Origin of the sequence: Paenibacillus sp. PL91 (genome assembly GCF_012935325.2) — a bacterium.
Classification (GTDB): Bacteria; Bacillota; Bacilli; order Paenibacillales; family Paenibacillaceae; genus Pristimantibacillus.
This window is the reverse complement of sequence record NZ_JABBYG020000001.1, coordinates 57,672-115,342: the sequence shown is the minus strand read 5'-3', so window position 1 is coordinate 115,342 and position 57,671 is coordinate 57,672. Positions and strand designations below refer to the sequence as shown.

The window sequence follows — 57,671 nt, the reverse complement described above, 5'->3', positions numbered from 1 at the left end:
ATAACCTGCTCCATCTATTCGGGAGGATTCCTCAAGTTCTTTAGGCAAATTACGGTAGAAATTAAGCAGCAGAATGACATTGAACACCGGAATCGCTGTCGGCAATACCAAAGCCCATAGCGTATCGATCAAACCTAGCGATTTTACGGTCAGATAGGAAGGAATTAGGCCGCCGCTGAATAAAATCGTAAATACGAATAGCCAAGCATAAAAAGTTCTGAGCCGAAATTGACGGGGATCTTTGGATAACGGATAGGCCGTTATAATCATCAGCAGCATGCTAAGCGATGTTCCTAAAATAACGCGCTGGACCGATACCGAGAATGCCCGTAAATATTCCGGTTTTCCGAACACGTTCTCGTAAGCGGCAGTTGTGAAGTCAACCGGCCACAGGGCAACCTTGCCGGCTGCCGCCGCAGCTCCGGAGCTGAATGAGATCGCCAAAATATGAATAATAGGCATTAGACATAAAAAGGATATAAGCAGCAGAAAAATAAAATTGCACGCTTCGAACATTCTTCTGCCCAATGATCTGGTTGTAGTCACGGTATGTCTCCCTTCTGAATGACGAACGATCATTAGAAAATGCGGTAATTAGCTACACGATAAGCTATGAGATAAGATAGAGAAATGAAAATAAAAGAGACGATCGATTTTAAAAGGCCCACAGCCGTTGCGAAACCGAATTGGGCCTGCTGCACTCCCATTCGATAGACAAAGGTGTCGATAATATCCGCGCTTTCATAGACGGGGGGACTGTACAGGTTAAAGATTTGTTCAAATCCGGCGTTGAGCACATTCCCGATATTAAGCGTTAACATAAGCACGATGATCGGCATCATGCCGGGCAGCGTCACGTGAAAAGTCTGTTTAACCCGTCCAGCGCCGTCAATTTCCGCTGCTTCGTAAAGCGACGGGTTGATGCCGGTTAACGCAGCCAGGTAGACAATCGTCCCAAATCCAAACTCCTTCCATACGTCGGAAGCGACCATCACATAAGGAAACCAATCATTGCTCCCCAAGAAAAAAATTGGCGCGATTCCGAATACGCCAAGCAATTGATTGAAAATGCCGGAGGAAGGAGACAATACATCAACTAAAATCCCGCTTAGCAGCACCCAGGACAGAAAGTGCGGTAAATATACGAGCGTCTGGAACGTCCGTTTTATCCATTCTCTCCGCAGCTCGTTAAGCAGTATCGCAATCGTGATGGGTACAAGCAGACCCGCTACAATTTTCATCACGGCAATATAGACGGTATTCAAGAAAATGCGCCCGATATCGGGGTAATCCATTAATAACTGAAAGTTTTTCAGACCGATAAAGGGCGAGCCGAACAAACCTTTGTTCGGTATAAATTTCTGAAAAGCCATGATGATGCCAGCCATCGGGACATAGCTGAAAATCAAAACCAAAAGGATTCCCGGAAGCAGCATCAAATGAAGCGGCCATTCCCTTCTCCACATCCTTGTTAATACGTTCATCCCATTCACCTCGCTGCTTAACTAAAGAGTAATCAAAATTGGTTAATAAAAAGAGGGATTGTTTCGCGCAATCCCTCTGTATCCGCTTTACGATTATTTATGCGCGGCGTACCACTCGTTCACTTCTTTTGTTATTTCATCGCCGCCAAGCTTTTTCCATTCTTCTACGAATTTATCGAATTCATCAACGGGAACTTGATTCATTATAATTTTGAAATAGACTTCATCCCGCTTCTTGAGCAGAATTTCCTGTCTCTCCGCCATCGCCGGCGTTGGTGCGCCATAAAATTTGTTCTGCAGGTATTGTTCGTTCTTCTGGATCGGCGGAACAAGTGAAAACACGCCCTTAGGTCCTGAAATCAGATACTCCCACCACAGGCTTGTATCGCCGTCAACGTATTTCATCGCACGCTCATACCGCGTTCTTTGATCCTTCGTCTCCAGAATGCTTGTATCCTTGCTTTCAATCGCTTTTGGCAGCACTTCGCCGTTGTTGTCCATTTGTTTGCCTACCCGAAGCGGACTAAGCAGCCAGTAATTGTTGCTTTTATCAACAAGATCTTTACCGAATTCATATACTTTTTGCTCAGCTGTGGGATGATTGTCAACCGCAATCCATTGGTTCAGCAATTTAATGACGCCTTCCGGATGCTTCGCTTTCTTGGAGATGACATAATACTCGTCAACGCCCAGACCGATTTGCGATAATGCCGGCTCGTTATCCACAGTAGGAATCGGGAACGCTCCCCACTCCTGTACGACTTTTCCGTCCTTCACAGCTCCTTTTACGAGCTGAGCCGGCGTCCAGGATGCGCCATATACCATGCCAATGCTATTGTCATAGATGAGTTCGGCAGCTTTCTCCACATCTTTTACTGCGAATTCAGGATCAAGCAGTCCTTTTTTGAACATATCCTGCAATGCGGCGAGCGCATCCTTCACTTGCGGCTGAATATCGCTATTGACCAAACCGCCCTTGCCATCCTCTAGCCAAATATTCTCGTACGCATGATAACCGTTGAGGAATGCACGTAATCCCGTCACACCCGTTTCCATGCTAAACGGATTTTTGCTTATTGCGAGTCCGTATGATGTACCCGTGCCGCCAGGATCTTTAGCTTTAAAGGCTTCGGCAATCGCGATGAAATCAGCCATAGTTCGGGGCTCAGGCAAATTCAGCTCCTTCAGCCAGTCCGTACGCACGTAGAGGAACTGATAGCTATACGGATTGTAAGAGCTGGGAATACCCATAAGCTTATTGTCGAACATAGCTGTTTTCATTTGCTTTCCGCCATCCATCGTCAAAAACTTCTTCGTCTCATCTGTGGCATACTCATCATAAACTTCCGTCAGATCCATGATCATATCCGCTTCGGTCAGCTCTTTCAATTGTGTCGCATTAACTAAGAGGAAGTCCGGCAAATCGTCCGACGCGATCGTGATTTTTACCTTTTCCTTGAATTGACTGATATCCGCTACCCATTTATTCGTAATCTTAACGCCGATGTCTTTCTCGTAGGCATCATAAACGGCATTCTTCTCAAAGCTCTCGCCTTCATCGAACTTCAAATATGGATCACTTGGCGAAACCGTCGAAACCTCAATCACTTCATTTCCTTGTTCGGTTGTCGTGTCCGACTGCTTTTCCGGCGGTTCATTTGTGTTTTTGCTGCATGCGGTAATAGCCAAGCAAACAATCAATGCGACAATCAATAGAACCTTCCTTTTCTTCATACTACCCCTCCACATGGACTCAATATAGTTTGCGCTGCTCTCTTTTGATGTGCAGCTTCCCTTCATAGTTCTAGTATAGGAAGGAGAGCGATCTTCTTCCATATACTAGTTTTTACTTTCGTATACACCTCTTGACAGTGCGCTTGTACAAGAAACAAATGGGTTAAGCCGCCCATCTCATCAAAGAAAAACCTCCCACCAGTCACCGTCACTGTTGAGAGGTTGCAAGCTTAATAGCATCTTTTCAAGATAGGGGTACGCAGCCGGCAATATTATTCTGTCGTTGACTTAAGCATTTCAATAAATTCAAGCAGCGAATGCGACATCCACTTCTTGGGATGAATAATCAATTGCAGATCCAAGCGAATTTCAGGATGACGGAATGGAAGGCCAATCAGCTCACCCCGCCTGATTTCCTCTTCAACTGCCATTTTAGGCAAAAGCGATATGCCAGAGCCTGCCATCACGCATCTTTTAATCGCCTCAGGATTGCCGAGCTCCAAGCCAATTCGATACGAAATGCCGCTTGTCCGCAGCAATTTCTCCAGCATTATGCGGTAATTACAGCTAACTTCCGCCATAATCCACTCCGCCCCATTCAAATGAGAAAGCTCTACTTCCTTGAGCAGCGATAAGGGGTGATGGGGCTTAGCTATCAACACAAGAGGCTCTTCTTTAATCGTAATCCAGGTAAGCGCCGGATCTGAAGGCTTATGTTCTAAAATGAGCCCTACGTCCATTTCGCCTTCTTTCACTTTTTGGACGATGGCAGACTCGCTATCGGGATGAAGCCGAATGGCAAGATCTTCGTATTTCTGCCTAATTTGTTGGATCAAAGGCGGCAAATAATAAGAGGCCAAGGAATCTATCGTTCCTATTGAGATGGCTCCTCCGCCTTGCTGCGTCAACTTTTCTTTGGATTGCTGATAGAGATCGAGCATTTGAACAGCTATTTTCAGCAGCTCCTCGCCCGCCGAGGTAAGCCGAAGTCCCCTGCCAAACCGCTCAAAAAGCTGTACGCCATAAGCCCGTTCCAATTTCTGAATCTGTGTAGTTACGCTTGATTGTGCATAGCCAAGCTCCTCTGCCGCCCTAGTAAAGCTTTGTCGCAAAGCGACCTCACGAAAGGTTTGAAAATAGGTTAGCTCCATCATAATCACCACATCAATATTATTGATACCGCTCATCAATTATTATAGATAACTCTGATGCTTAATTCCATGATAAAGTAAAGTCACTAAGAACACGGGAGGCAAGACGATGCTGAATGAATCGGATTTAAAAGGCATTTATGTGCCGGTTGTTACACCTTTTTTAACGAATGAGGAGCTGGATTTGGAATCGTACCGCAACTATTTGCGAAAGCTGTCTCCATATGATATCCAAGGCTTGGTCATTAACGGTACTACGGGCGAATCGCCTGCCGTCTCCTGGGAAGAGGTGGAATCGCTTGTACAAGCGACAAAAGCAAGCATGATCGACTGCCACGTTAAGATGCCGCTTATCGTCGGAACGGGAACGAATCATACTCGCTCTACCGTGAAACGTACAGAACTGGCGGGACAGCTAGGTGCTGATGCCGTTCTTGTCGTGACCCCTTATTACAGCCGGCCTTCGCAAGAGGGAATTGTTGAGCATTTTCGGAGGGTCGCGCAAGTCGGGGTACCCGTGATTGCCTATGAGGTCCCTTCGCGCACTGGAATCCGGTTGACTGCTGATACAGTGAGAAAAATTTTGGATTTAGATGGGGTAATTGGTCTAAAAGATAGCTCCGGCGGGACTCAGCTCATATCAGAGCTGAAACGCCACGATACGAAGCCCATTCTTTGCGGGGAAGATATTTATTTACTTGATATGCTGGCACTGGGTGCCTCTGGCGGAATACTCGCTTCAGCCAATATCAACACGGATGCTTTTATCGAAGTCTTTCGTCTTGCCGACAGCGGCGACTTCGCAAGTGCCAAATTACTATTCGACTCCCTGACTCCCTTGATCAAAACGTTGTTCCAAGAATCCAATCCGTCACCTTTAAAATGGATGCTTGCCCGGCAAGGCATTCTTTCTTCTGATACCCTTCGTCTGCCGATGGGGCCTATTTCTGCAGGCCTGCAGGAACAATTGGAACAATTGCTGTAACAAAAAAAAAGACTGCTCGGGATGAGCAGTCTTTTTTTGGGCTGTTCGCCACGGTCATAGAAGCAACTGACCGATGACCCATGCTAGCGCGCCTGCAAAAAGCGACGACAGCAGGTTCACCCTGTCGTTGTTCAGCCAGGCGAAGCCGCGCACTTTCTCCGCCGCGCTGCCGCAATGCGCGGCGTGCTCGGTTTCGCTGCCGCATACCCGGCAGCGGAACATGGCCTGGCCGGTTGCGCCGAGCAAGGAGTCGGCGAAGGCCCCGGCCAGGCCGGCGGCGGCCGCGGCGGCGATGTATGCCGCCGCAAGCCCGCCGCCAGGCGTACCCGCAGCAGCCGCAGCAGGCTGCGGGGCCGCCAGCAGCGCGGCAACGGCGCCGATGAACACGGCGCCTGCGAGCGCTGCTGCGCTTCCGAGCGGCGTGACACCGCCGCTCGTTCCCGCGACAACCGGCTTGCCGCTCGTCACCGATCGCGGCGCCGTCTTGCTCAGGGCCCCGATCTCGGTGGCCCAAGTATCCGCGTTCACGGCCGCCATCACGCCGATGTACGCGAATAGCCAGCCTTGATCCGGCCACAGCGCATTGGCTGCGCATAAGAGCAAGCCCACGCCGCCGTTAGCCCACACCTGGCCGGCATCGCGGCGCCCGGTCTTCTCATATTTGGCCTCGGCCGATGCCTTGGCGCGATGCTTTCTTTTCCACTTCGACCAGAGGGTCGACGAGACAAAAAAACCGATCAATAACCCGAACCAAACCGGCTCTCCAAGCGTAACGAAGCCGGTTCCCATTATTATCGCCGACCAAGCGCCCGATGCCGACAATGAGCGCACGCGATAAGCAGCTGCGGCAATAAGACCGCTTCCGATTAAACCGGCAAGCAGTCTTAACCACCATTCATCCATCCATCCAACCATGTAACGAGCGACCTCCTGCTTTTGCATCAACCGAAGTAAAAGCTGTTCCTATCTATTCACACTCTTCAAGCGTGCCTCATGCCAGCGCTCCGGATAGTTGGTGCAAATCATAATATCAGGATCTAATTCGGCAACCTTCCGAATGGCGCGTTTTTCGTTGATCGTCCAAGCCATCACTTGAATACCTGCCTCCCTTAGCATCGCGACTCGTTCCTTGTTCAGGCGAGTGTAGCCGATGGAAAGAAAGTCGGAGCCCAGCTCCTTGAGCTCTTTTGGAAGTGTATTGCGCCAGTTATCAATAATTAGGCCGGTACGAATTTGACTGGAAAGCTTGCGTATGCGATATAATGCCCCTTCATGAAAGGAGGTTATGACGACTTCCTTCTCCGCGTGATAGGTTTGAATGCATGCCAGCACCTTTTCCTCTATCATCGGATAACGGATGCCGTCCGTCTTAAGCTCAATATTAAGCTTGCAATAACCGACTGATTCCTTAAGCACTTGTGCAAGCGTTGGCACTCGCTCCCCTTGATACTTTTGCGAAAACCAATTGCCTGCATCGAGAGACATTAGCTCAGCAGCCGTTTTGCTCTTCACATCGCCTTTGCCGTTCGTCGTTCTGCGAAGCGTGTAATCATGAATGACAACAGGAATATGGTCCTTCGACAGATGAACGTCAATCTCAATCCATTCCACGTCTGGATCAGCGATCGCAAGACGTATGGCAGCCATCGTATTTTCCGGCGCGCGGCTAGACCAGCCTCGGTGCGCTACGCACGGATTTCTCATTAAGCGATCATCCTTTCATTGCATATCCATTAATTAGGGACAATCGAACCATCCTCTTTAAGCTTAACGCCAAAAGAAATAGCAGATAATCGATCTAGCAGCGCCTTTCCGGCATCCGCTTCAAGCGGAGTCGGCTGCGCATTTACTGTAAACATCGGATGAAAGGTCATCTCGCAATCGCCGTTTTTCGTGCACAGCGCATCCAGGACACCTGTCTCACCCGCCGTCTCCTTTGGATACGAGCTAAAAATAAAGTTTCCTAAACTGTATGCAATCCATTTCCCTTTATACATTTCGAAACCTTGCAGCACATGCGGATGACTGCCAATGACGAGATCCGCGCCCGCATCAATATATTGCCGCCCAAAATCCTTTTGGTAAGGCTCAGGCTGATCGACACGCTCCTTGCCCCAGTGCACCATCACGATAACGATATCCGCCTGCTCCTTTGCTTTTGCAATAGCGGCTGTTGCGCGCTTAACGTCATAGCTTTCAGCTAAGCCGGGTCTATTTTTGTCCGCTTTCCATGAACCGAACGGCACGACTTTGCTAATGCCGACATAGGCAACCTTAATGCCTCGCACCTCTTTAATGACGGGAGCATATGCCTCGGTGTCGTTATTGCCTGCGCCCATATGCGATATTCCCGCTTCATCCAAATGCTTCATCGTATCCTGCATGCCCTCAACGCCTTGGTCAAGCGCATGATTGTTGGCCAGGCTCATCACATCAAAGCCTGCATCGCGTATCGACGGCAGCACATCCGGCGACCCTTTGAACACATAGGGCGTTCCTTCAACCGGAATTCCTCTTGTCGTAACTGGAAACTCCAAATTTCCAGCCGTAAGATCGGGCTCGCTCAAATACAATAAAGACGGTTTATATAGAAAATCATAGCCTTTTTGGTCCGTAATGGCTTTCACATAATCTGCAACCAGCAAGTCCCCGACGAAGGAAAGACTGACCTTCTCTTCTACATTGCCTGGTGCCTCAACCGTTACATCGGTATCATCAGTTTCAGGCGATACATTCGTACTGCTATCATTCGTACTGCTATCATTCGTACTATCATTACTACTACTATTGCTGCTACCATTGCTACTACCATTGCTACTACCATTGCTGCTATCCTTGCTTCCATTGTTGCTGCCTTCATTGCCGACAACTGCGGCATCATCCTCAGCAGAATTAGCCTCATCTGCAGGGTTTGCTGCATTTTCCGAGCCTTCTGAATCAGGCTTCGCAACCTCTGCCTGCTCCTTCTTGTCTTTGCTGAACAAATCTGCCAGCTTATCTGAATTCGCTGCGACAAGCCATGCGCCTAAAATAACGATGATGGCACCAAGAAGCGTGAAATTTACGATTAAAAGTCTTCTAAGCCTTTTTTTACGTTTAAGCTTGTCCTGCTGATGCATTTCGGACCGTGATACGTGCATGGAAGATGGCTCCTCTACGATAAAGTTAGTAGTCCGTTAATCGTCAGACTCTTCCATTATAGCAAGGTTCCATCTTCCACGGGGAAACTAAATCGCTTAATTTATTTTAATATTGCCTGCGCAGCTTCCTTGCCCTGTCTGATGCAATCCGGAAGTCCAACGCCATCGAACGCCGCACCAGTGATCCATACGCCAGGCAATTCCTGTTCAAAACGTTCCCGAAGCTGCTTCATATTCGATAGATGTCCCACCGGATATTGCGGCATTGAGCGCGGAAGTCTCGTAATTTCCACAAACTCCGGCTCCGCTTTAATGCCCATCGTTTCTTCAATATCACGCCGTACTGCTTTTATTAGCTCTGCATCTGGCAATTTAACGCTTTCCTCTTGGCCGGACCTGCCGACATAGCAGCGGAGCAGCACCTTATCGCTTGGACTCGTATGCAGCCACTTGTTCGATGTCCATGTGCAAGCCGTTATATGCAGCCCCTCCGAGCGAGGCACTACAAATCCTGATCCGTCAAAATCAAGCCCAAACGTCGACTTATCAAACGCCAACACGACGTTTGCTACCGATACATAATTAATCGCGCGCAGCTCGCGGCAATCCGTCAATGGCTCAAGAAGCTCCGCCGCATCATAAGCGGGCGCCGTCATTACAATGCGATCAGCCTGAAGCCTCTCTCCGCTATCCAGCACAACCTCATATCGGCCTTCATCACTAGGCTCCGACATGTTATAGGCTTCATTGCGGCGAACTTCTGTCACTTTCGTGCCAAGCCGCCTTTCGGCACGACTAAGCGCTTTGTCAAGCGCATTAACGAGAGTAGACAAGCCGCCCTTAAACGTCAGGAAGGTGCCTCCCTTCGCCGCGGCTGGCAGTGCGCCGGCAGCAGCACTCGCCTTGCGGTTAAACATCATGCCGCGAATAAGGCTGCCGTGCTTGCGCTCCGCAGCCGCAAACTGCGGGAAGGTTGCCTGTAAGCTTAGCTTCTTCAAATCACCCGCATAAATGCCAGCTAGCAGCGGCTCAGCGATGCGGCGCATCACTTGATTGCCAACCCGTCTCTCCAGAAAACCGCCAAGCGACTCATCGCTCTGCTCCTTGCGAACCGGCAGCACCAAATCCTGCAAAGCGCGGAGCTTGCCGCCCCATGACAATAAGCCCGTCTTCACGAACGGGCCAATCTCTGTCGGAATGCCGAGCACGAGGCCTTGCGGCATGGGGAACAGCTTGCGTTCATGCAAAATGTACGTTTTTTTCGCCCCCGGATTTGTAGTCGTCAGCTCGTCCTCAAGGCCAAGCTCCGTCGCCAGGTCAATGATGGCCAGCTTGCGCGCCAAAAAAGAATCCGGCCCTTTTTCGATGACGAATCCGTCACGCTGCAGCGTATTAATTTTTCCGCCAAAGGCAGGAGCACCGTCTACGATGGTTATTTCAATCTCCTTGCCTTGCCGCTCCGCTTCCCGCTGCAAATAAAAAGCGGAGCTCAGTCCGCTGATCCCTCCGCCAATAATGACAATTCGATCAGGTTTTCCGATTCTCCGCATCTCATTCATTCCTTCCCTTGGCTGGCCAAAGCCTCAATGACCGATTCCGCCAATGTTTCCATATATAATGGATCGCGATTCAGCATCGCAATTCTGTCTAATGTCATGTCAAGCTCTTTCGCAGCAGCCTGCGCTTCAATATCAAGGTCATACAATACTTCCAAGTGATCCGACACGAAGCCCACGGGAGCAACGAGTACCGCTTTGACGCCTTCCTCTGCAAGCACAGGCAATGTTTCCAAAATATCCGGACCGAGCCATGGGTCCCTCGTCCGGCCCGCGCTTTGCCAAGTAAACTGCCAATCCTTCACATTCGCCGCTTTCGCAACAGCTGCGGACGTTTCAAGCAATTGCTGCTCGTAAGGATCTCCAAGCTCGCGAATCTTAACAGGCAAGCTGTGCGCGCTGAACAGCACCTTCACATTTTCTTCGCCATCCGTAGCGGCAGCAAGCCTGCCTAATCCATCTGTAACTCTGTCCGTCAGCGCTTGAAGCAGTTTCGGGTGCATATGGTACTGCTTCACAAACGCCATCGCAATACCAAGCTCCTTTCCCTTCTCGTCCGCACGCTTCATGTAGCTGCCTACGCTCATCGTCGAGAAATGCGGCGCCAGCACGATGCCTACCGCTTGCGTAATGCCGTCTTTGGCCATTTGCTCAACGCCGTCTTCAATATATGGCTTTGCATGCTTTAAGCCCTGATAACAAGCGAATTTGCCAGGTGCCAGCTGCTCAAGCTTGTCCTGCAGTCCGGCTACTTGACCGTTCGTATTTTCTCTCAGCGGGAAAACCCCTCCCACAATCGCTTCATAGCGGCCTTTCAGCTCGGCTAGCAGCTCAGGAGTTGGAGCGTTTCCTCGTCTGATATGAGTGTAATACGTCTCAACATCATCCATAGACTCCGGCGTTCCATAGGACATAACGAGAACGCCGATTTGCTTCGCTTTATGCTCAGACATGACTTGCCTCCTTCCGGCTGCGAGCTGCGATTGCTTTCCTTGAGTAAGCTTGAACGAATGTGGTCAGCTCAGCCAGCTTCTCAATCGATGCTTCCGGGAATAGGCCATGACCAAGGTTGAAAATAAAGCCTGGCTTCTCAATGCCGCTATCGATAATTTCCTTCGCATATTGTTCAATAACGCTGATCGGCGCAGTTAGGATAGTTGGGTCAAGATTGCCTTGTACACCAAATCCGTTATCCAGTCTGCGCCTGCCCTCCGCTATCGACACCCGCCAATCAAGACCAATCACGTTCGCTTTCACTTGATGCAGCTCAGGCAGCAGCTCGCCTGAGCTTACGCCTGGAAAATAAATTTTCGGCTGCGGCAAATCCGAAAGCTCCGCAAAAATTCGCTCGATCGTCGGCAGCACAAATTTCCGGAAATCAGCGGGAGTCAAAGCTCCTACCCAGCTGTCGAACAATTGAAACGCTTTGCCGCCAGCCGCCATATGGGCGCGCAAATAGGTAATGACCATATCGCCAAGCTTGCGCATCAGCTCATGCCAAAGCTCAGGCTCGCTGTACATCATTTCTTTCGTTCGCAAATAATTTTTTGAAGGCCTTCCTTCAATTAAATAGCTCGCAATCGTGAAAGGCGCACCCGCAAACGTAATTAACGGAACCTCTAGCTCACGATCTAGTATACGAATCGTTTCGATAACATGTCCAAGATCGCCCTCTACATCAATCGGCTTCAAACGCTCAACGTCAGCAGCAGAGCGGATCGGATTCGCGATAACCGGCCCGATATTCGCAACGATATCAAAGTCAATCCCAATCGAAGCGACGGGGTTCATTATATCCGAATATAAAATAGCGGCATCTACGCCCAGCTTGCGAATTGGCATCATCGTTACTTCCGCCGCCAATTCCGGCTGCTTGCATATTTCAAGCAACGAATATTTTTCTTTTATTTTGCGGTAGTCAGGATCGTATCTTCCTGCCTGCCGCATGTACCATACAGGGATTTGATCTACTTGTTCCTTCAGGCAAGCCCGTATGAAACGGTCGTTATAAGACATTCCCGTTCCCCATTTCTATGTATTTTCCTATGCTTCCATTATGCCCTTTTTCAGCAAACCTAACAACCGCCGCTAATCCGCTTCCTATGACAATAGTATGACAATCGGCTGCACGCTGCATGAAAAATATATGAATCCTTTATCTTATTCCGTACCGTTCACGATAACAGAGCCTAGCGTATATCGACCATCTGCCCGCTTGCCTTCAATAGCAAACTCAACTCCCGGATTTCCGGTCTCTAAGTCGAGTATGGCCGCATTAACCGTGTATTCTCCTGTAGGCAAAAATGCAGGGACGTTCAGCTTTATTGAAGCGCTATATGTTCCTGGCAGCCATTTTCGGATATCAATATCAGGCTTAGTAACCGCTACTATTTGCCCACTCTGGTCGCTAAGTGTCAGTTCAAACGGCCACCGGAAATAAAACGGCGCTACGCCCCGGTTTTTTACATCGATCGTCACATTAAGGACTCCTCCAGCATCGACTGAAGCCTCATGCGTCTCCTTTGTCATCACAAAGCGGTAACCGATCGTCTTCAAAAACCGGTCGATGTTCGCCTGCAGCTTGCTGCCCGGCTCTTCTTGTGACGGCGCATTCGGCCCCATCCATGAGACATGCGTCAACCTAGCTTGCCGCAGCGTTTCTTCAATTGCCGCATCGCGAAAAAACTTTTTCTCCTCCGCGAACTCTCCTCCGCTCGGCGCTTTCGTCCAGAAGTTCGGCATAGCCGGCTGCTTCTCCTGCGTAAGCCACGAAGTATAGCCTTTTGTATACCAGCTCAAAAATCCATCCACAGTAGCGTCGCGCTTGCCAAACGCATCATTATACAACCCTAGTCCGTTCTTTGCCGCGATCGCATGCGGCCTGCGCATTAACAACGGTTTCTTCGTAAAATATTTCAAATAATGCCCCGCATATTGATCCGACACGGCCTGCCGCGGAAACGGGATGCGTGCGTCTTTGTCGTTTTGTGTATGCCACTCCCCCCAATGTCCCAAGCTTCCTAGCTGAACAAAGGCTATGAGCGGATCATTATTATATCGCTCGGCCAATGCAGCAATAAGTTTTTCATGGTTTCGGATCAATGACGTTTGATTATAATCCGGACTAAACCCTTTACCATAGTCGGTGTCGTACAAGACGCCTTTCTTACCCGTTTCTAGATAGAGCCAATTCGGAATATCCAGGTGAGCGTCTTCTCTTGGATAGTCGAGAACTACGCGTATGACGAGCTTCACGCCTTTCTGCTTCCAATAGGAAAAATTATATTTGCTCTCAATCTCATTAAACGCAAACTTGCCTTTAATCGGTTCAAGCTCGCTCCATGTCAAATTGGCATGCGCAAGCCGAAATGGCTGTTTCGCATCGACATATCTCGCATCGACCGAAAAACCCATATAAGGGTTTGCTAATACTTCGTCCGTTTCAACGGGAGAGAACGAAATACGAGGTATCGGCGCTCCTGCATAAAGCCCTCTGCCTACAAAAAGACCAAATGCGCCTATCAAAAAAACGACAATAAACGTCAATAACCTGCGTCGTTTAAACACCATACAACCTCCTTTATTATCTCATTAAATCAAATCGTGGAATTCGACACAATCATTATGGATAATTGTGCCTATAAATTTGTATCAGGTTATTTTAAATATAGGCCTTTGGTTTCATGAAATAATATTTTATGAGATTATAGCTATAATAGTCAGGTCGATATTTTCAACAAATTGTTAATAGAAAGTGCTATAATAGCGAAAGATGTCGAATGGATTTCTCGCTTTGGAGTGATGATTGATGAAAGTACTTGTTACGGGCGGATATGGCTTTATTGGTTCCTTTGTAGCAGAACGGTTCAATAAAGAAGGGTACGAGGTTTCCATTTTAGATAATCTATCATCTGGAAGCAAACGAAATGTCGATTTCAAGCATAAATCATACATACTATCAATAGAAGAACGCAATTGCGAAGAAATTTTCCGCAATAACCGTTTTGATGTCGTTATCCATTTAGCCGCGCAAGTCAGCGTAGCAACCTCGATGGAAAATCCGAGACAGGATACAAAATCCAATGTACTCGGCCTATCTAATATGCTCGTATTATCTCATAAATACGGAGTCAAAAAATTTATTTTCGCTTCTTCCGCTGCCGTGTATGGAATGAACGATCAACTTCCTCTGCCGGAAACGGCGCCATGCAACCCGATTTCACCTTATGGCATCAACAAAATGATTGGCGAAACCTACTGTTTGAAATGGCAGGAAATTTACGATTTAGAGACGCTTTGCTTCCGTTTCTCGAATGTGTACGGTCCCCGTCAGAGTAGCCACGGCGAAGGCGGAGTCGTCTCCATATTCATGGAACGAACGACTGGGGGCAAGGAATTGCTTGTCTACGGCGACGGGGAGCAAACAAGAGATTTTATTTATGTTGAGGATGTCGCCGACGCGATTTATCGGTCTTCCTATTCCGACTTGTCCGGCGTCTATAACCTGTCCACCAATACTGAGAATAGTGTGAACGATCTGACCGAAGCGCTTCGCAGCCTTCACAACTCAGTGTCAATCTCCTATCGCGATAGCCGGCAAGGCGATATTTCACACTCTGCACTTGATAACACCCATATTGGAAACGACCTTGATTGGGCGCCGAAATACAGCTTCCAAGAAGGGCTCGAACGTACTTATGAATGGTTCATGAACGATCGTCAACCGGATAAAGTAATCGCAAAGCCGAAAAATGAACGCCCCTCCCTCGTTGCTCGTGCCGTGAAAGCAGCAATTCCATATGTTGAAAATTTGCTGGCATTTGCTCTTGCGGCTTGGCTGACTTTCTCTATTGAAGATACTCAGTTCAATTTCATAGATATCAAGCTTTTCTATATCATTATCATTGGCATTGTATATGGAAATCGTCAATCGATCACTGCTGTCATCTTGTCCGTTGTACTTTATACATACCAGCTGCTAGAAAACGGATACGACCTTATTTCTCTGTTTTATGGTACCGACCTTTTCTTCCAGATCGCCATTTATCTGTTTGTCGGTTTGGTCGTCGGGTACTCGATTGACCGAAGAACGCTAGCTATAAAAAACAAAGAGAGACAGTTCAACGCGCTGCAAGAGAAATACACGTTTCTGAATGAGGTTTACGAGGAGACGCGCGTCGTGAAGGAAGAGCTTCAGCAGCAAATCATGAACAATGGCGACAGCTTCGGCAAAATTTATTCGGTTACCAAAGAGCTGGATAGCTTAGAACCGGAGAAAATTTTTAATTCTACGATAAGTGTCCTTGAATCGATTATGAAATCGCAAGCCGTAACCATCTATACCGTAAATAAATACAAAAGTTACCTGCGGCTCGCTGCACGCTCAAGCGGCAAAGGTTTTGAGGCGTCCAAATCAATTAAAGTTGAAGATTGCCCTTACATCATGCAATTACTCGTCAGCAAGAAGGTTTTTATTAACAAGGAACTGCTTGCTAATTCACCGCTGCTGTCAGCGCCGGTCGTAAGCAACGGCGAAGTGGTCGCTGTCGTGTCTTTGCATGGAATGAAATTCGATAACTTTTCGCTTTATTACCAGAATTTGTTCAAAATTACCGTTGACCTCATATCCTCTTCTTTATCCCGTGCGCTCTCTTACGTGGAGGCGACTGGCAGCCAGCGCTTCCTCGAAGGATCGCAGGTGTTGAAGCCGGAAGTATTCGCTGAAATTCTCGCTAGCAAGAAGATTGCCAGTTATAAGCATGGCGTCGAATTCGTGTTGCTCTCCGCTGGTTTTGCTGCCGATGTCCCGCCGGATCTTGCCAATCAAATTTCACGCTCGCTGCGGGAAACGGACTACATAGGCCTCGGGCTAGACGGACAGCTTCTCGTCCTGCTTAGCAATTCCGGTCAGCAGGACGCCGCATTCGTGCTGGATCGGTTCTATTCGAACAATATCAAACTTGACATTGTGAAAGAGGATTTACACTATGCTTGATCTCATTTTTATCGCTTACTTGCTCTTGTGCGGCCTCCTGCTCGGCATCCGCCACAAAAAAGACAAGCGGGAGTGGCTGCTCCGTTTCATACTCGCTGCAGCACTCCCGGTAATCGGCTTCCTTCTACCCTTATTTTGGCGGAAACGGTGGCATGAACAGAACGCAAGTCTAGCTACAGCCCGTATCGCCGACTTGGACGTAGCGATTTCTATAGACGATTTGATCGGACATGCCGGCGTGTACAGGAAACCTGAAACCGAGAAGGAAATGAACGTCGTCCCACTTGAAGAAGCGCTTCTCGTGAACGATTTGTCGAATAGAAGGCGAACGATGATCGATCTGCTGAAGCAGGACTCATTGGAATATTTAGAGGTGCTTCGACTTGCCGTCAGCAACGAAGATACGGAGACATCCCATTATGCCGTCAGCGCGATTATGGAGATCAAACGCAAGCTGACGCTGTCGCTGCAGGAGCTGGCGGTCAAATATGAGGACAACAAACATGACGCTTATTTGCTCGCCTCTTACGCTGATGTTCTGAAAAGCTATATGCGAAGCGGATTCCTCGATGACCGGACGATGCTCAAGCATAAGCACACCTACACCGAGGTGCTTGGGAATCTGATTGAAGCCGACCCCGATTCGGCCGATGCGTATACGAACAAGCTGGAAATGGAATTAGACCTTGGCGAATATGCTGCCGCCGAGCAGACAGCCAAACAGTTTATCAGTCGTTTCCCGCGCAGCGAGGATGCCTATCTCAGCTTGATGAACGTTTATTTCACTTTACGTTCGATTGATCAACTGAAGCAGACGCTCGAGCAATTGAAGCAGTCATCCATCCGGTTGTCGAGCAAGGCCATTACCGCCGTTCGATTCTGGTCGGAAGGAGGATAATGATGAAATCAAAAATCAGATTGAACAGAAACGTCTATCTTATTATTATCAGCGTCGTGCTGCTTGCGATCGGCGTACAAATCACCCAATCTCAATTTGTCCTCCAGTTCAGTCGCAATGAACAAATAAACGACAGCGTTAAAGAGTTGAAAGCTGCTGTCGCAAGTGCTCAGGCTGTAAAGCCAACTGGTTCGCCTTACTGCATAGCGTTCGATGCTGCAGATGAATACAGCGTAAAGGTGAAAAATCAAGCTCAGCAGGTGCTTCAATATATGAAGAAGCCCGTTATAGCTATCGACATTCGGCAGGATGAGCTGAGCCCATTATCGTGTGACGCGGCGCTTATAACCGTGCAACAGCTAGGGCTGCTTGGAGAGACGAAGACGCTCGCCGACTATGTCAATCAGGGAGGACACGTTTTTTTCACCGTACAGCCTGAGCAGGATGATGCATTTTACCGCTTGTACCGGAAGATGGGGATACTCGATGCAGGTGACATTGTCGATGCCCAAGGCATAAAGCTCACTTCCAATGTGTTGATAGGCGAAAGTGGTCTCGTTATTGACGATCCGTTCATCTCCAACCCGGTCATGAGCGTATCGCTCGACGAGAAGAGCCGCGTGCTTGCTACGACTGCAACCGGTATTCCGCTCCTGTGGGATTACCCATACGGGGAAGGTAAGTTCATGGTGTTTAACGGCACCATGCTTCAGGAAAAAATTAATCGCGGTCTGATTGCAGGCGCCGTCTCAATGCTGCTGCCTGATTTTATTTATCCGATTTTTAACTCAAAAATTATGTATATCGACGATTTCCCTGCCCCAATCGGCAAAACGGTTGACGTAGACATCTATCGTGATTACCGCAGAGACCGACCCGCCTTCTTCCGGGATGTATGGTGGCCCGACATGCTCAAAGCCGCAAAACAATTCGACATTATCTATTCAGCCGTTCTAATTGAATCCTACAACGATGAGACTAAGCCTCCCTTCAGCTCTCCTAAAGATGCCGACGAAGAAGGCCTCATCTCTTATGGACGCGAAGTGCTTAAGAGCGGCGGAGAAATCGGGCTCCACGGCTACAATCACCAATCGCTTGTGCTCTCGCAAAAAGTCGCGGACGAATTTGGTTATCATGCTTGGCGCACTACCGACGAGATGGCGGAATCCATTGAAGAAGCGGTCCGTTTCACGAGGAAAGCCTTTCCGAACTATACGATGTTTACTTACGTCCCTCCATCCAACGTGCTTAGTCAAGAAGGCAGGGAGGCGCTCAAGAAGGGCTGGCCGGATATCGCGGTTATAGCCTCACTTTACGCCGAAGACTCCTCTGAGCTCTCCTACGTACAGGAATACGAGATTGCGGAGGATGGCATCCTCGAAATGCCGCGCGCGACTTCTGGTTACACAGAAGGCAGCTTCGAGAGGTGGGTAGAAGCGAGTACGATGACCTCGCTCGGCATCTTCTCCCACTTTATCCATCCGGATGACCTTCTCAACGCGGAACGCAGCGGTGGCTTGAAATGGGATAAGCTGTATGAGAAATATGCGGAAATGTTGACCCGATTGGACAAAACGTATCCATGGCTTAGGCCGTTGACCTCGACTAAAGCGGCGATTAGCATGGCGGAAGTGCTATCAAGCAACGTCACTTGGAATCGCAGCGGACAGACGCTGCACGGCTTGATTCAACCCTACCGAAGCGAGGCGTTTTTCATTCTACGGACAGAACAGTCGATTCGATCCCAGCAAGGCTGCACGGTCCGTAAAATCGACGAAGGCATTTATATGATAACCGCCGGAAAAGCGGAATTTGACATCGAACTGGGAGATTAACGACAATGCGAATTTGCATCATTGCTGAAGGCTCATACCCTCATATCACCGGCGGTGTATCAAGCTGGATTCATTCATTAGTTACGAATATGCCTGAGCATGAATTCGTAATCTTCGCAATCGTTGCAAACGAGAAGCAGCGCGGCCAGTTCAAGTATACGCTGCCTCCCAACATTGCCGAGGTAAAGGAGCTGTTTCTGGACGCGTATTTGAATGAGCATGGCGAAAGCGGCCATAGGTTCCGTCTATCGGATGCTCAACGAAACGCAATCCGCTCCCTTCTTGGTGCGGGCGGCGAAGTCAATTGGAGCGGTATCTTCGACCTGCTCCGGGCCAAGAAGCTGCGAGCAGCGGCGGATTTTCTAATGAGCAAGGATTTTTTCGATATACTGGTTGAGCTTTGCCAAGATAAATATGCCCAAGTTCCCTTTACGGAAATGTTCTGGACCGTTCGTTCTATGGTCCTTCCCCTTTTCCAGACTATTCGAAGCGACATTCCAAAGGCTGACTTGTATCATAGCGTATCGACCGGATATGCCGGCGTTGTCGGAGCGCTCGCCAAGCATCTTTACGGCGCTCCTTATGTATTGACGGAGCATGGCATCTACTCGAGAGAGCGCGAGGAAGAAATCATTAAGGCGGCTTGGGTCAAAGGCTACTTCAAAGACCTGTGGATCGAATATTTCTACCGGCTTTCTGAAGCCGCTTATGAATCTACCGATGAAGTGATTACCCTGTTTAATCGAAACAAGGAAATTGAAATCGAGCTTGGCTGCGACGAGAATAAAATCAAAATCATCCCAAACGGCGTCAATGTTTCCGATTACGCTGATATCGCAGGCCCTCCGGCTGGCGAAAACGGGAAAATCCGCTTAGGCGCCATCGTACGCATCGTGCCGATCAAAGATATCAAGACGCTGATTCAAAGCTTCTCTCTCGTCAAGCGCGAGGTTCCAGAAGCCGAGCTATACATTATGGGTCCTGCCGAAGAGAACGAAGAGTACTATGAGGAATGCTTGCAGCTGGTAGAGACACTGCAGGTAACGGACATTATTTTCACGGGTTCGGTTCGGATCAAAGATTATCTAGCAAGGATGGACATTATTCTGCTCTCGAGCGTCAGCGAGGGTATGCCGCTTGCCGTTCTGGAAGCAATGGCAGCGTCCAAGCCATGCATAACGACTGATGTCGGCAGCTGTAAAGAGCTGCTTCAGGGGCTTGACGACGGGATCGGGCCTGCAGGCATCGTGGTGCCCGTCATGCATTACGACCAGATGGCGGCTGCGATCATTAATCTATGCAAAAACCGCAATCAGCGAGAGGAAATGGGTAGAAATGGGCTTTTGCGCGCCACTGCCACCTATACACGCGAAAAATTTATTGAGGATTACCGCAAGGTTTATTCGAATTACGAGGAGGGAAAACGATGGCAGGCATCGGCTTCGAACTGAGAAAACTCTTTAACGGCCAGGGACTTATGAATAACGCAATCGCCTACGCCTACTCGTCTCTGACGACGATCGGACCGATGATGCTCTGTATGTTCATGGTCGTAGGCATGCAGTGGTTGATGACGCTATCGGGCGTACCCTTTCTGGAGAAAGAGCTGTTCCTGACGACTATCGTCTACTGCTTCATCTTCTCCGTACTGATTACCGGTGGGCTGTCGATGGTTCTAACCCGTTTTATCGCTGACATGATGTATTTGAAAAAATATGAGCATCTGCTCTCTTCCTATTACGGCTCGATAGCTGTCTGCCTGCCGTTCGGTGCATTGACTGCTTGGTTATTTCTACGCGGTATGCCAGTCGGATTCGGCTATAAAATAGTTACTTACTTACTGTTCTCTGAGCTAATCATCATTTGGCTGCAAACGGTGCATCTATCTGCGCTCAAGGATTACAAACGGATTGTAAGAAGCTTTCTGATCGGAGTGGTCTGTGCGACGATCGGTGCATGGCTGCTGCTCTCCTTTACTCCGTATGACAGCGCAGCTTCCGTTCTGTCCGCAATTGTCGCCGGCTTCTTTATCGTCATCCTTCTGTCTGCAAGGCATTTCGAACAGTTTTTCCCGCCTAAGCAAAGCCGGATATATTGGAGCTTTCTCTCTTATCTCGGCAAGTATCCGTCGCTGTTCTTTATTGGGACATTCTTTTACGCTGGCGTCTACATCCACAGCTTCATCTATTGGCTTGGACCTGGACATTTTCGCGTCGCCGAGCATTATATCATTTCGCCATTCTTTGATTTGCCGGTCTTTTACGCTTATCTGACCGTTATTCCGACGCTTGTTACCTTCGTCGTGTCAGTCGAAACCTCTTTCTACGAGAAATTCCGCGCCTACTATAACAAAATATTAAACGGCGGCACGCTAACCGATATTACAATAGCCAAAAAAGAAATGCAGGGTACGCTCGTTCAAGAAATCAGCTTCATCATGGAAGTTCAGCTGCTCTTTACCGTCGTATCGCTGGCGCTAGGCATTAAGATTCTCCCCGCAATCGGCCTGACGATGGAACAATTTTATGCTTTTACTATTTTAGTGCTCGGTTATTATCTGTTCATTACCTCCTTTATCGTCATGCTGATGATGCTTTACTTCGATGACCGTAAAGGTGTATTGATCATAAGCGGCCTATTCGTTGTCTTGAATGCCACATTTACGTTTTGGACGATGCACGCCGGCTATCACGGACTTGGCTTGTTTCTCGCCGCGCTGCTGACGCTCGCCATGTCGCTGGGCAGGCTGATGCTGTACGTGCGTAATATCGACTACTACACGTTCTGCTCCCAGCCGATTACGACTTCTCGAAAATCGTCTTTCTTGAGGCGATGGCGCGGCAAAGCATCAACGACCGCCGTGCTTCTCATAGGTATCGTCGTGCTGCTCTCCGCATGCTCGGACAACAGCAGCATAGATGCGCAGACGGAAGCGAACACCGTTGAGCCAGACGTATCTAACGTCGTGAAGAGTAACGGCTTGACCGAAGATAAAAAGCTATTCGAGCGTGACGACGACAGGTCAGTCGTGCCGATGTACATCACCATCCTTCCAGAGGACACAGACGAAAAGGAGCCGCTGACGTGGTATTCACTCAACCGGATACGTGAACGTATGCTAGAAGGCGATCTGAATGTCATCGTTCAGGAAGGCTCGGCCGATGGGAGCGGACCAAAATCAGGCATGTTCGGTTACGGTATGACGGATGCGAACGGAAAAATCACTCTTCGCGGCAATTCGTCAAGATACGCATCTCAGCGGTCTTACAAAATCAAGCTAAACGATCAGTCCGGCCTCTGGCATGATCAACGGACGCTCAACCTGAACAAGCACGCGTTCGATCCCTCTCGTATCCGTAACAAGCTTAGCTTTGATATCTTGGAGACGCTGCCGAATATTACCAGCCTTCGTACGCAGTTCGTACAACTTTACGTCAAAGATCTGACCGAAGGCGGCAATTCGGACAAGCCGTTCGAGGACTATGGCTTGTTTACGCAAATTGAGCAGCCGAATGAAATGTTTCTGAAAAACCACTGGCTCGATCCGTACGGCCAGCTGTACAAAGCGGTCATGTTCGAGTTTTTCCGTTACCCGGACGATCTTAAATCACAAAGCGATCCAAATTACAATAAAGCAGCGTTCGAGGCGCGGCTTGAAATTAACGGGCGTGAGGACCACGACAAGCTCCTTGCCATGCTGGACGACGTAAACAATATGGCCATTCCGATCGAAGACGTATTCGAGAAGCATTTTGACCTTGATAATTATTTAACTTGGCTCGCCGCTAACATTTTGATGGACAATATGGATACGTCCTCTCAAAACTTCCTGCTCTATTCACCACTTAATTCGAGCAAATGGTACTTCCTCCCCTGGGACTATGACGGCGGTTGGGAACTGCCACGTGATGCGAGCAGCATCGACAGTTACGAAAACGGAATTAGCAACTTCTGGGGAAGTCGGCTGCATAACCGATTCTTCCGCAGCGAAGCGCATGTCCGGTTGCTGAAAGACAAGCTCGACGAGTTGTATGTAACGATCAATAACGAATCTGTCAGACAAATGCTAGAACCTTTGCGAGGCGTTGCTGAGCCATTCATCAAACGGGCGCCAGATATCAACTTCATGTCGATTCAGGTCGATGAGCTGGGCAAGGAATACGAACGGATCGCAGGTGTTCCGCTCCGATCGCTAGAACGATTCACTAAGGATATCCAAAAGCCTAAGCCTTTCTTTCTCGGGGATGTTGCGACTAAAGATGGCAAGCAGACGTTTTTCTGGGATCCTGCGTTCGACTTGCAAGGAGACGATATTTTATATGACTTAACGGTTGCGAAGGACCCTGCCTTCACCCGAATTGTCCATAAGCAGCTAAATCTACAAGACACGAAGGTAGAGCTTGCGCTCTCCCCGGGCACCTATTATTGGAAAGTTATCGCTCGCGATAAGCCTGGACACAAACAAACCGCCTTCGATATTTATTTTGACATAGAAGGCAATCGCATTTACGGAGTAAGGGAAGCGAAGGTGAAGTAACTTGGAATTTCTCGGACGAAAGCTCAGGCATGAGCTGAAATATTATTTGCACCCACATGAGTATTTGACGCTGCGGAAGCGCGTAAACGCCCTGCTGCCTCTTGATTCTCACGCAATCGGCGAAGAAGGCTACGGCATCCGCAGCCTCTATTTCGACAATCCTCAAGACATTGCCTTGCTTGATAAATCGAATGGTATATTCCGACGCCACAAATACCGCATCCGTATCTATAACGGAAGCGACAAGACGATCAAGCTGGAGCGAAAGAACAAATTCGGAGAATACGTAAACAAGGAATCGGCAAGCCTTGCTAGGAGTGATTACGATCGGATTTTGAGGGGGGACGCGTCATGCCTGCACTCCTCGACCATTCCGCTGGTGCAGGACTTTTACCGTGCTCTCGTGCATGATGACTATCGCCCTGCATCCATCGTCGATTACACAAGGGAAGCTTACGTATATGAGCATGGGGATGTTCGCATCACCTTTGACAAACGGCTGGCTGCAGGGATTAATACGTACGATTTATTTGATCCCGGACTAATATTAACGGAAACGCTGGATCCGACTCGGACGATCTTAGAGGTCAAATACAACGAGTACCTGCCAGAGATGATTCGTGTGCTGGCCAGTCCGCATGCAAGCAATCGGTCTGCCATCTCGAAGTATGTCATATGCCGAGAAACCGCCAAGCAACATTTCAAACGATAGAGGTGAAGCACATGGGAGAGAACGTTAACTTTCAAGATCTATTCAAGAAGAGCATGCTTCATTTAGAAGCGTTCCGCAGTGTTTCGTATATCGACGTTCTGATCGGTCTCATCGCCTCGTTCGGCATCGGCCTGTTCATCTTCTATGTTTACAAAAAAACATTCCGAGGCGTCGTTTACAGCTACAATTACAATGTGACATTCGTGTTAATGACGATGATTACTGCCCTAATTATTATGACAATCAGCACGAATATTGTTTTGTCGCTCGGCATGGTCGGCGCACTCAGCATCGTCCGTTTCCGAACAGCGGTGAAGGACCCGCTCGACATCGTCTATATGTTCTGGGCGATATCCGTAGGCATTGCGACAGGCGCAAAAATGTATCCGGTTGCCCTGATTGGCTCGCTCGCGATCGGCCTGGCGCTCATATGGCTATCTAGACGCAAAGTACGGGAGCAGCCATATCTGCTCATTATTCGTCATTCAGAGGTAGCGATAACAGGGGTTCGGTCCCAGATCCGCAAGCTAAATTACACCCTTAAGTCGAAAACAGTCCGTAAAGATTACATTGAGATGACGATTGAAATCCGACTCCGGGACGACAATACGTCGTTTGTGAACGTATTGTCCGCAATTGATGGTGTAATCGACGTTTCGCTTATTAATTATACTGGCGATTACGCGCAGTAGCAGCTGCTTTACGATTAATGGTTAAATGAAGTTTCAATAAAACTTATGTTATAATTCGCTTATGGAACAATGGAAAAAAAATCTGGTCGTGTTGTGGTTCGGACAGTTTCTCGTTATGGCTGGGATGACGATGATCATTCCGTTCCTGTCTCTTTATTTGCAATTTGATTTAGGCTTATCGGATAAGCATGAGATCGGCGTTTGGGCTGGATTTATTTTTGCCGGAAACTTTGTTACGTCGTTTATTTTCCAACCGATTTGGGGCAAAATGGCCGACCGATACGGTCGTAAAATGATGCTGCTTCGCTCTGGCTTCGGCATGTCGATCGTTATGGTGTTGATGGGCTTTGCCACCAATCCGTGGCATCTGCTGCTGCTTCGAATGGTAAATGGTACGATTTCCGGCTTTAATCCTGCCTCAATCGCATTGATTTCGGCAACGACGCCAAAAAATCGGATGGGCTTCGCGATGGGTACGATTCAATCCGGGGGTATTGCGGGAACGATTCTTGGTCCATTCATCGGTGGCTTAATGGCGGATACGATCGGCTTCCGCCCCATTTTCTATTTGACGGGGGCTTTGCTTTTTGCGGCTTCGCTGCTTGCTTTGTTCGTCGTAAAAGAGCCCTTTGACCGGATGAAGGCAGCTGCCCGCATGCAGGCATCCGTCATTGAAGGCTTTCGGAAGCTAAGCGGCATTCCGCAGCTAACTGCCTTGTTTGCGGTTACGTTTCTCATCCAATTTGCGATGATGAGCCCGATGACGCTTATTCCGCTCTACGTACAGGAGCTTCATGGCACTACCGCTAACCTTGCTTTCTTTGCCGGCTTTGTCGGCTCTGTTACAGGCCTCTCCAATTTGGTGGCCTCGCCGCTGCTCGGCAAGCTCAGCGACCGCATTGGCGCGGAGCGTGTGCTCGGGGTCGCGCTTGTCGGTGCCTCGCTTGCTTTTATCCCGCAAGCTTTGGCTGGAACGGTTTGGCAATTGCTGCTCGCTCGCTTTGTGCTTGGCATTTTTCTTGGGGGGCTTATTCCAGCGGTAAACTCCCTAATTCGCAAATACACACCGGACGGCATGGAGAGCCGTTCCTACAGCTTTAACACCAGCACAATGAGCCTCGGCAACATGATCGGTCCGATCACCGGCGGCGCCCTCTCCGGCTTGATTGGCATTCAAGGCTTGTTCGTCCTCTCCGCGGTTATGCTAATGATTAACGCAGGATGGGTATGGCAGTCGCTGCTGCGCAAGCGGCCACAGAAACAGCAGAGCAAGGACGGCTGACGCCGTTCAATAGCAAAGACGAAGTGACGCGAGACGTTGGAGTAATCCAAATTCTCACGTCACATTTCTTTTTGAGCGCCAACTTGGTAGCTTGGTGACTTAGTAGCATGTACACAGTCACCTCTCTACACTAACTTTATCGGTACGCAAATAGGTGCTTACAGCGACCTTTCGCCCATCTGCACACGCCGAACTCACTCTGTAAGCGCGCATAGCTGCTCCTGTTTTCCAGCAACATTACTAGAAGCAGCATCACAACAACCCTACAGCAACAAAAAAAAGCACTGTCCCCCTTCAACAAAAAACGAAGCGGCTCTGTGCTTTCTTAATTAAACTTACTTTACGATTGCAATCGCGAGACCATCATATCCGGGCAGCACCGTGCTCTGCAATCTCTCGTCTGACGCGATCGTTTCATTAAAGGAACGTACAGCGCGAACGGAAGGCCCCTCTTTCGCCGGATCGGTTGTTCTGCCTCGCAGCAAAATATTATCGCCTACAATAATGGCTCCAGGGTTAGCTAAGGCGATCGCATAATCCAAATAGGCCGGGTAGCCTTCCTTATCCGCATCGATGAAGAAGAAATCAAACTTCCGGCCAGCTGACTTCAGCTCCTCTAAGCTTTGCCTCGCGTCGCCCACCATGTAATCTACCTTGTCACCCAACCCAGCCGCTTCCATATGAACCTTGGCTAGATCCGCATAGTTTTGAAGCAGCTCAAGCGATACCAGCTTTCCGCCCTCTCGCAGCCCGCGCGCCAAGCAAATGCCGCTATATCCACCCAGCGCCCCTATTTCAACGATATTCTCAGCCTTCGATAACGATACAAGCATTGTAAGCAGCCTGCCATAGCCGTCAGCAACCGAAATATCCGGCATTCCGTTCGCTGCTATTCCCGCTTTTGCGCGTTCAAGATCGGCATCTGCCCCATAAAGCGAATCGACATATTGTTCGTTCAGCAACATTGTTCTTCTCTCTCCAATTTACAATTTGTAATAACAACCTAGTTTGTCCTATACTTGATTGTATGATTTTGTTCACCGGGTTACAAGCTTTGGCTTTAAATGCGACAGCTTCTGTCACCAAGAATTGATGAAAAGAGAGTGTAAAATGGAAAAGTTACAGCTAATCGCAACCGCGCCGATGGGGCTTGAGGCGGTTGTCGCACGCGAGCTGAAGGATTTGGGTTATACCGATCTTCAAGTAGAAAACGGTCGCGTTAATTTCACAGGCGGTCCGATCGATATTTGCCGTACCAACCTGTGGCTGCGTACAGCAGGCAGAATTCTTATTAAAATGGGCGAGTTTCCTGCGACCACATTCGACGAGCTGTTCGAAGGCACAAAAGCGCTCGATTGGCCGACGTGGATTCCGAATGACGGCGAATTTCCCGTTAACGGCCGCTCGCAAAAGTCACAGCTAACAAGCGTTCCAGCTTGTCAAAGCATCGTTAAAAAGGCCGTCGTCGATAAAATGAGCGATCGCTACGGAACCGAATGGTTCCCCGAGGACGGCGGACGATACGTTATAGAGGTTACTTTGATGAATGACCGGGCGATGCTCACGCTCGATACAACAGGCGACGGCTTGCATAAACGGGGCTACCGCAAAGTAGCTACTGAAGCTCCAATTCGGGAGACGCTTGCCGCAGCTCTCGTTCAGCTTAGCCGTTGGCGTCCAGAACGGCCGCTTTATGATCCTTTTTGCGGATCTGGCACCATTTTAATTGAAGCTGCGATGATTGGATGGAATATTGCGCCAGGACTTCGTCGAAGCTTTAATAGTGAAGGCTGGCCGCTTATTCCAAATGAGCTATGGGAGGAAGCGCGCGATGAGGCCTTTGATTTAGTGAAGGATGACATTCCGCTTCAGATTGCCGGTTCTGATATTGACCCGGGCGCGATCGAGATCGCTGAGGCAGCCATTAAAAAAGCTGGCTTTGGCAAAGAGATTAAGCTTTCCGTTCAGCCTGTTGCCAAGGTAAAGCTGCAAGGCGATTACGGCGTGATCATTACGAATCCGCCATATGGCGAACGGCTCGGCGATGATGTACAAGCGGAGGCCGCCCTTCGTCAATTCGGCCTTACTGCGCTGCACTATCCAACGTGGTCGTATTTCTCGATTAGCCCTTCCACAACGATTGAGCATTATTTCGGCCGTCCCGCCGACAAGAAGCGGAAGCTGTTCAATGGACGCATTGAATGTAACTACCTGCAATTTTTCGGTCCGCTTCCCCCTCGCGGAAATCGGCAGTAACGAAATAGAAAGGATATTTCATATATGTTATCTACAAGGCAATCGCCATTTCGCCTTGGCATGAGCACCGTTCTGATTTGGCTTGAGCGTCTTAAAGCTGCCGATCTGCTGTTGTTTGCTGGCGTAATGCTTGCCAAGCTGTATTTGTTCTCAGAAATTCTTCATGTCGCCAATATGAAAATGACCGGCAAAGACGCTCTGATTGAGCTCGGTGCCGTACTGCTTTTCAGCTTTTGGACGATATGGCTGCCCGCACGCGGGCGGATTATTTCTCTCATCGCACTAAATGTGATCGCATCCTTTGTCTTATATGCCGATCTCATTTATTATCGTTACTTTCAAGATTTGATTTCAGTCCCTGTGCTGCTCCAATTCAGTCAAGTCGACTCTCTCGGCGAAAGCATCGGAACGCTGCTGCACGCGAGGGATTTCTTGCTTTTCCTTGACTGGATTGTCATTGTTCCGTTTGCATTTTATGCGATATGGCGTGGCCGCGGCGATCTTCGCCGGGCAAATGAGCATCAACGGAAGACAGCCATTTGGCAAAAAGCGATCGTCCGCGTTGTTCTTAGCGCTGTTATTTTTGTAATCGGCTCATCGCTTGTGTTCACGAATGTGAACGAAGCCAAGCGAACATGGGGGCAAGGCATATTTGTCGGCAACTGGTGGAACCTCTCCATCTATAATGTAACGGGAGCGCTTGGCTTTCACGGCTATGACGTGTACCGTTATGTGAAGCAAAACTGGCTCGATGCTGAGACCGTTACGGCCGAGCAATCCTCCGAAGCTCAAAAATGGATCGAAGCCCGAGGCGATCTTCGCGGCGCTCTCGAGGAGGACGCGTTATTCGGCGCCTATAAAGGCAGCAACGTCTTAATGATTCAGCTTGAAGCGTTCCAAAACTTTATGATCAACAAGTCGATTGGCGGTCAAGAGATTACGCCTAACCTGAATGAGCTTACCCGGCAAAGCGCGTATTTCAGCCAGTTTTACCATCAAACGGCCCAAGGAAGAACGTCGGACGCTGATTTTACCGCTAACTGCTCGATGCAGCCGGTAGCGAACGGCTCCGTATTCATCCAATATGCGCCGAATGAGTTCGATTGCATGTCCAAGACGTTGAAGGAAAACGATTATGGGACATCCGTTTTTCATTCCTATGAGGGCGGCTTCTGGAATCGGAACACGATGTATCACAATATGCAATACGATCAGTTTTACAGCTTAAAGCATTTTACGCTGGATGAGAAAATCGGCTGGGCGCTTGGCGACAAGTCTTTCTTTAGGCAATCGCTTGATGTTATATCCGAGCAGAAGCAGCCCTTCTATTCGTTCTTGATCACGCTCTCCAGCCATCATCCGTATACGTTGCCGGCAGCGGAGAAAAAGCTTGATTTAGGCGAGCTCAAGGGTACGATGATGGGTGATTACTTGCAGGCGATTCATTATGTGGATGCCGCGCTCGGCGAGCTTGTCGATCGCATGAAAAAGGAAGGACTCTGGAACAACACCATTCTGGCGATGTATGGGGATCACGACAATTCCATTAAGGATTGGTCGCTGTTCGAGACATTCCTTGGCAAGGAGCTTAATGATCTGGAACGCCAAATGATTTTGAAGCAGGTGCCTTTCCTCGTGCATTTACCGCGGGATGAGCATGCAGGAACGTATGCCGGGGTTGGCGGACAGCTTGATGTTACGCCTACGATTATGCATTTGCTGGGTATTTCAACCGCTGACCAGTACCTGATCGGAACCCCGCTTCTGACCGACACGCCGCTCATTGGCAAAAAAGTCGTGCTAAGAAACGGTGCTTTTACCGATGGCTCCTTCTACTTCAAGCCTTCTACCGACGGTGTGGCGAGGAACGGAACCTGCTGGAGCATTCAAAACAGCGCACCTGGCGAAATGAACACTTGCTTAAGCGAGTACGAGAGTGCTCGCACCGAGCTGAACATGTCCGACCAAATCGTCATGAACGATTTAATCAATGACTTTAAGGTGCAGACGGCTACGGAAGCACGCGGCAATAGCGATTTAGAAACTGCTCAACGGTAATATACGGCAATGCCTTAACAAAGCTAACTGGAACCTAACCCCTTGATGGACACGGTAAAGTCCTATTGCAATCTCTGTTGCGGGTCTCTATAGCGAACTCTGCTACTCTGTTGCGGTCTCTATTCTCTGTTGAGGTCTCTGTTGCGGTTTCTGATACTGTCTCTGTTACGCTTTCTGTTACCGTCTATGTTGCGTCTTCTATTCTCGTTTCTACTGCCGTTTCTACAACAGAAACCTTACATGCCGGCAAATTAAACGAGCTACGTTGCAGATATGCAGCAGATTACTTCACTTTACCTGATAAATATCCAATTGGAGCTCATTCTGCCGTACAAACTGCAGCCTGTGCACGCCAATCGGCAAACTTACGCCATTCTATTGCAGAAACTACAACGCAACGTCTCCGCGTGTTAAATAAGCTGCATGACATGACTAAGTGCCTCCTCCATAGCAGGAGCAACCTGCATAAACAAAAGAAGGGCAGTCCCACCGAGTCATCGACTCGAAGGGACTGCCCTTTTTCTACTACCCATGCTGTGCCAGCCAGCCCAGCACATCATCGATCGTCTTCACCGGCACGATGTTCAAATCAGGCGCGCCGCTGCGAGCCTCTTCTTCTAACGCCTCCGGTACAAAAAATACGTCGGCATCTGTGCGGCTGATCGCGTAGGCCTTTTGCCTAATGCCGCCGATAAGGCCAATAGAGCCGTCCGCTTCTATCGTACCTGTACCTGCTACCTGAATGCCGTGCGTGACGCCACCGGGCGTCAACTGATCAATAAGCGCGAGCGTCAGCATCGCGCCATGTGATGGCCCTCCGATATGCGCCATGAACCGTTTGTAATCGATGCTGCGAGGGATATCAAGAAGCAGCTCCGTTTGTACTGAAATTCCGAATATGGGCCGATTCGGATCATCCTCCGATGCCTTGGTGTTAACCTCCACCTCGACGGATTTACCGTCTCTTTGCAGCGTAACAGCAACCGTTTCGCCAGGTTTAACGGTATTTGCCATATAGGCCGTCATATCTGCAATCGAACGCACGGCTTGTCCGTTCAGGCGATCGATAATATCGCCTGCCCGCAGCCGTTGATCAGCTGGACTGTCCTTTACGATGGCAATCACTCTGACACCATCCGCCGTTATCCCTTTCCCTATACCAGCCTTCTGCATTGCAACCGCGGCAGCCACGCTATTCGCATCCGTCTTCATAAGAACGACCTGCGCATAGGATTCCGCGAGCGGAGGCTCATCAGCCGGTATTTTCTCGAAGCTGTACAATGGCAGAAGCCTCGCAAACAACCAATCTGCCGGTACAGCCGGCCTATCAAATACGAGTACGCCATTAATTGTTCCGCCCTGCTTGCCGCCTTCGACATGCGCATACCGGTTCATGTTCAGCGTCATGCCAGGGTACATGACCCTATAGCCTGTAGGGCAGAGCAGAGCTACTAACAGCACAATGGTAATAAGTAAAGCTGCAGCGCCTCTCTTTGGCATCCACAGAAGCGTTAAACGCCTTCTCCTTTCGTTTGAAGGCAGCTCCCCCTCTTGTGGCAGCTTTGCTGCACTCACGCGCTCCAACGCCTCGCTGAGCAGCATATCTGCAAAAACAAGAGGTGCCGCAGCACCTATAACAATAAGCAGCTGGAACAGCTTTTCGGGCACAAACAGTACGAAGCACGCTCCGATAACACCTAGCACGGCGATTCCAAGCCGCAATAGCTGCAATAATAGAAAAAAACCAAGCCTTCTACGCTGCTGCCGCATGCCTAGCAAAGCTCCAAACGCCCAGCTGAGCGGAACGAGCGCAAGCAAGTTGAACAACCGATCAATCATTTCGATCCATTGCATCCCGCTGCCGGTTCTAATCGGCGCCGGCAGCCAAATAAGCTCTGCCGCAACCAAGCAAGCTACGGCAAGAGCGAGTCCAAATAAATAATAGCGTGCTGGCTTCAGCATCTGTTCTTCCCCCTAAGCTTCCTCTGACTAGCCTATGCCTCAGCCGTAAAACAAACAAAAGACCCGACGATCCATATCGCGGGGTCTTACTTCGTTTGCAAATATTGGCGCTCTTCCAATTCGATGCCCCTGTCTCTCAGCTCGCCCTTCTCTATATCTTGAATTCGCTCAAGCCACTGCGAAGGAGGATGGCTCATGCGGCGCGCACGATCGAGCAGCCGCGCATATTCACCGCAATTGTCATAGCCTACGAGCTTGCGCACGACCTCGATATATTCGACGACAAGCACTCTTGCATCTGCCAGCGTATAGCCATATTCAGCTGCCAGCGCCTCTACAATTCCACGCTCATACAAGCTTAACCTGACCTGCGTTTTCGCTTTCATGATAGATCCACCTGCTTCCCGTATAAATATGGTAGCCGACAAGCTTCAAATGAGCTTCCCAACGCTCGGAGCAAAAGACGACCTGATTGCCTAGCCGAAGCGAATCCAGCTTCGTGCCTTTGCGCGAAATCGTAATTTGTTCATAAAACCAATGATCATCTTTATTTAATTGTACTGCTTTATGTACGATTTTTCCAGTGTCATTGTCCGCCATCGGACCTATTATAATGTCTGGATGAGATTCGCAGGGATCGCTCCCTTTGTCTGTTGCCTTTCGGTGAGCATAGATGAAGGAAGCCCATGCCGGCGAATCGGACAGAAACAACAACGGCTCTACTCGCTCTGGCACCGACGTCAGCTCAACAACCAGCACGCATGGACGGCCTCCATCCCATGACTCCTTTGCCGCCTTATGCGACCATTTGCGAGCTTGCGCAACCGATATCGTCGTATAAAAGCCCTCTCCAAAATCTTTGCCCGGCCGCCAATATGGCGAATTCAACAGCTTTTGACTGAACGATTGCACCGTATCGCTTGTCGTGCCGTGATATAACAGCTGTGGCGTCGTAATATCCACCCTTTTGCTCCTTTCGAATGGCAATAGCCTTTATTTGCGCAAAGACCCTACGATGAAAGCTATCGCAGGGTCTTGTTGTGTGTTCAGCCATATAGATCATGTTATTTTTTGATATACGGAAGAATCTTCTCGATCGCTTCATCCTCGGATGCCGCCTTTATATAACGGCCGTTAACAAATATGAATGCGTAGCGGGCACAGGGTCCGCAGTAAGATTTGCAGCCGACGCGCACTTCCGTGTCAGGCACCAGTTTTTGCAGCTTGGGAACAATTGATTTCATCTTCATATGCTTGCATTTGTCGCAAACCATTATATCGTTAGCCATTATTCAACTTCCTATTTCAACCAGATTCGGATGCTGCTTAGTGATCGCCGTGGTTGCCCTTGGTTGGATTCGTAACGGCAAAGCCTTCTTCCGGCACATAGAAATAATCGATGCGTACGCCGTCTAGAAAAGCGTTGTCCTTCTCCAAAATAACGTCGATTCCTTTGTCAGTCGTGACGACAACGTCTTTCTCCGTCGGTTCGTCGATGCCCATGCCGTAATGCGCATGATCGCCATGCGAGTGAGTAACGTAGACGCGCAGTTTTTTGCCTGCATTCTCAGGCTTGTCCAGCTCTACTTGAATAACTTTTGCAGCGTTTTTAGAAATTTTGCAGTTCATGTTTATCCAGCTCCTCTTATCGTTATGCCTTGCGGCAATGATCATAATTTCATATTATACTTGGTCTCCATTCTACGGGCAAACCATTCCGCAAGCAGCATCGTAACCGCAATATCATCAATTGGCAAAAACGGCAGCGGAAGCACATCCGGCAATACCCAGTAAAGGAAAACAGGTATGGTAAAAATCAGCTTGTCCAGCAAGGAAACGTTCTTAGAACGAAGCAGTTGGAAAATTCGGGCAAACGTCCGCTGCCAGTGACGCAGCGACAGCATTTTACGCATCAGAAATCCCTCCTTCGCTGACCTTTTCCGATTATTATAGCATAACCAGGTCTTCCATACCTACTCCTCACAAACGCGGCCGATAGCCGCTAAAGACGAAGCGCCTCTAGCAGCAGCGGCTGCAGCTCGATATAGATGTTGTCAAAATTGCTCATCGGCAGCGGATTTTCCCCATAGCCAGCTTCTACCGTAAATCCCGGCCTGCGAAAATGTTGAATGAACCAGTCCTTATAACCCGCATCGCTGCCCGTCAGCTTTACCGGCACATAGCCGCTAACCTGCCCTAGCCTTCGTGCAAGCTGCTCCGCCTCAGCCGGCTCGAAATCGCGATAGTTCCAATAAATTTCCCGACCCTGCGTATGAAGCGCAACAACAGCATCGAATCCAATCGTTTGCGTAAAACGAGCCATCGCGAATGCTTCCGGCTCGCTTAGCGGAAACGGCCCTGGATAGTCGCGCGGGCCTGGTCCTGCTATTCCTCTGCGCTTGCATTCCTCTTCCCAGAACGCAGGAAATTGATCATTTAGATCAACGCCCCTCACATTTGCTTTCCATCCGCTAAACTGCTCGGAGCCTCCGTTCCATTCAACCAGCTGTCTATAAAATGGATGCGTCGGCATTGCGCCGTACTGCGCGAGCTCGACGCCATCGGGATTCACCATCGGAACGGCCCATAGCGTCACCTTTCTGCACAGGTCCTCCACTTGCTGAGTGCCTATGGGGTCGCCGGTGCAATAGGCTGCGGACAAATCCGCCACAAATCGCATTAGCAGGGCAGACGTTATCCATTCGTTGGCATGAAAGGAGCCGTTCATATGAATACGACGCGGACCGTTGCCGCAGCGAAGCGCTAATATTGGCTTGCCCATCACGCTTTGTCCAATAACGTGTGCCGACAAAAAAGGGTATTTGCCCGTCAGCTGCCTTACGCCCTCCGTTAAATCGAGATAGCTATAGGTTTGTAAGGAATACATCATGATCGCCTCCTGATGCATCAATTTGTTCCTATCATGCTATGCGGCGCAGCACATGTCCTATGAAGCATAAGCAAAAAAGAAGCCGCGCCCTCAGCAGGCCCGGCTTCCGCTATTTCGCGTATTATGTGCTTACACGATATTTGGTATTTGCCAGACGACGGGCGTCAGCTCGATTTGCTCGCCAAGCCACTGCTGGGTAATCGACTGGAACAATTTCGTATCGCCGCTGCAAAAAAACTGATGCACCGGCACAATGTCGCCTCGCGACAGCTTGCTTTGGTTATACAGAATCGTACTGATCTCACGCGCTGTCTCGTCTGCAGAGCTGATCAGCTTGACGCTCTGGCCCATTACCTCGGATATCGTCTCCGACAGAAACGGATAATGCGTGCAGCCAAGAATTAACGTATCCATCGGATATTCGCGCAAATGGCCAATGGAGCTGCGCACCGTCTCAAACGTTTCAAGTGTACGGAATTTCCCCTTTTCCACCAGCGGTACGAAGCTCGGACACGCTAAGCTGACGACCTTCACATGGGGAGACAGCTTGCGCAGAGCCTGCTCATATGCGCCGCTCTTGATCGTGCCTTCCGTGCCGATAACGCCGACGCAGCCCGTTACCGTCAGACCAATTGCCGCCCTAGCGCCAGGATTAATAACGCCAACAACGGGAATTGGCACTCTTGAGCGGATATCGTCAAGTCCTGCTGCGGTTGCCGTATTACATGCTATGACTATCATTTTCGGATTAAACTGTATGAGGTAATCGACAATTTCTCTCGTAAAGCGAACGATCTCCTCAGAAGAACGTGGACCGTAAGGCGTCCGAGCCGTGTCTCCGAAGTAAAGGATTTTTTCGCGCGGTAGTTGGCGCATGACTTCCTTGGCAACGGTAAGGCCGCCCACGCCTGAATCTAGTATCGCAATCGGTTGCTGCACAAACACACCGCTTTCCTAAACAAAGTGTAATGAATCGAGACAGAATAGCATATGAATACAGCCACAAAAACGTACCTACATCTTATCGTAAATATGGACAAGGTTCAACGCAGATTCGCAATGATAAACACGGCTTGCTGCTGCAAATCCATTGCTAATTCGGCTGGCAAAACCACACTGTCCACCAGCTCTTTTTTCTTGTTGACAGCTTAAATGTATATCACTTAATATTTAAATGCTTTAACTATATACTACTGAAGAACCGACATGCAGCCGCAGTCTGACCCGACTTCTGAGCTTATCGCAGAACGATTCCATCGCGCGATGACGACAACCCACCGCAGGCTTGGATCACTCATAGCGCTGAAGCTGGACAATGGCTTGACCGCCCCCCAGTGCTACATCTTAAGCATGATATCGAACGAACAGAACATGACAGTATCCAGGCTGGCCGACAAAATGGACGTGAAGCCGAGCGCCATCACGGTGATGCTCGATCGGCTCGTGAACAACGGCTATGCAGCGCGGTTTCACGATTCAAAGGATCGACGCGTCGTACTCGTGCAGTGCACGGACAAAGGGAGCGAAGCGCTGCTTCGCATAAAGGCTGATGTCGAAGCTATGCTGAAGCATCATCTGCGGAAGCTCGACATGGCGGAAATGGAGCAATTTGTACAAACATTCGAGAAAATAGCAGCCGAGCTTTCGAAGGACGATTAACAAGCTTCGAACCGTCTGACTGACTAACAGAGGAACAGGAGATTAACACAGATGGAAAACACAGAACAAGCGGCAGCACCGCTGCCTTCATCCGAAACCGGCAACAAGCGCGGCTTATTGATTATCGGCTTGCTTATTGCGATGCTGTTCGCAGCGCTGGACGGCACGATCGTCGGCACGGCAATGCCAACGATCATCAGGGAAATGGGCGGCTTAGAGCTGATGGCTTGGCTTACTACCGCCTATATGCTCACATCAACAACGATTGTTCCTATTGCCGGGAAGCTTGCCGATTTACTCGGCCGGAAACTCGTATATGTCAGCGGAATTATCATTTTCATCATTGGCTCGGCGCTTTGCGGCTTGGCCGGTAATATCGAGCAGCTAATTATTTTCCGCGCGATCCAAGGTCTTGGCGGCGGTATTATGATGCCGATGGCGATGATCATTATTGGCGACTTATTCACAGGCAAGCAGCGTGCCAAGTGGCAGGGCGTTTTTGCAGCAGTATTCGGCCTCTCCTCCGTTCTTGGACCTCAGGTCGGCGGCTGGATCGTCGACGCTTGGAACTGGCGCTGGGTGTTTTACATCAACTTGCCTGTAGGTATTCTTGCAACGGTATTCATTGCCATATCACTTAGCGGCAAAAAAGCAGAGGGCAAGGTCAAATTCGACTGGCCTGGCATTTTCACTATGGTTGTCGGCGTAGTCAGCTTACTGCTAGGCCTATCGCTTGGCGGCAGTGAATTTGAATGGCTCTCTTGGCAAATCATCGGCTTATTCGTTCTAGCCGCCTTGTCTTTGACGCTGTTCGTCCGTATCGAAGCGACGACGGAAGAGCCTATTTTGCCTGTTAAGCTTTTTAAAGACAGAACCTTCACGATGATCAACGGCATCGGCTTCTTTATGAGCCTTGGCATGTTCGGCGCAATCATGTTCGTGCCGCTCTTCATGCAATGGATCGTCGGCATATCGGCTTCCGAGTCGGGTACCGTCATGATGCCAATGATGATCTCGATGATGATTTTCAGCGTTATTGGCGGTCAAGTCGTTTATAAGATCGGCGTTCGCCTGCAGCTCGCAATCGGAATGATCGTCGTAGCAGCCGCTTTCTTTCTGCTTACAACGCTCGACGCATCGACGGCTAAGCTGACAGCATCGTCCTTCATGGTTATTTTAGGCATCGGAATCGGGCTCGTCATGCCGCTCCTCACGCTCGTCCTGCAGGAGTCCTATCCCAAATCGCAGCTTGGCGTCGTTACGTCCTCTAGCACGTTCTTCCGCCAAATCGGCGGCACGTTCGGCATGACCCTGCTGGGTGCTGTTATGAACATGCAATCGAGCAGCCATTTGAAGGAACGTCTCGTTCCGCTTCTTGGACAGCTTCCGGAGGAAGCAAAAACCTTCGCGGATCAAACGTCTGCAACCGTTGCTACCAATCCGCAAATGATTTACTCGACCCTACTCGATCCGAAAGTGCTGTCGCAATTTCCGAAGGAGCTCACCGAAAAAATGGTGCCCGTCGTGAAATCTACGCTGATCGATTCCCTGCATACCGTTTTCTGGGTTGGACTAGCATTCATTTTAGTCGGAACAGTCCTTACACTGCTGCTGAAGAACGTGAAGCTCGTCCAGCAAACGAAGGAGGATAAAAAAGCTGCGGGCTCAGGCTCAGAGCCCCAAGTCAACCATTTTTAATCAAAATGGATCTTATAAAGCGCCCTATCCGCGCTGAAAAGGACCGCGAACGACTACGTTAAGTAGCTTCGCGGTCCTTTTTTTGTCCCATCAGCTTGTTTCGATAGCTCGATATCGGGTACATACAATTAAAACCATTTCAAGCAGCGTAATCCCACTTATACATTCAAGGAGGATATTTTGATGACAAAAAATCAACAATCGATTGGCCGCTTGCAAGGAAAAGTTGCGCTCATTACGGGGGCTGGCTCCGGGATTGGCAAAGCGACTGCGTTGAAGTTTGCGAAGGAAGGCGCTGACTTAGCTCTTCTGGATGTTAAAGAGGCCGCAATGGAGGAGGTTTGCCGCAGCATTCGGGCTTATAACGTAGATTGTCTAGCGATTGAGGCCGACATCTCGAATGAAATTCAAATGGCAAACGCCTATCGGCAAGTACGGGAGCATTACGGCAAGCTGGATATCGTTTATGCCAATGCCGGCATTAACGGCGTTTTGACCCCGATCGAGCTTATGGATTTCGACGACTGGAATACTACGATGCAAATTAATTTGAGCGGCACCTTCCTTACCGTCAAGCATGCCATCCCTTTATTGAAGGATAAGGGCGGCAGCATCCTCATTACGGCTTCCATAAACGGCAATCGCGTATTTTCCAATATCGGCTTCAGCGCTTACAGCAGCACCAAGGCCGGACAGGTCGCGTTCGCCAAAATGGCCGCGCTGGAGCTTGCCAAATATAAAATTCGCGTCAATGCGATATGCCCTGGCGCTATTGAGACGAATATTGAGGAAAATACCGAGCGGACGCCCGAGCTTTCAAGCGTAACGATTCCCGTTGAGTATCCGGAAGGCAGCCAGCCGCTGGAGCACGGACCCGGAAGCGCAGCCCAAGTAGCCAAGCTAGCTTTGTTCCTCGCCTCAGAGGAATCCAGCCATATCTCCGGCACTGCCGTGTACATTGACGGTGCAGAATCACTGCTTCGCGGATAATGCTTATTTTTTGCTAGCCAAAATCATATATACAGGAGTGGGAGCCAATGTTCAAAGAATGCTTGCACCATTCGCCCGATCTCAAATGGGCATACGCTTACGACCGCGATACCTTTCATCTCAGGCTCCGCACCAAAAGAAACGATGTCGAAGAAGCTGTAGCGGTAACGGGGGACAAATACGACTGGGATAATTATCGTCTGGACGTTCAGATGGAGAAAATTGCGGCGGACCCTTTATTCGACTATTGGGAGGCGGTGGTTAAACCGGAGCAGCGGCGCTTTTCATACGGGTTTCGCGTTCGCAGCTGCGAAGAGACGCTATGGCTAATTGAGAAAGGCATCTTTGAGGAGCAGCCTGCCCCAGCCGGCGGGTATTTTGATGTTCCATACATACATGCCATCGACCTGTTTGACGCGCCCGAGTGGGCTAAGCAAGCGATTTTTTACCAAATCATGCCGGACCGCTTCGCTAACGGCGATCCAAGCAATGATCCCGATGGCGTGCTGCCTTGGGGCGAGCAGCCAAGCATTGAATCCCACTTTGGCGGCGATCTGCAAGGTATTATCGATAACCTTAGCCATTTAACGAATTTGGGCGTTAATGCGATCTATTTGACGCCTATATTCACTGCTCCCTCCAATCACAAATACGATACGGTCGATTATAAGCAAATCGATCCGCAGTTCGGTGATGCCGGGCTGCTTAAGCAGCTGGTGAAGGCCTGCCACGACCTGGAGATTCGCGTCGTGCTGGATGCCGTATTCAATCATACCAGCGAGCAGTTCCCTCCATTCCAAGACGTGCTGAAGCATGGAGAAAACTCCAAGTACAAGGACTGGTTCCATCTGAACGGCTTCCCCGTAGAGGTCAAGGATGGCGTCGCCAATTACGCTACCTTCGGCTTTTATGGCAATATGCCCAAGATGAATACGGCAAACCCCGAAGTCAAGCAATATTTGCTTGATATCGCGGTTTACTGGATGAAGGAAGCAGATATCGACGGATGGAGGCTCGATGTTGCCAATGAGGTCGATCACGCCTTTTGGCGGGATTTCCGTACTGCTGTCAAAAAGGAGAAAGCCGATGCTTTCATCATTGGAGAAGTATGGGGCAATTCGCTCAATTGGCTGCGTGGGGATGAATTTGATTCCGCGATGAATTATCCGTTCACGAATTGCGTTTTGGACTTTTTTGGTTCGTCTGAGGGAATGGCCTCGGACTTCGCCGATCAAATTAATCGGTTGCTCATGAGATATCCGCAGCAGACCAATGAGGCACTATTCAATCTTCTATCCAGCCATGATGTCACGCGTGCAGCGACGATGCTTGGCGGCAACAAGCTGCGTTTAAAGCTAGCCGTCGTATTTATGTTCACTTCTATGGGTATTCCTTGCGTTTATTATGGCGATGAAGTCGGAATGGATGGCGGCGACGATCCGGATTGCCGCAAATGCATGGAGTGGGACCAAGGCAAGCAGGACCGCGAGCTGTTTGATTTTTATCAGCTATTGATTGCGCTTCGAAAGCAGCATGCAGCCCTTCGTGACGGGCGGTTCCGCTTCCTTCACGCGGATAACGAAAAGGGAGCTTTGATTTATGAGCGGTTGAATAATGAGCAGCATTTCACCCTATGGATCAACAATACGGAGGATACTGTAACGCTTTCGCACTTCATGGAAGCAGACGATTGGCGTGACGCCCTTACGAATGATGAGGTAGCGAGGATCGATAATCAGCTTCAACTCGAGCTTGAGCCGCTCGACTTTCGGATTTTATATCGGGACATTTAATTTTGATGCTTTGGTTTCAATGCCTCTTATGAAGGTTAATGAATCCTAGTAGTTAACGGACGCACGCAGCAATTACTCATAACGGACAGGGGGAAATTAATTTGAAAACACATACTGATTGCATTGCCATGTTATTAGCCGGCGGAGAAGGAAGACGCTTAGCTCCGCTTACGAGTCAGTCAGCCAAGCCCATCATTCCTTTTGGCGATCGCTTTCGCATGATCGATTTCCCGCTGAATAACTGTGCAAATTCCAATATCACAACTATTGGCGTCCTTACGCAATACTGCGCGGATTCCGTCCATCAATATGTAACAAGCTCTAATCATAAATTTTCCGAAAATAAAGCTTCCGGCGGAGTAGCCCTTCTTCCATCCTCGCGTAAATGCTTGGCGGGTTATGCTGGAACGGCCGACGCGATTTATCAAAACATGGATTATATCGATCAGCAAGCTCCTGAGCATGTGCTTATTCTCTCTGGCGACCATATTTATGAAATGGACTATGAGCCTATGCTGGAATTTCATAAGAAGCGAAGGGCTGCAGTTACCATTGCCGTCAAGCAAGTCGCATGGCGCGAAGCAAGCCGCTTCGGCATCCTCACAACGGATGAGCAAGATCGCGTCCGCTCCTTTCAAGAGAAGCCTGCTGAACCGCAAAGCAACTTAGCATCCATGGGCATTTATTTGTTCCGATGGGCGGATTTAAAGAGGTTCCTGCTGGAGGATGCCGCTAACCCCAACTCCAGTCACGATTTCGGAAAAGATGTTATTCCGTCCATTCTCTCTTCTAAAGCCCATATGGCGGCATATACCTACGATGGCTATTGGCGGGATGTCGGTACAATTGATAGTCTATGGGAGGCGAACATGGACCTGTTAGATGGCGAGCTGCGCCTTGCATCTAACGACTGTGGGGCGCTGTCCGGAAGCCATACTGCGGCCGAAACGTCCTATTTGAGTCCCCATGCAGCAATTACAGATTCCATTCTTCATCCATCCTCTACCGTGGAAGCGGAAGTGACCCGCTCCATCGTTTGCGCTGGCGTGTCGATTGGACTAAACAGCGAAATTTACGAAAGCATCATTATGCCTGGCGCTCGAATCGGTAAAAATGTCACTATTCATCGCGCCATTATCGGCGAAGGAGCTATTATTCACGATGGCGCGTACATCGGTCGATTAAATGACGAAATATGCGTAGTTGGACCAGGCGAAGCGATTAACGTAGCGTCTCCATCCCGAAACGATTACAATTTGGAGCCGCTCTCTACTATTCTTTGTACAGACTCCATTCATCATCACAGCAATATTGTGGGCTGACTCGTGGATTCGGCCTTCGGCAATGAACAAAAAGGCAAGCTGCAGGAGCTTTAGCTCAGAGCAGTTTGCCTTTTTCTTCGTTCTTGTCACGAATGACTCATCGAAGGAGCTTGATTAAAGCTCCTTCGATGCAGCCGCTTCCGTCTCTCCAGCTTCTACCGCTTCGATTGCGCTCGAAGCTTGCTCATCTACCGCTTCTGATAGATCTTCAATAGCTGCGGAGTCGGCAATCGCTTCTGTCTCTTCTGTGCCTTTGGCGCGTGCTCTTACGCCGCTAACGACATGGCTGGCGGCTTGCTTCGTTTTGTCAGCGATTTGAACCGCTTGATCTCCAATTTGCTTGGCAATGCGGCCAGTCGTACCACTTACTTGGCCAGCAACCTTCACTGTCGTATCGCTTACCTTTTGCGCTTGAACCGAAATATCCTGACGAAGCTCCTTGCCTGCCTTCGGCGCCAATAATAAAGCAGTTACAGAGCCTACAACACCTCCTGCAATTGCGCCAAGCAAAAATCCTTTTGTTTGTTTACGAGTTGACATAATAGTTGCTCCTTTCATGGTTAGCGTGCTCTTCGTCTTGTGCTATTGATCAGGGTTCCGATTCTGGTACGGGTTCATGTCATCTTCAGAAGGCGCCGCTGTCTTTCGGCTAGTTTGCCACAGCTGCCAGGCCGCCATTCCTAGCTCAGCCCATTCAAGCGCATCACCGACCTGCCGCTTCGTCTCGTACCGCTTCGCATGATGCTCAGCCGATTCCGACAATACGGACGTTACGCGCTCAACTGCCGATGTCGTATGCGCGATCGCTCCGCCAATTTGCCCAGCGGCTTCGAACAGCTTGCTCGCCGATTCCAGTTGCCGATGAGCTGCCTTAATCGTATCCTCTGCTGGCTGTACTAGCCCGCTAAGCTCGAGCGACAGCTTATGCAAATCCTTCTGCATCGCTTCAGCCGCAGCTTGCACCTGTCCAAGCCTGTTAAGCGCTGCTCGTAATACCAGTAGTATGCCTGTCACCAGCACAACAAATGCACCGGCTGCAATGGCCGCACTCCATGTCATGACCATGACCGTATCCCTCCCCCTCCATCAATCGCAGAGCTATACGTATACGCTTCTAGACGAATGCCCACTTGCGTAATGACAGTATAAGCAGCATGGGCTTGTCATGACACAACCGGCATAAAAATCCTTTTTTTCCAAAACAAAAAAAGGCCGTCTCAGCAAATCTTCTCCGATTTGCCAAGACAGCCTTCAGGTCGCCTTATTTATTCTGTTAACCGATGCGATAGCTGCACTTGCCGCCACCCTTAGCCAAACATTCCGTTCGTTCTACGGGAACGTCAAGCAATGATTTGAACAAAGACAGCTCGCATCTGCATGCCTGCTGGTACTTCCCGGCAACTTGTGCAATTGGACAGTTATACTCGTAGAGCATAAAGCTTCCATCGCTCTTCGTTTCCACTTCTGCCATGTAGCCTCCGGCATTTTGGATAGCAGCAAGCTCGCTAACCTTCTGCTCTATGCTTTTGCCTGCCATACGCGGCTCGTAGCGATCAAGCAGCTTCTTCTTCCTGCCTTCAAACATCCGATCGATAAGCGCTGCAGTATCCGGGTCGTCCGCCAGCTCGTCAAGCAAATCCAAGGCGAGAACATGATAGTTTTTTGGAAAAAGCTCGTCCGCTTCCGCCGTCAGCTCATAAGCATGCAGCGGTCTGCCCATCGCCTGGCGCACAGCAACGATGCTTATGCTGCCTTCGCTCTCGAGCGTATACATATGCCTCCGAATCGCCATCTCTGTCAAACCCAGCTCGCTCGACAAGTCGCCGGCATTCATTCTGCCGCTAGTCTTAAGCAGCATCAATATTCTCTCTCGCGTTGAGCTGTCTCTTCGCGAGTCAGCCGTCATGTCAGCCGTTCCTACCGCCCTTGTCCGCTTCAACCCTTCACCACCTTTGCAGGCTTGATAGCGTCATTGTAACGTATTTTGACTTTTTCGTAAATCAAGCATATTTTACCTACAGCTCGCGTTCCAAGTAGCCCTCTACCGCTTCCTTGAAGGCAGGCATCAGCGTAGAGAGCACCTCGGTAAGCGGATGAAGCTCCGTGCGCTTCCAGACGTAATAATCCTGTACAAGCGGCTTGCGCAGCTTCACAAGCTCGGTAAGCGTCGCCTGCATATCCGCCGGGAAAGCGCCCGCCTCACCCGTAATTTCGATGATGTCCTCATAGCTGCTCGCATCCCTTAAAATAAACCCATCGATCAGGAAGCTGCCGACATCCGTCACCGTTTCAATGGCTAGATGCAGCGCTCTCTCCTGCGCTAAGCCTTCAAGCAGCGTTCCCTGCCAATTAGCGGCAAGCGATTGCAGCGCAGAGGCAACCTCTGTTATCGAATTCAACCGTACGGCAATTTGTTCGCGATTCACATAATACATCAATCAGTCGCCCGCTTTCAGCCTTACTTCTTTTTTTTCGCCTTGCGTTTAAGCCATGCTACCATAATAATACTGCTAAAAATAATGACTAACAAATACGTCAGCACTTCATAAACATCTCTCATGTCGCTCATAAGCCGTTAACCTGCCTCTCAGCTCTCAAAATCAACGCTGACGGAAGCTTCGCGAACTTGCATCATATGCTCGATTACTTTTTTATGTACAGGATGCACTTGGTAAATCTCCAATGCTTCCAACGATTCGAATTTAGTAACAAGCGCGATATCGTAAGAGCGTTCCGAGTGAACAACGTCAATGCCTACCTCAATGAACTTCAGCACTTCGATCTTGCCTTCCATATCTCTAAGCACCTGCGCGGTACGTGCTACGCTCTCTTCGCTGCCATCCTTTAGTTTAAAAAAAACGATATGAGTAATCATTGTATTTGTTCCTCCTCTAATTTTGTCGCATGACTTTCGTCCTTTTGTCACATAATAACCTATGCAGTCGCATTACGGCAATCTTTAACGCGAAGGAGATCGGTACGTTATGCGCTATCCGGTAACAATTGTTGCTACCTTAATCGGGCTTGCTATTTGCTTGTTTAATTACACAGGTTATGACCCGCACAACATGATTTTTTTCATGTTAAGCATACCCGCATGGGTGGTCGATTTATTTGTCGACGTGCATGAGGTAAGCGTCCTGCTTATGTATGCCCTTACCATCATCACATGGGCGCTGCTTGGCTTTATCGCCGATGTGCTCATTGCGCGCGCCCGCAAAAGCGATCGTCATCCCCATTCGGCACGATAACTATTTATTTCAACAAAAAGGAGCCTTTCGGCTCCTTTCGCATGTTTACAATCCATTAATCGGTTTGGGTTTAAGCAGCTTCAACAACTAAAGTAGAATGCATTGTTGCATGTCCTTGGCCGCACGGAATGGAACAATAGATCTTGTATGTGCCTGGCTCTGTAAACTCCAAGTCCGTTTCTGGGTGGTCATTATCAAGGGATACTTTAAGCTCGTCAATATTCAACCCGTGAATGCCGCTTTTATTGGATAGCTTAAGTCTGACTTTGTCTCCAACCTTAACTTTGTACTCCTCTTGATCGAATACGAAATCATTGGATGCCACAATTTTCAATAAACTCATACCCTCTGGCAACGAGGCTGACTCGTCAACCGGCTTAGCTGGCAAGGCGAATGTGAGCAAATATAAGCCCAGCAACGACGCCGCTGCAAATAAAGTAAACATAATCCACTTATGCATTGCTATGTGCTCCCCTTTGCGTTCATAATGTCTACCTCTTATATTACATAAGATCGTCCGATGTTCTCAACCTTAAACTACAGAAAGAGGAAAAGTTTTTTCGCTTTTTTGACAAAACCATGAACAAATCCAAAATTAGCTGGACAAATACTGTTTTAAGACTCGCTCGGACTCCGCCTTCACAAAGCCCCACAGCATAAAAAATCGGTGATGGTAGCCCCTGCAAACATATTCGGCATGCAAGCCATCCGTTTCTCGCTTCTCCTCGTACACTTTAATGCCCATCTCTCTAAACTGCCTGCGGATCGCAGCGAGCTCAAGCAGCACCCGATCCTGCATGCCGCGCAGCATAGAATCGTAAAACCGCGGGAGCTTAATAGCAGAAGTGCCGATCACTCGTATATCATGATCCAAAATACGCATAACGATTCCAAGCAGCACGTATCGCTTCACCAGCTCGAGCTCTTCCTCGGTCTGTATCGGCGGATGCGATGCCGTTCTGACTTTGCCGCGGGCTTCTTTCTCATTAGCGGCCATTGCCACCCCTCCAAATAGGAACATCTGTTCTTATTATAGCCAGGGACTACGAATTCATGCAAGTCCATTTAAGTCAATCCAATATTTACTTACTTCTTATTCTTAAGCACTTCAATTATTTTGCGTAGCTTCTCGGGGAGTGGAAGCCCAATCCGTCCGTAATTTTCCGTTACCGAAATCAGCTCGTTGGCAATATAAAAATAGATGGCGGCACCCATCGTCGCATTGTTCAGTTCAAGCAATACATCGATTCGATGCGTTAATAAAATAACGAGGAGCATTAATCCTTTTCGCGCCAATCCCCATGATCCAAAAACGCTGTTCAAGCCTTTCCCCTCTTTGATGGATGCAGTAATGCCAGAAATATAATCGATGCCCATCGCAACGACTAGTAAGGTAAGAGACTCCATCCAGCCTCCGAAAGCAAACGTTATCGCCGCACCTGCCAGACCGCTAATCGAACAAAACCATGTTTGGGGCATGATCCCACCTCTCCTTCATTCTACGTACCATATGATATGCATCGATGACAAAGGTTGTCCGTCTTCACAATGATCGGCAAGCCGCATACTGCGAAAAAGGCTATTCGTTTGAATCATTTTCATATTGGAAAATGCTAGAAAAGATAGTATGGTGGATAAAGCAATATTTGAAACGAGGGTGACTGGCATGCAGCTGTTTTTGAAACTTACGATCAAGCTTCTACGTTTGAACCATTACTTTGTCGTTTTTGCAACGCTATTGCTCGTACTCGTCAGCTCTACGATTGCGTTCCTGCTTGAGCCCGGCACCTTCGGCCATTGGTTTAATGCTCTCTGGTGGGTAATGACCACGGTAGCAACGGTTGGTTATGGCGATTATTTCCCTAAGACAGTGCCTGGCAAGGTGCTTGCTATGCTGCTCTATGTGTTTGGAATTGGTCTGCTCAGCTTATTAATCGGAAAAATTATCGATTCGATTGCTGAACTTCAGCGAAGAAGAGAAGGTGGAAAATTGAAATTTCAAGGTCAAGGGCATATTATCGTCATTAATTGGAGTAAAAAAGCGCAGCTGGCGGTTGAGGATTTGCTCGACTCGGATTCTAAAGCAGCTATCATAATTATCGATAACAGCGATAAGCACCCGTTCGATATTCCGAGGGTACACTTTGTGAGCGGCGATCCGACATCGGTTGACGTGCTGGAGCAGGCTAATCTTCAAAAAGCACGCTCGGCGATTATATTTGCCGATCCGCGCATCGACGACACCTCGCTAATCGACGGCAAATCGCTGCTCATCGCATCCAGCATTGAACAGGCTGCCCCCTCTGTGCATACGACGGTAGAAATCGTACTGGAGAAGCATATTGTTAATTTCCGGCATGTACAGGTAAATGATTTTATTTTATCGCATGATGCCGTATCCAGGCTGGCTGTGCGGTCCGCTTTAATGGAAGGCAATGTCGATATCTTCATGCAGCTGCTCAGCAGAAAATATGGAGAAGACGTATTCGAGATCGCCGTTGACCCGAGTTGGTCCACTTACGACGACGCCTTCCAAGCGCTGCTGCGCAAAGGGGCGACCCTTATTGCCGACCGTGCTGACATGAGCATTAACCGCAAGCTGGATACGCCTATTCCGGCTGATGCCCGATTATTCGTGATTTCAAATGACGAGACCATCTCGAAGATTAGATCTGAGAAGCGATAGTTCATGCGAATGGTTCGCGATTTCATACGGAATGCTCCAACCGTAGTTCGAGCATTCCGCTAACGATATATTACGTTGGCCTTTATAAATGCAAAAGGAACCATCGCTGTAATTCGCGTGATTCCTTCGGTGTTTCTTATTTAGTTTGGCTTGCTTCTCCTGCAGCGTAGGTGTTCGTTTGATCGTTGGAACGACGCCTTGCCAGCTGCCTCGCAGTACATCCGGCGTTATGCGCCCCTGCTGCGCCAGCTTCTGTCTAGCTTTTTTTGCCTTGCTTATGGACATGATTTTGCCCTCCTAGAAAATATTGTAGAAAAACGTTACTTCGTAAACCTTAGCTCACTCCTACTATTATAAGCGCTTAGCCTTCATTATGAAAGCCGCTTAACTCTTTTCCAACATAGAAAATTCCTTCCGCAGCAGCGAAAATACAAGAAGCTCAACGAACATCCCTTTCTCGATCTCATATTCCTTTACATCGCCTGCCTGCTTGAATCCAAGCTTGGTCAGCAGACCAATCGAGGCATCGTTTGCCGGATCTACCTTCGCTTCGATGCCGTATAATTTTATGCTGTTGAAGCCAAAGGCTATTATCGGCGCCGCTACCTCACTCATAATGCCTTTGCGCCAATGGCTCGGAGCCAGATCATAACCGATATCGGTACGGGCATATTCCTTCAAATAATGCAAGAAACCACAAGTTCCGATCACTTTGCCTGTGCTCTTCTCCTCGATTAGCCATCTAATTCCGATTTGCTGAGCAAAAATCTCCCTATGCCAGTTCATTTCCTGCCATGCTTCTGCCTCTTCAGTGAAAGGCAATAGCGGAGTATATTTTACGACGTCCTCATTCGAATAAAGCTCAAACAAATCCTTCGTATCGCGCTCCTCCGTCTTGCGCAAAATAAACCGTTCCGTTTCCATCCGAGGAAACACTTGAAATGAGTATGATAGTGCCATCCACCCAGCCCCTTTATTCATAAAAACACATAACCGGCATGCTTTCAAAATAGCCGGAGTTAAATCGAGGCACCTTGAATAACAGCCTGCAGCAGCCCGGGAAAACGCAAATTCAAATCGTCAAGGCGCAGCGTCAAAAAATGCTGGGTGCCTTGCTTGCGAACGTTAAGCACACCCGCCTCACGCAAAGTACGAACATGATGTGTCATTGTAGACTTTACGACAGGAAAATCAAAGTGGCCACAGGGCTGCTCGCCGCTCTTCATGATATCGATGACAATGCTGAGCCGGATAGGATCGCTTAATGCATAGAGCACGGAAGTAAGCTCAATATCATCGCGATTGGGATGAAATAATATTTTCACACAAATTCATTCCTCTCTGATCAAGCATTATTGCTTGATATTAAAGATCATGCTATATTCTCATAGTACGATAATAATCGAACAATGAAAACAATAAATAAAATACAAATATTCCCTATGGAGGTACCATGAGAAACGCTGCAACGATTACTGCCCCACCACAATCCGCTGAGGCAAGGCCCGCCTTTCGAGACGGCCTCGTTATCCCTCTGCTTGGCTTAACCGTCATTTTAGTCATTATGAATACGATGATGTTCAATTTGGCTCTTCCGCAAGTAACGCAGGAATTTACGCTTTCCTCCTCCGCTGCTTCATGGATCATAACCGGCTATTCCATCGTCTTTGCCATTTCATCCATAACCTACAGCAGGTTGTCCGACTTTGTTCCCATTCGATTATTGCTCACAATCGGATTAATTGCCATGGGCGGCGCGTCCGTGCTAGGTTATTTTAGCCATCATTATATTTTGCTGCTTGTCGCTCGGCTCCTACAGGCTTCAGGAGCAGGCTCCGTGCTTAGCTTGACGATCGTCCTGATTACGAGATTCATTCCACTCGACAGGCGCGGCAAATCGATGGCGCTTATTACTTCCGCTGCATCGCTTGGACTTGGGCTTGGACCCGTAATCGGCGGGGCGATCACGCAATATTTGGGCTGGAACGATCTGTTTATCGTAACCGGCATCTCGCTGCTCTTTATTCCTGTCTTCTACCGACTGCTCCCAGATGAAGCTGTAAGCAAAGGCACCTTCGACGTCTTGGGCGCCTCGCTTGTCGGAATCGGATCAACCGGTGTGCTATTGTATTTGACGAACCATTTTTGGATTGCGCTAATTGGCGGTATAACCGCGCTTGTATTATTTTGGCTTCGCATTAACCGCGCGGCAAATCCTTTTGTACAGCCATCTTTGTTCCGAAATAAAAGATATATACGCCTTATCACGCTTGGCATCGTCTCATATATTAACAATTTTGCAACGCTGTTCTTGCTGCCGCAGGTGCTTATTCACTTATACGGGCTGACGCCCGGTCAAGCCGGCCTAATCATTTTTCCAGGCGCGCTCGTCGCCATGCTGTCTTCGAACCGAATTGGCAAAATCATCGATCGCTTCGGCAACAGTCTGCTGCTTCGTCTCACGCCTTTGCCGTTGCTTCTCGCAGCTGTTTCTTTTGCTTTGTTTGCAGATCGTTCCTTCTATGTCGTTATGATTATTTATATAGTGATGAGCGTCGGCTTTTCTGCTTTAAATTCGAGCGTTTCCAACGAGCTGTCGCGCATATTGCCAGGCGAGCATGTTGGCGCAGGAATGGGCTTATTCCAGCTATCGCAATTCATTAGCGGCGCTTTCAGTGTCGCGATTAGCGGCATCGTGCTGGCCTCGCAAAGCGCGATTCCACTTAGCCGCGCATTTTCGAATATTTTTTGGGGCATGGCTGCAATCGCTCTATTTGCCATAGCAGCCTCTTGGCTATACTACTCATCGTCAAGGCAGCCGCTTGGGGAACACAACCCGCAATAGGCTACCGCATATGCTTCAGCGCTTCCCTCCTGCTTAACGGGGAGAGCGCCGTTTCGTTCACGAACCGATGCACGATGGATGCATCGGTTTTTGCATACTCCCGCAGCACCCAGCCAATCGCCTTGCGAATAAAAAAGTCGTTCTCATCCTTTGTTCGGCGTATGTAGTCAAACAACCGCTCCGTATCGGTATGATGCTTGTATTTGAGCTGAAACAAGAGCGCCGTTCGGCGCAGCCACAGGTTGTCCGACATAATCCAGCGCTCTGCATAATCTGCTATTAAATCCGGATACTTCGACAGATGATAGCCAACGAGATGCGCCGCTATGAAATCAACCGTGTCCCACCACGAGTGGGTCGTCACCCAACGCTCCAGCCTATCGATATGCGCTGGCGCTGCCTCTTTGCTGTATTTCTCAAGCAGCCCCATCGCGACATAATGGAATTCACGCTCATTCAGCAGCCACAGCTGCTCCGCTGTTTGCAGAAGCTCCTCGCCCTTCGGCTTTTCGTTATGCTTCCAGAACTCTCGCAGCAGCAGCGTCCGCTCCGGTGTTTTAATACCGAGAAATACGAATTGGCCGCGCATATATGCCTCCATCGGATCTGCCTTTTCTGGGCTCGCATGCTCCCTAAATTGCGCTTCTAGCGCCTTTGCAATCGCAGTCATAGGTTAGCAGCTCCTTTTCCTTGAACGATAACATAAAGCAGCCCCAACCATCAATGACGGTCAGGGCTGCAATGTTGCTTTTATTCCGATTAGGCAGTATTAAACCGCCTCATCATGCAAATATCTGTAAAACGGTTTATCTACCCAGAATTGAATCGGCGTAACATTCACGTTTGGATCAATGGCTTTCAAGCCTGCAATAACCTTCGCGGAATCTTCGTTAAGCGAGAACGGATTTACCGTATACGGGCTATCCGGGTCCGAAATAAAGTTGTTTGTAATCACTTCATAGTCCTTCAATTCCGTTTGTGAATAGTACAGCGGCTGCCACCATGATTCAATGATCAAACCCGTTTGGTCAGCCTTGTCTTTTTTCGCATACGTTAAAATAACATCCTGGAAAGCGGCTTTATCCGCCGCATTCGCGAACTCAAAGGCAAGATCATACTCTTTGGCGTAAGAGATGTAGTTGCCATTTTCAATTTGAACAACATTTGGTCCTGGCGTGCCCCACTCCGCTAAAAAGATAAAGGCAGATGTTTTTGGCTCAAATTGCACCTTTGCGTTTAAACCTTCACTGCGAAGCAGGCCAATCAGCTGAATCGCATGATTGAAATCGGAATGTCCGTAAATGAGGGACAAGGAATCCACAAAATTAGCGTTGAAACGCGAGTCCTTGATGTTGTAGCCAGTAATCAAATCCTGCCTCAGCGCCGTATTTACAAGCGTCTGCAGCTTAGGAGCATCAATAATATCCGATGTATGGTATGCATTGTTCAGCTTCGCGTAAATATCGCCATCGTTAACATATCCGATATATTTTTTGTAAAGTCCTTTTGTAATCAATACTTTGCCGAGCAGCGTGTTGATCAATTGCTCGCCAGCCGCATTTTTTGGCTTAAAGCTGGAATACAAGTCTGCTGTCAGCAGGCCTGTATCAACGGCAGCAGCTGCCTCTTGAGCCCCTTTTGTGCCAAGCGCGCTGCTTTTTACGTTCAGCTTCGTCAAAGCTTTATTAACTTTAGCAGCCGGGTATGTATACGCAAGCTCTTTCAGATCTGCCGCTCTAACCGCAATCGATACCGCTACGGCATTCGTTAGCGCCTGTTCGCCCTGAATGGCCGGTCCTGACAAAATCCCTTTCTCATACAAAGCCGCAGCTGCCGTATACAATTCGCTGTCTGGCTTTACATCGGAGAAGGCTACTTCTTTGCCCGACGGCTTGTAGCCGAGGATATCTGCTACCGCCTCAATGAAGTCGCCTTTGGTCACTTTGCCCGAGAGACTGACATCAAATTTTTCTTTCAAAAACAGCTTATATTGTGCTGCGCCATCCTCCTGCTGTGTTGCTGATGCATCAGGTGATGCGGCAAAAGCTGTTGATTGTGTGAAGATGATAGAGAAGGACAAGAGAAGTGCTACTAGCAATTTGGAGTACGATGACTGCGTTTTTCTCATGAACATTACCTCCCGTTAATTAATTCCGATAGTTTTAATCGGAAATATGTAATGTTCCATAGTATACCAATTGAAAAACAATAGTGTCAATACATTTATTTAAAGCCGAAAAACGATGCGCAATCGTTTTTCGGCTTATTTTAATTTCCTTATGAGCTTAGAGACTTTAATTCCTGTACTGCCGTCACCACCCGCTTATCCGGATATTCTACATCGATAACATCATAAAGAACAATATTCGATATGTGATACCTGTTGTGTGCTTCGACACCTGCTGTTGCTGTTTTTTTCTCAAAATCCTTTATTCCTTTTTCAGCTTCTCTGCTGGAGCGATAGACATACAGGCTAATTAACTGGCCATTAAAAATAAATCGTTCAGGCAAAACACCATTATATGCTCGTGAAAAGACAGCATTTGGATTGGATTCCGTTTCTTCTATGAGCAGAATGCCATGCTTACTGAATACCTCTTTTACCTGTGCTGACGTTATGTTATTTTCGGCGTTTGTACATCCCGTTGCTACAAAACAAGTGACGATTGCGATAATCACCATTAACCTCAAAAAACCCGCCCCCTTCTTTCAATAATAACGAGTAAAAGAGGCAGTAAGTTCCAACGGAGTGCATCGCTACACGATATTGGTTTTACGAAATTCGGCTATAAATCCATCAAGCCAGTTTTCCGAATAATCAATAGCGCCATTATCGCTAGGGATAAAAGCAACATCCAGGCTCATCACCCAAAATCTACGAGCAATAACAAAAAGCTCAATCGCCTTTTCATCCTGCTCCGAGAACGTTCGAATGGAACGGTATCCTGCCATTAGAGCATGCCAAAGCTGTTCCTTTGTCTCTTCTTGCTGCCGTTTCCTCGCGCGGACTTGAGCAAGATCATAAGCCCGCCAGCCCTTAGCGGACCATTCAAAGTCGAGATGGGTAAAATGCCCGGATTGTTCCATGGCGTTATTATTCCCATGCATATCGCCGTGACAGATTCCAAAGTCCAGACCTTGATTGGCTGCATCAACGATACGATCTTTCAACGCTTGAGCGAATGGTTGTAGAAAGGATGCCGCCTCATGATTATCGCCAATGTAGTTCACAATGCGTTCCAATGGCTGATCAATGAGAAAGTCGCAATCCAAAACATAGCGGGGCTGCTCTAAATTCACTTGATCCATAGCTTCATGCAGCTGAGCAGCAGACTGACCAAATGCATAGCAGGATTTCTCATCATGAAGCCCATTCTCCTTGCCTTGAATAAACCGAAAAAGGACAGCAACCCTTTTTCCTTCCGCAGCTTCAATTACGGTATAAAAATGATTGTCTTTTTTAGCAATCGGCTCTGCTACACTCGTGTGCTCGGAACCCAAAAGCACCTTTAGTTGATTTAACAAGGATAGCTCATAAGAAACATCCTGTTCTTTTATCTCATGGCGATAAACGCGAAGAATATAGTACCCTTTCGAAGTTCGAACCCGATAGGTATCGTTTAATCCTCGCAGCCAAAACAAGCATTCGCTCCACTGTCCAATATCATATTGTTCGCTTAAACAATATTGCAAATAGTTGTGATCTAATACGGACCGCAAAGCAGTTGGTTGAGTGTACATTAGGTTTCCCCTTACCTTTTTAGCATCATCATATAGCAGTCTATACCCCAAATAAAGGTAAAAATCTTCTATAAGCAACTATCCGCTAGATGATTATTTAAATATTTCTGTTCAGCTTCAGCTCAAACTGAGGTTTCGTTACATATTCCATATAGGCTATTTTCCCACAAAAATCCAAATACGCCTGATAGCGGGTGCGGATGGCGGGAGCAGTAATTTGATCAAGCACTTGATCCTTAGCGAACCAGAGGCTTTCTGATGTCTCCTCCGATGTCCACAATTGTCCGCCTACCGGCTTGCATACATAGTCAAGCATAACTTTGGTCGGTACGTCCGTTACACCGTCATGCCATTTATGTATCGCAGTGTTGGAATATACGCCAATCAAGTGTGAGACTACGGTGTCTATCCCGCTCTCCTCTTTTATTTCTCTGCTTAATGCATCTATTAGATTTTCACCGACCTCCACTTGCCCGCCAGGAAATACCCAACCGCCATGCTGTGTTTTCACCAAAAGAATGTTCCCTTGCGAATCCTCCACGATTCCGCCTACAGCCACAATATGTGTCGGCATTGCCATAGTCATTACCTCCTTACACAGATGTTATAAAGCTATATTTCAAATGGACATTTCGGAAAATATTTTGTTTAAAATCTCTTTGAATCAATCCTTCCTAAAATGTCTGCTCGACAGTGGTGTTATTGGATGGGCTTCCAATTATTTTTCACGAAGAGCACAGCCATGACGAGCAGGAATAGTCCCCCTAAATAAAGCAAACCTTTTTTCCAGCTAAAACGATTCCCTTCATATTCCCCCTCGTAGTTTGCCCGCAAATATGATTCGTCGCTTATTTTTATCGCTATCGCCTCGTTAATGTCAATGCCATGGACCGCGAAGTATTCCGTGCCCTTCGGATACGAGTTGGAGAAATTGCCGGAGTATGTACCCTCCTCATCCGAATAGGAAGTAACCTTGCCGACCTTGTCACCAATTTGTTCCGGTTCCACATGGACTTCCGAGAGAACATAGATCTTTCCGTCATTTACGACAAAAGAGTAGGCCCAACTCGCTTGAACCGGATTTACAGCCATAAAAGCGCCAGCCAACAAGCAAACAACCACCAACAGCAAAGATTTTCTCATGCGATCCCCCCTCCAAATTACGAACTCAAACATGGGTTTTTCTATAATTTGAGCAGCACTTCTAGGCATCAATATTCCAGCCCACGTTTGCGCATGTCGATTGAGCAGCGACACACAGCGGCGCCATCGTGCTTCCTCGTTCCAGATAAATAATAGACGCCATTATTGGCAAAAAGTTACAATCGGATCGTTTGATCCCCTTATCTTTTGGGTACATACATAGAAACAATGATAAGAGGTGGACAAGCATGAATGAATTCGAGAAGGATGCAGACGGTGCTGTGAAGAAGGGCAATCGGGATCATCCCGAGCAATATCCGACGGAGAAGGAAAGCTTGTTCGACAAGTTTAAGAGCGAGCAGACGGTTGATCCGATTCCCGTGGAAGACTTGAAGCTTCAGGTGCAGGATGAGAAGAACAAGGAAGAGACCAAACACAAATCATCCAGCGCAAATAAGTATGAGTGACGCCTTATGAGACTAATAAAGAGTACGCTGGATTTCTCATTGCTACTAAGAAGCGCCATTTTTTGAACGGAAATATACACAAAAAAACGAGCACTTAGAATCACTTCTAAGGCTCGTTTTGCGTATTAGGAGTTGTATTCGAATCCTCTGATCTCTACTTTCCCTCAAACCATTGCCTTTGAAAAGAAATAACAGGAAAAAGTCCATCTTCTTTTGAGGCGGCGATTGACCATTTAACTGGAAAACCTCCCGCTAAAAGGAGCAATTTCACACCAAGTAGGTAAAAGATTAAAAATTAACAGGAGAAAATCCATCTAAACACGATTTTCGCTTGAAATGTTTAGAAATAACAGGAGCTTTTCCCGTTAATCCTACTGGTTTGTCAATCAATCTGCTTCGTCAAGCTTGCTGCTTCTGTGACTATAATGCCCTACATCGACGCTGTCACATCCTCCGCTCGCCTGTTTGGACGAAATACGAAGCCGAGCATTGCGAAAATGAGGAATGTAGCGCCCAAAAACAGAAAGTTTATGGAATCTGATATATAGCGTATGCCATAACCGCCGAGAGTCGGCCCCATGATGCTGCCAAGGCTGAAGTGGATCGAGGCGATCACATTCGCCGCTGGCAGTATAGAGCGAGGCAATATATCCGCGGCATAGGCAAGTCCAAGCGAATAGAACGATCCGACCACCCCTCCGGCAATGACGAATAGTACGATTAGCCATGCCACATTGTCCCCAGCAGCAGGTATCGCGAAGAAAGCTAGCGATCCGATTATACCGCAGGCAATGAGCACCGGCTTACGCCCAATTCGGTCGCTCATGATGCCAAGCGGCAGCTGCAGGATCAAGCTCCCAACTCCGAAAGCCAATAGCAGCAGCGAGATCCAGTGCTGGCTTAAATCGA

General features: G+C 48.6%; 58 protein-coding genes (2 of these 58 cut by a window edge). 20 read left to right on the top strand and 38 right to left on the bottom strand.

Translation table 11 applies throughout. The annotated features are described in order from the left end of the window. The 4 genes from HI950_RS00550 to HI950_RS00535 form a co-directional block, all read right to left on the bottom strand. A protein-coding gene (locus tag HI950_RS00550) for a carbohydrate ABC transporter permease (RefSeq protein WP_411268060.1) crosses the window boundary here: on the bottom strand, positions 1–516 show its 5' portion. 339 nt of this gene lie to the left of the window's left edge; the window shows 516 of its 855 coding nt (coding positions 1–516); its start codon is at positions 514–516; the stop codon falls past the left edge of the window. A gap of 62 nt (positions 517–578) precedes the next feature. Continuing rightward, positions 579–1,484 carry an ABC transporter permease gene (locus tag HI950_RS00545; RefSeq protein ID WP_187768006.1) on the bottom strand — a complete coding sequence of 302 codons (906 nt, stop codon included), beginning with the start codon at positions 1,482–1,484 and terminating at the stop codon, positions 579–581. Positions 1,485–1,577: 93 nt separating this feature from the next. Continuing rightward, positions 1,578–3,218, bottom strand: a complete 1,641-nt coding sequence (locus HI950_RS00540) for an extracellular solute-binding protein (protein ID WP_169082071.1) — start codon at positions 3,216–3,218, stop codon at positions 1,578–1,580. A gap of 272 nt (positions 3,219–3,490) precedes the next feature. Next, entirely contained in the window at positions 3,491–4,369 is an 879-nt protein-coding gene (locus HI950_RS00535; RefSeq protein ID WP_169082262.1) for a LysR family transcriptional regulator, read from the bottom strand. A gap of 109 nt (positions 4,370–4,478) precedes the next feature. Between HI950_RS00535 and dapA the strand changes: the two genes are divergently transcribed. Further along, positions 4,479–5,354 carry a 4-hydroxy-tetrahydrodipicolinate synthase gene (dapA, locus tag HI950_RS00530; protein ID WP_169082072.1) on the top strand — a complete coding sequence of 292 codons (876 nt, stop codon included), beginning with the start codon at positions 4,479–4,481 and terminating at the stop codon, positions 5,352–5,354. A 54-nt stretch (positions 5,355–5,408) separates the two neighbouring features. Here the strand turns inward: dapA and HI950_RS00525 are convergent, their stop codons facing one another. The 7 genes from HI950_RS00525 to HI950_RS00495 form a co-directional block, all read right to left on the bottom strand. After that, positions 5,409–6,269 carry a DUF92 domain-containing protein gene (locus tag HI950_RS00525; protein WP_187768005.1) on the bottom strand — a complete coding sequence of 287 codons (861 nt, stop codon included), beginning with the start codon at positions 6,267–6,269 and terminating at the stop codon, positions 5,409–5,411. Between the two features lie 48 nt (positions 6,270–6,317). Then, a complete protein-coding gene (locus HI950_RS00520) occupies positions 6,318–7,058 on the bottom strand; it encodes a glycerophosphodiester phosphodiesterase (RefSeq protein ID WP_169082074.1) in 741 nt (246 codons plus the stop codon). A 29-nt stretch (positions 7,059–7,087) separates the two neighbouring features. Beyond that, positions 7,088–8,494 carry a CapA family protein gene (locus HI950_RS00515; RefSeq protein ID WP_169082075.1) on the bottom strand — a complete coding sequence of 469 codons (1,407 nt, stop codon included), beginning with the start codon at positions 8,492–8,494 and terminating at the stop codon, positions 7,088–7,090. A gap of 101 nt (positions 8,495–8,595) precedes the next feature. Next, on the bottom strand, positions 8,596–10,044 hold the full coding sequence (hemG, locus tag HI950_RS00510) for a protoporphyrinogen oxidase (protein WP_169082076.1): 1,449 nt from the start codon (positions 10,042–10,044) through the stop codon (positions 8,596–8,598). A gap of 5 nt (positions 10,045–10,049) precedes the next feature. Beyond that, positions 10,050–11,003: a ferrochelatase gene (gene hemH / locus HI950_RS00505; protein ID WP_169082077.1), complete on the bottom strand. Its 954-nt coding sequence runs from the start codon at positions 11,001–11,003 to the stop codon at positions 10,050–10,052. Then, entirely contained in the window at positions 10,996–12,066 is a 1,071-nt protein-coding gene (gene hemE, locus HI950_RS00500; protein WP_169082078.1) for a uroporphyrinogen decarboxylase, read from the bottom strand. The genes hemH and hemE overlap by 8 nt, the downstream gene beginning before the upstream one ends. A 144-nt stretch (positions 12,067–12,210) precedes the next feature. Further along, the gene (locus tag HI950_RS00495; RefSeq protein WP_169082079.1) at positions 12,211–13,620 is read right to left on the bottom strand and encodes a DUF4832 domain-containing protein; all 1,410 of its coding nucleotides are present in this window, start codon (positions 13,618–13,620) and stop codon (positions 12,211–12,213) included. Between the two features lie 238 nt (positions 13,621–13,858). Here HI950_RS00495 and HI950_RS00490 point away from each other — a divergent pair, with 238 nt between their 5' ends. From HI950_RS00490 to HI950_RS00455, 8 genes are all read left to right on the top strand, one after another. Further along, entirely contained in the window at positions 13,859–16,045 is a 2,187-nt protein-coding gene (locus HI950_RS00490) for an NAD-dependent epimerase/dehydratase family protein (protein ID WP_169082080.1), read from the top strand. Then, positions 16,038–16,943 carry a hypothetical protein gene (locus tag HI950_RS00485; RefSeq protein ID WP_169082081.1) on the top strand — a complete coding sequence of 302 codons (906 nt, stop codon included), beginning with the start codon at positions 16,038–16,040 and terminating at the stop codon, positions 16,941–16,943. Before HI950_RS00490 ends, HI950_RS00485 begins: the two co-directional genes overlap by 8 nt. Next, positions 16,943–18,778 (top strand): DUF2194 domain-containing protein, encoded by a 1,836-nt coding sequence (locus tag HI950_RS00480; protein WP_169082082.1) that lies wholly within the window; start codon positions 16,943–16,945, stop codon positions 18,776–18,778. The genes HI950_RS00485 and HI950_RS00480 overlap by 1 nt, the downstream gene beginning before the upstream one ends. Positions 18,779–18,783: 5 nt before the next feature. After that, complete coding sequence (gene pelF, locus HI950_RS00475; protein ID WP_169082083.1) at positions 18,784–20,229, top strand: GT4 family glycosyltransferase PelF; 1,446 nt, start codon at positions 18,784–18,786, stop codon at positions 20,227–20,229. Continuing rightward, on the top strand, positions 20,205–23,315 hold the full coding sequence (gene pelG, locus HI950_RS00470; RefSeq protein ID WP_169082084.1) for an exopolysaccharide Pel transporter PelG: 3,111 nt from the start codon (positions 20,205–20,207) through the stop codon (positions 23,313–23,315). The genes pelF and pelG overlap by 25 nt, the downstream gene beginning before the upstream one ends. A 1-nt stretch (position 23,316) precedes the next feature. After that, positions 23,317–24,027 (top strand): polyphosphate polymerase domain-containing protein, encoded by a 711-nt coding sequence (locus HI950_RS00465; protein ID WP_169082085.1) that lies wholly within the window; start codon positions 23,317–23,319, stop codon positions 24,025–24,027. Between the two features lie 11 nt (positions 24,028–24,038). After that, on the top strand, positions 24,039–24,719 hold the full coding sequence (locus HI950_RS00460; RefSeq protein WP_169082086.1) for a DUF4956 domain-containing protein: 681 nt from the start codon (positions 24,039–24,041) through the stop codon (positions 24,717–24,719). 61 nt (positions 24,720–24,780) lie between these two features. Next, positions 24,781–26,001: an MFS transporter gene (locus HI950_RS00455; protein WP_169082087.1), complete on the top strand. Its 1,221-nt coding sequence runs from the start codon at positions 24,781–24,783 to the stop codon at positions 25,999–26,001. Positions 26,002–26,336: 335 nt separating this feature from the next. On the opposite strand, the gene HI950_RS00450 is transcribed toward HI950_RS00455, so the two are convergent. Further along, positions 26,337–26,966: an O-methyltransferase gene (locus HI950_RS00450; protein WP_169082088.1), complete on the bottom strand. Its 630-nt coding sequence runs from the start codon at positions 26,964–26,966 to the stop codon at positions 26,337–26,339. 145 nt (positions 26,967–27,111) lie between these two features. On the opposite strand from HI950_RS00450, the gene HI950_RS00445 reads away from it, so the two are divergent. Both HI950_RS00445 and HI950_RS00440 read left to right on the top strand, forming a co-directional pair. After that, a complete protein-coding gene (locus HI950_RS00445; RefSeq protein WP_169082089.1) occupies positions 27,112–28,257 on the top strand; it encodes a THUMP domain-containing class I SAM-dependent RNA methyltransferase in 1,146 nt (381 codons plus the stop codon). 24 nt (positions 28,258–28,281) lie between these two features. Next, positions 28,282–30,315 (top strand): LTA synthase family protein, encoded by a 2,034-nt coding sequence (locus HI950_RS00440; protein ID WP_169082090.1) that lies wholly within the window; start codon positions 28,282–28,284, stop codon positions 30,313–30,315. Between the two features lie 525 nt (positions 30,316–30,840). On the opposite strand, the gene HI950_RS00435 is transcribed toward HI950_RS00440, so the two are convergent. The 8 genes from HI950_RS00435 to racE form a co-directional block, all read right to left on the bottom strand. Further along, positions 30,841–32,277: a PDZ domain-containing protein gene (locus tag HI950_RS00435; protein WP_169082091.1), complete on the bottom strand. Its 1,437-nt coding sequence runs from the start codon at positions 32,275–32,277 to the stop codon at positions 30,841–30,843. Positions 32,278–32,363: 86 nt separating this feature from the next. Next, a complete protein-coding gene (locus tag HI950_RS00430; protein ID WP_169082092.1) occupies positions 32,364–32,663 on the bottom strand; it encodes a hypothetical protein in 300 nt (99 codons plus the stop codon). Then, a complete protein-coding gene (locus HI950_RS00425; RefSeq protein ID WP_169082093.1) occupies positions 32,626–33,240 on the bottom strand; it encodes a DUF3990 domain-containing protein in 615 nt (204 codons plus the stop codon). The genes HI950_RS00430 and HI950_RS00425 overlap by 38 nt, the downstream gene beginning before the upstream one ends. 101 nt (positions 33,241–33,341) lie before the next feature. Beyond that, positions 33,342–33,566 carry a YuzB family protein gene (locus HI950_RS00420; RefSeq protein WP_053376957.1) on the bottom strand — a complete coding sequence of 75 codons (225 nt, stop codon included), beginning with the start codon at positions 33,564–33,566 and terminating at the stop codon, positions 33,342–33,344. A 37-nt stretch (positions 33,567–33,603) separates the two neighbouring features. After that, entirely contained in the window at positions 33,604–33,906 is a 303-nt protein-coding gene (locus tag HI950_RS00415; RefSeq protein ID WP_169082094.1) for an iron-sulfur cluster assembly accessory protein, read from the bottom strand. Positions 33,907–33,947: 41 nt separating this feature from the next. After that, entirely contained in the window at positions 33,948–34,190 is a 243-nt protein-coding gene (locus HI950_RS00410) for a hypothetical protein (RefSeq protein WP_169082095.1), read from the bottom strand. Positions 34,191–34,279: 89 nt separating this feature from the next. Continuing rightward, positions 34,280–35,167 carry a M14 family metallopeptidase gene (locus tag HI950_RS00405; protein WP_223285058.1) on the bottom strand — a complete coding sequence of 296 codons (888 nt, stop codon included), beginning with the start codon at positions 35,165–35,167 and terminating at the stop codon, positions 34,280–34,282. Positions 35,168–35,296: 129 nt separating this feature from the next. After that, the gene (racE, locus tag HI950_RS00400) at positions 35,297–36,106 is read right to left on the bottom strand and encodes a glutamate racemase (protein ID WP_317618277.1); all 810 of its coding nucleotides are present in this window, start codon (positions 36,104–36,106) and stop codon (positions 35,297–35,299) included. A 267-nt stretch (positions 36,107–36,373) separates the two neighbouring features. Here racE and HI950_RS00395 point away from each other — a divergent pair, with 267 nt between their 5' ends. The 5 genes from HI950_RS00395 (at position 36,374) to HI950_RS00375 (ending at position 42,629) form a co-directional block, all read left to right on the top strand. Further along, entirely contained in the window at positions 36,374–36,826 is a 453-nt protein-coding gene (locus tag HI950_RS00395; protein ID WP_169082098.1) for a MarR family winged helix-turn-helix transcriptional regulator, read from the top strand. Positions 36,827–36,877: 51 nt separating this feature from the next. Beyond that, positions 36,878–38,524, top strand: a complete 1,647-nt coding sequence (locus HI950_RS00390) for an MDR family MFS transporter (RefSeq protein WP_169082099.1) — start codon at positions 36,878–36,880, stop codon at positions 38,522–38,524. Positions 38,525–38,707: 183 nt separating this feature from the next. Further along, the gene (locus HI950_RS00385) at positions 38,708–39,514 is read left to right on the top strand and encodes an SDR family oxidoreductase (RefSeq protein WP_169082100.1); all 807 of its coding nucleotides are present in this window, start codon (positions 38,708–38,710) and stop codon (positions 39,512–39,514) included. Between the two features lie 47 nt (positions 39,515–39,561). Next, complete coding sequence (locus HI950_RS00380; RefSeq protein ID WP_169082101.1) at positions 39,562–41,307, top strand: alpha-glycosidase; 1,746 nt, start codon at positions 39,562–39,564, stop codon at positions 41,305–41,307. 101 nt (positions 41,308–41,408) lie between these two features. Further along, positions 41,409–42,629: a sugar phosphate nucleotidyltransferase gene (locus tag HI950_RS00375; RefSeq protein WP_169082102.1), complete on the top strand. Its 1,221-nt coding sequence runs from the start codon at positions 41,409–41,411 to the stop codon at positions 42,627–42,629. 114 nt (positions 42,630–42,743) lie between these two features. Here HI950_RS00375 and HI950_RS00370 read toward each other — a convergent pair whose 3' ends face one another. From HI950_RS00370 to HI950_RS00350, 5 genes are all read right to left on the bottom strand, one after another. Continuing rightward, positions 42,744–43,169 (bottom strand): YtxH domain-containing protein, encoded by a 426-nt coding sequence (locus HI950_RS00370; RefSeq protein WP_169082103.1) that lies wholly within the window; start codon positions 43,167–43,169, stop codon positions 42,744–42,746. A 42-nt stretch (positions 43,170–43,211) separates the two neighbouring features. Beyond that, positions 43,212–43,694: a DUF948 domain-containing protein gene (locus HI950_RS00365; RefSeq protein WP_169082104.1), complete on the bottom strand. Its 483-nt coding sequence runs from the start codon at positions 43,692–43,694 to the stop codon at positions 43,212–43,214. A 208-nt stretch (positions 43,695–43,902) separates the two neighbouring features. Beyond that, positions 43,903–44,535, bottom strand: a complete 633-nt coding sequence (locus HI950_RS00360; protein WP_169082263.1) for a helix-turn-helix transcriptional regulator — start codon at positions 44,533–44,535, stop codon at positions 43,903–43,905. Positions 44,536–44,644: 109 nt separating this feature from the next. Beyond that, positions 44,645–45,064, bottom strand: coding sequence for a DUF86 domain-containing protein (locus HI950_RS00355; protein WP_169082105.1), 420 nt, complete (start codon positions 45,062–45,064; stop codon positions 44,645–44,647). A gap of 152 nt (positions 45,065–45,216) precedes the next feature. Beyond that, a complete protein-coding gene (locus HI950_RS00350) occupies positions 45,217–45,504 on the bottom strand; it encodes a Dabb family protein (RefSeq protein ID WP_169082106.1) in 288 nt (95 codons plus the stop codon). A gap of 109 nt (positions 45,505–45,613) precedes the next feature. Between HI950_RS00350 and HI950_RS00345 the strand changes: the two genes are divergently transcribed. Continuing rightward, positions 45,614–45,880 carry a hypothetical protein gene (locus tag HI950_RS00345; RefSeq protein ID WP_169082107.1) on the top strand — a complete coding sequence of 89 codons (267 nt, stop codon included), beginning with the start codon at positions 45,614–45,616 and terminating at the stop codon, positions 45,878–45,880. Between the two features lie 70 nt (positions 45,881–45,950). Here HI950_RS00345 and HI950_RS00340 read toward each other — a convergent pair whose 3' ends face one another. The 3 genes from HI950_RS00340 to HI950_RS00330 form a co-directional block, all read right to left on the bottom strand. Next, on the bottom strand, positions 45,951–46,340 hold the full coding sequence (locus HI950_RS00340; RefSeq protein ID WP_169082108.1) for a cupredoxin domain-containing protein: 390 nt from the start codon (positions 46,338–46,340) through the stop codon (positions 45,951–45,953). 135 nt (positions 46,341–46,475) lie between these two features. Continuing rightward, entirely contained in the window at positions 46,476–46,877 is a 402-nt protein-coding gene (locus HI950_RS00335) for a YhjD family protein (RefSeq protein ID WP_169082109.1), read from the bottom strand. 89 nt (positions 46,878–46,966) lie between these two features. Next, positions 46,967–47,359 carry a phage holin family protein gene (locus HI950_RS00330; protein WP_169082110.1) on the bottom strand — a complete coding sequence of 131 codons (393 nt, stop codon included), beginning with the start codon at positions 47,357–47,359 and terminating at the stop codon, positions 46,967–46,969. A 187-nt stretch (positions 47,360–47,546) separates the two neighbouring features. Between HI950_RS00330 and HI950_RS00325 the strand changes: the two genes are divergently transcribed. Next, complete coding sequence (locus tag HI950_RS00325; protein WP_169082111.1) at positions 47,547–48,566, top strand: potassium channel family protein; 1,020 nt, start codon at positions 47,547–47,549, stop codon at positions 48,564–48,566. On the opposite strand, the gene HI950_RS00320 is transcribed toward HI950_RS00325, so the two are convergent. From HI950_RS00320 to HI950_RS00310, 3 genes are all read right to left on the bottom strand, one after another. Beyond that, entirely contained in the window at positions 48,522–48,851 is a 330-nt protein-coding gene (locus HI950_RS00320) for a hypothetical protein (protein WP_169082112.1), read from the bottom strand. The two genes, HI950_RS00325 and HI950_RS00320, sit on opposite strands and share 45 nt — an antisense overlap. Before the next feature lie 99 nt (positions 48,852–48,950). After that, positions 48,951–49,526, bottom strand: coding sequence for a GNAT family N-acetyltransferase (locus HI950_RS00315; protein WP_169082113.1), 576 nt, complete (start codon positions 49,524–49,526; stop codon positions 48,951–48,953). A gap of 59 nt (positions 49,527–49,585) precedes the next feature. Next, a complete protein-coding gene (locus tag HI950_RS00310) occupies positions 49,586–49,891 on the bottom strand; it encodes an ArsR/SmtB family transcription factor (RefSeq protein ID WP_169082114.1) in 306 nt (101 codons plus the stop codon). A gap of 128 nt (positions 49,892–50,019) precedes the next feature. Here HI950_RS00310 and HI950_RS00305 point away from each other — a divergent pair, with 128 nt between their 5' ends. Further along, positions 50,020–51,411 carry an MFS transporter gene (locus HI950_RS00305; protein WP_169082115.1) on the top strand — a complete coding sequence of 464 codons (1,392 nt, stop codon included), beginning with the start codon at positions 50,020–50,022 and terminating at the stop codon, positions 51,409–51,411. A 1-nt stretch (position 51,412) separates the two neighbouring features. Here HI950_RS00305 and HI950_RS00300 read toward each other — a convergent pair whose 3' ends face one another. From HI950_RS00300 to HI950_RS00275, 6 genes are all read right to left on the bottom strand, one after another. After that, positions 51,413–52,081 carry a DNA alkylation repair protein gene (locus tag HI950_RS00300; RefSeq protein ID WP_169082116.1) on the bottom strand — a complete coding sequence of 223 codons (669 nt, stop codon included), beginning with the start codon at positions 52,079–52,081 and terminating at the stop codon, positions 51,413–51,415. 99 nt (positions 52,082–52,180) lie between these two features. Then, on the bottom strand, positions 52,181–53,539 hold the full coding sequence (locus HI950_RS00295) for a hypothetical protein (RefSeq protein ID WP_169082117.1): 1,359 nt from the start codon (positions 53,537–53,539) through the stop codon (positions 52,181–52,183). Between the two features lie 149 nt (positions 53,540–53,688). Next, positions 53,689–54,102 (bottom strand): hypothetical protein, encoded by a 414-nt coding sequence (locus HI950_RS00290; RefSeq protein WP_169082118.1) that lies wholly within the window; start codon positions 54,100–54,102, stop codon positions 53,689–53,691. Between the two features lie 66 nt (positions 54,103–54,168). Further along, positions 54,169–55,152, bottom strand: coding sequence for a phosphotransferase (locus HI950_RS00285; RefSeq protein ID WP_169082119.1), 984 nt, complete (start codon positions 55,150–55,152; stop codon positions 54,169–54,171). Between the two features lie 97 nt (positions 55,153–55,249). Next, positions 55,250–55,732, bottom strand: a complete 483-nt coding sequence (locus HI950_RS00280; RefSeq protein WP_169082120.1) for an NUDIX hydrolase — start codon at positions 55,730–55,732, stop codon at positions 55,250–55,252. Positions 55,733–55,851: 119 nt separating this feature from the next. Continuing rightward, positions 55,852–56,295: a hypothetical protein gene (locus HI950_RS00275; RefSeq protein WP_223285057.1), complete on the bottom strand. Its 444-nt coding sequence runs from the start codon at positions 56,293–56,295 to the stop codon at positions 55,852–55,854. 248 nt (positions 56,296–56,543) lie between these two features. Between HI950_RS00275 and HI950_RS00270 the strand changes: the two genes are divergently transcribed. Beyond that, on the top strand, positions 56,544–56,762 hold the full coding sequence (locus HI950_RS00270; protein ID WP_169082121.1) for a hypothetical protein: 219 nt from the start codon (positions 56,544–56,546) through the stop codon (positions 56,760–56,762). A 430-nt stretch (positions 56,763–57,192) separates the two neighbouring features. Here HI950_RS00270 and HI950_RS00265 read toward each other — a convergent pair whose 3' ends face one another. Next, positions 57,193–57,671: the 3' end of an MFS transporter gene (locus tag HI950_RS00265; RefSeq protein WP_223285056.1), read on the bottom strand. Its footprint extends 718 nt past the window's final position; the window shows 479 of its 1,197 coding nt (coding positions 719–1,197); its start codon lies off the right edge, out of view — the gene reads right to left on this strand; its stop codon occupies positions 57,193–57,195.

Coding starts and splice junctions, on each gene's coding strand:
- HI950_RS00545 (WP_187768006.1), bottom strand. CDS start 1,484: ATGAACGTATTAACAAGGATGTGGAGAAGGGAATGGCCGCTTCATTTG.
- HI950_RS00540 (WP_169082071.1), bottom strand. CDS start 3,218: ATGAAGAAAAGGAAGGTTCTATTGATTGTCGCATTGATTGTTTGCTTG.
- HI950_RS00535 (WP_169082262.1), bottom strand. CDS start 4,369: ATGGAGCTAACCTATTTTCAAACCTTTCGTGAGGTCGCTTTGCGACAA.
- dapA (WP_169082072.1), top strand. CDS start 4,479: ATGCTGAATGAATCGGATTTAAAAGGCATTTATGTGCCGGTTGTTACA.
- HI950_RS00525 (WP_187768005.1), bottom strand. CDS start 6,269: ATGGTTGGATGGATGGATGAATGGTGGTTAAGACTGCTTGCCGGTTTA.
- HI950_RS00520 (WP_169082074.1), bottom strand. CDS start 7,058: ATGAGAAATCCGTGCGTAGCGCACCGAGGCTGGTCTAGCCGCGCGCCG.
- HI950_RS00515 (WP_169082075.1), bottom strand. CDS start 8,494: ATGCACGTATCACGGTCCGAAATGCATCAGCAGGACAAGCTTAAACGT.
- hemG (WP_169082076.1), bottom strand. CDS start 10,044: ATGCGGAGAATCGGAAAACCTGATCGAATTGTCATTATTGGCGGAGGG.
- hemH (WP_169082077.1), bottom strand. CDS start 11,003: ATGTCTGAGCATAAAGCGAAGCAAATCGGCGTTCTCGTTATGTCCTAT.
- hemE (WP_169082078.1), bottom strand. CDS start 12,066: ATGTCTTATAACGACCGTTTCATACGGGCTTGCCTGAAGGAACAAGTA.
- HI950_RS00495 (WP_169082079.1), bottom strand. CDS start 13,620: ATGGTGTTTAAACGACGCAGGTTATTGACGTTTATTGTCGTTTTTTTG.
- HI950_RS00490 (WP_169082080.1), top strand. CDS start 13,859: ATGAAAGTACTTGTTACGGGCGGATATGGCTTTATTGGTTCCTTTGTA.
- HI950_RS00485 (WP_169082081.1), top strand. CDS start 16,038: ATGCTTGATCTCATTTTTATCGCTTACTTGCTCTTGTGCGGCCTCCTG.
- HI950_RS00480 (WP_169082082.1), top strand. CDS start 16,943: ATGATGAAATCAAAAATCAGATTGAACAGAAACGTCTATCTTATTATT.
- pelF (WP_169082083.1), top strand. CDS start 18,784: ATGCGAATTTGCATCATTGCTGAAGGCTCATACCCTCATATCACCGGC.
- pelG (WP_169082084.1), top strand. CDS start 20,205: ATGGCAGGCATCGGCTTCGAACTGAGAAAACTCTTTAACGGCCAGGGA.
- HI950_RS00460 (WP_169082086.1), top strand. CDS start 24,039: ATGGGAGAGAACGTTAACTTTCAAGATCTATTCAAGAAGAGCATGCTT.
- HI950_RS00455 (WP_169082087.1), top strand. CDS start 24,781: ATGGAACAATGGAAAAAAAATCTGGTCGTGTTGTGGTTCGGACAGTTT.
- HI950_RS00450 (WP_169082088.1), bottom strand. CDS start 26,966: ATGTTGCTGAACGAACAATATGTCGATTCGCTTTATGGGGCAGATGCC.
- HI950_RS00445 (WP_169082089.1), top strand. CDS start 27,112: ATGGAAAAGTTACAGCTAATCGCAACCGCGCCGATGGGGCTTGAGGCG.
- HI950_RS00440 (WP_169082090.1), top strand. CDS start 28,282: ATGTTATCTACAAGGCAATCGCCATTTCGCCTTGGCATGAGCACCGTT.
- HI950_RS00435 (WP_169082091.1), bottom strand. CDS start 32,277: ATGCTGAAGCCAGCACGCTATTATTTATTTGGACTCGCTCTTGCCGTA.
- HI950_RS00430 (WP_169082092.1), bottom strand. CDS start 32,663: ATGAAAGCGAAAACGCAGGTCAGGTTAAGCTTGTATGAGCGTGGAATT.
- HI950_RS00420 (WP_053376957.1), bottom strand. CDS start 33,566: ATGGCTAACGATATAATGGTTTGCGACAAATGCAAGCATATGAAGATG.
- HI950_RS00415 (WP_169082094.1), bottom strand. CDS start 33,906: ATGAACTGCAAAATTTCTAAAAACGCTGCAAAAGTTATTCAAGTAGAG.
- HI950_RS00410 (WP_169082095.1), bottom strand. CDS start 34,190: ATGCGTAAAATGCTGTCGCTGCGTCACTGGCAGCGGACGTTTGCCCGA.
- HI950_RS00405 (WP_223285058.1), bottom strand. CDS start 35,167: ATGATGTATTCCTTACAAACCTATAGCTATCTCGATTTAACGGAGGGC.
- HI950_RS00395 (WP_169082098.1), top strand. CDS start 36,374: ATGCAGCCGCAGTCTGACCCGACTTCTGAGCTTATCGCAGAACGATTC.
- HI950_RS00390 (WP_169082099.1), top strand. CDS start 36,878: ATGGAAAACACAGAACAAGCGGCAGCACCGCTGCCTTCATCCGAAACC.
- HI950_RS00385 (WP_169082100.1), top strand. CDS start 38,708: ATGACAAAAAATCAACAATCGATTGGCCGCTTGCAAGGAAAAGTTGCG.
- HI950_RS00380 (WP_169082101.1), top strand. CDS start 39,562: ATGTTCAAAGAATGCTTGCACCATTCGCCCGATCTCAAATGGGCATAC.
- HI950_RS00370 (WP_169082103.1), bottom strand. CDS start 43,169: ATGTCAACTCGTAAACAAACAAAAGGATTTTTGCTTGGCGCAATTGCA.
- HI950_RS00365 (WP_169082104.1), bottom strand. CDS start 43,694: ATGGTCATGACATGGAGTGCGGCCATTGCAGCCGGTGCATTTGTTGTG.
- HI950_RS00360 (WP_169082263.1), bottom strand. CDS start 44,535: ATGACGGCTGACTCGCGAAGAGACAGCTCAACGCGAGAGAGAATATTG.
- HI950_RS00355 (WP_169082105.1), bottom strand. CDS start 45,064: ATGTATTATGTGAATCGCGAACAAATTGCCGTACGGTTGAATTCGATA.
- HI950_RS00350 (WP_169082106.1), bottom strand. CDS start 45,504: ATGATTACTCATATCGTTTTTTTTAAACTAAAGGATGGCAGCGAAGAG.
- HI950_RS00345 (WP_169082107.1), top strand. CDS start 45,614: ATGCGCTATCCGGTAACAATTGTTGCTACCTTAATCGGGCTTGCTATT.
- HI950_RS00340 (WP_169082108.1), bottom strand. CDS start 46,340: ATGCATAAGTGGATTATGTTTACTTTATTTGCAGCGGCGTCGTTGCTG.
- HI950_RS00335 (WP_169082109.1), bottom strand. CDS start 46,877: ATGGCCGCTAATGAGAAAGAAGCCCGCGGCAAAGTCAGAACGGCATCG.
- HI950_RS00330 (WP_169082110.1), bottom strand. CDS start 47,359: ATGCCCCAAACATGGTTTTGTTCGATTAGCGGTCTGGCAGGTGCGGCG.
- HI950_RS00325 (WP_169082111.1), top strand. CDS start 47,547: ATGCAGCTGTTTTTGAAACTTACGATCAAGCTTCTACGTTTGAACCAT.
- HI950_RS00320 (WP_169082112.1), bottom strand. CDS start 48,851: ATGTCCATAAGCAAGGCAAAAAAAGCTAGACAGAAGCTGGCGCAGCAG.
- HI950_RS00315 (WP_169082113.1), bottom strand. CDS start 49,526: ATGGCACTATCATACTCATTTCAAGTGTTTCCTCGGATGGAAACGGAA.
- HI950_RS00305 (WP_169082115.1), top strand. CDS start 50,020: ATGAGAAACGCTGCAACGATTACTGCCCCACCACAATCCGCTGAGGCA.
- HI950_RS00300 (WP_169082116.1), bottom strand. CDS start 52,081: ATGACTGCGATTGCAAAGGCGCTAGAAGCGCAATTTAGGGAGCATGCG.
- HI950_RS00295 (WP_169082117.1), bottom strand. CDS start 53,539: ATGAGAAAAACGCAGTCATCGTACTCCAAATTGCTAGTAGCACTTCTC.
- HI950_RS00285 (WP_169082119.1), bottom strand. CDS start 55,152: ATGTACACTCAACCAACTGCTTTGCGGTCCGTATTAGATCACAACTAT.
- HI950_RS00280 (WP_169082120.1), bottom strand. CDS start 55,732: ATGGCAATGCCGACACATATTGTGGCTGTAGGCGGAATCGTGGAGGAT.
- HI950_RS00275 (WP_223285057.1), bottom strand. CDS start 56,295: ATGAGAAAATCTTTGCTGTTGGTGGTTGTTTGCTTGTTGGCTGGCGCT.
- HI950_RS00270 (WP_169082121.1), top strand. CDS start 56,544: ATGAATGAATTCGAGAAGGATGCAGACGGTGCTGTGAAGAAGGGCAAT.